The sequence below is a fragment of the Brevundimonas sp. P2_A6 genome (assembly GCF_056404975.1).
Genome location: NZ_JBFUCZ010000008.1, coordinates 1 through 57,671, shown reverse-complemented (window position 1 = coordinate 57,671; position 57,671 = coordinate 1). Strand labels below are relative to the sequence as shown.

At 63.0% G+C, this 57,671-nt stretch carries 50 protein-coding genes and 2 tRNA genes; 29 read left to right on the top strand and 23 right to left on the bottom strand.

Going from position 1 to position 57,671, the window contains the following annotated elements:
* Nucleotides 1-21 precede the first annotated feature (21 nt).
* The 3 genes from AC1DW4_RS14920 to AC1DW4_RS14910 are packed head-to-tail and all read left to right on the top strand — an operon-like array spanning nt 22 to nt 3,150.
* Nucleotides 22-1,131 carry a GSCFA domain-containing protein gene (locus AC1DW4_RS14920; RefSeq protein ID WP_477018047.1) on the top strand — a complete coding sequence of 370 codons (1,110 nt, stop codon included), beginning with the start codon at nt 22-24 and terminating at the stop codon, nt 1,129-1,131.
* A 2-nt stretch (nt 1,132-1,133) separates the two neighbouring features.
* Nucleotides 1,134-1,841 carry a hypothetical protein gene (locus AC1DW4_RS14915; protein ID WP_477018046.1) on the top strand — a complete coding sequence of 236 codons (708 nt, stop codon included), beginning with the start codon at nt 1,134-1,136 and terminating at the stop codon, nt 1,839-1,841.
* 40 nt (nt 1,842-1,881) lie between these two features.
* Nucleotides 1,882-3,150, top strand: coding sequence for a right-handed parallel beta-helix repeat-containing protein (locus AC1DW4_RS14910; RefSeq protein WP_477018045.1), 1,269 nt, complete (start codon nt 1,882-1,884; stop codon nt 3,148-3,150).
* A 7-nt stretch (nt 3,151-3,157) separates the two neighbouring features.
* Here the strand turns inward: AC1DW4_RS14910 and AC1DW4_RS14905 are convergent, their stop codons facing one another.
* From AC1DW4_RS14905 to AC1DW4_RS14895, 3 genes are all read right to left on the bottom strand, one after another.
* The gene (locus AC1DW4_RS14905; protein WP_477018044.1) at nt 3,158-5,026 is read right to left on the bottom strand and encodes an SGNH/GDSL hydrolase family protein; all 1,869 of its coding nucleotides are present in this window, start codon (nt 5,024-5,026) and stop codon (nt 3,158-3,160) included.
* A 426-nt stretch (nt 5,027-5,452) separates the two neighbouring features.
* Nucleotides 5,453-6,232: a glycosyltransferase family protein gene (locus AC1DW4_RS14900; protein WP_477018043.1), complete on the bottom strand. Its 780-nt coding sequence runs from the start codon at nt 6,230-6,232 to the stop codon at nt 5,453-5,455.
* Entirely contained in the window at nt 6,229-8,208 is a 1,980-nt protein-coding gene (locus AC1DW4_RS14895; protein ID WP_477018042.1) for a methyltransferase domain-containing protein, read from the bottom strand. The genes AC1DW4_RS14900 and AC1DW4_RS14895 overlap by 4 nt, the downstream gene beginning before the upstream one ends.
* Before the next feature lie 130 nt (nt 8,209-8,338).
* Between AC1DW4_RS14895 and AC1DW4_RS14890 the strand changes: the two genes are divergently transcribed.
* The 5 genes from AC1DW4_RS14890 (at nt 8,339) to AC1DW4_RS14870 (ending at nt 13,060) form a co-directional block, all read left to right on the top strand.
* Nucleotides 8,339-9,319, top strand: a complete 981-nt coding sequence (locus AC1DW4_RS14890) for a capsular polysaccharide export protein, LipB/KpsS family (RefSeq protein WP_477018041.1) — start codon at nt 8,339-8,341, stop codon at nt 9,317-9,319.
* A 159-nt stretch (nt 9,320-9,478) separates the two neighbouring features.
* Nucleotides 9,479-10,264, top strand: coding sequence for an ABC transporter permease (locus AC1DW4_RS14885; RefSeq protein ID WP_477018040.1), 786 nt, complete (start codon nt 9,479-9,481; stop codon nt 10,262-10,264).
* Between the two features lie 131 nt (nt 10,265-10,395).
* Entirely contained in the window at nt 10,396-11,466 is a 1,071-nt protein-coding gene (locus tag AC1DW4_RS14880; protein ID WP_477018039.1) for a KpsE/RkpR family capsule polysaccharide export protein, read from the top strand.
* On the top strand, nt 11,466-12,146 hold the full coding sequence (locus AC1DW4_RS14875; protein WP_477018038.1) for an ABC transporter ATP-binding protein: 681 nt from the start codon (nt 11,466-11,468) through the stop codon (nt 12,144-12,146). The genes AC1DW4_RS14880 and AC1DW4_RS14875 overlap by 1 nt, the downstream gene beginning before the upstream one ends.
* Complete coding sequence (locus tag AC1DW4_RS14870; protein WP_477018037.1) at nt 12,128-13,060, top strand: hypothetical protein; 933 nt, start codon at nt 12,128-12,130, stop codon at nt 13,058-13,060. Before AC1DW4_RS14875 ends, AC1DW4_RS14870 begins: the two co-directional genes overlap by 19 nt.
* Here AC1DW4_RS14870 and AC1DW4_RS14865 read toward each other — a convergent pair.
* The gene (locus AC1DW4_RS14865; RefSeq protein WP_477018036.1) at nt 13,040-14,008 is read right to left on the bottom strand and encodes an FkbM family methyltransferase; all 969 of its coding nucleotides are present in this window, start codon (nt 14,006-14,008) and stop codon (nt 13,040-13,042) included. The two genes, AC1DW4_RS14870 and AC1DW4_RS14865, sit on opposite strands and share 21 nt — an antisense overlap.
* A 49-nt stretch (nt 14,009-14,057) precedes the next feature.
* Complete coding sequence (gene rfbC / locus AC1DW4_RS14860) at nt 14,058-14,621, bottom strand: dTDP-4-dehydrorhamnose 3,5-epimerase (protein ID WP_477018035.1); 564 nt, start codon at nt 14,619-14,621, stop codon at nt 14,058-14,060.
* A 152-nt stretch (nt 14,622-14,773) separates the two neighbouring features.
* On the opposite strand from rfbC, the gene AC1DW4_RS14855 reads away from it, so the two are divergent.
* Nucleotides 14,774-17,215, top strand: coding sequence for a glycosyltransferase (locus AC1DW4_RS14855; protein ID WP_477018034.1), 2,442 nt, complete (start codon nt 14,774-14,776; stop codon nt 17,213-17,215).
* Nucleotides 17,208-19,364 (top strand): glycosyltransferase family 2 protein, encoded by a 2,157-nt coding sequence (locus AC1DW4_RS14850; RefSeq protein WP_477018033.1) that lies wholly within the window; start codon nt 17,208-17,210, stop codon nt 19,362-19,364. Before AC1DW4_RS14855 ends, AC1DW4_RS14850 begins: the two co-directional genes overlap by 8 nt.
* On the opposite strand, the gene AC1DW4_RS14845 is transcribed toward AC1DW4_RS14850, so the two are convergent.
* From AC1DW4_RS14845 to AC1DW4_RS14820, 6 genes are all read right to left on the bottom strand, one after another.
* Entirely contained in the window at nt 19,361-20,089 is a 729-nt protein-coding gene (locus tag AC1DW4_RS14845) for a hypothetical protein (RefSeq protein WP_477018032.1), read from the bottom strand. The two genes, AC1DW4_RS14850 and AC1DW4_RS14845, sit on opposite strands and share 4 nt — an antisense overlap.
* A 19-nt stretch (nt 20,090-20,108) precedes the next feature.
* Nucleotides 20,109-21,293 (bottom strand): polysaccharide biosynthesis/export family protein, encoded by a 1,185-nt coding sequence (locus tag AC1DW4_RS14840; RefSeq protein ID WP_477018031.1) that lies wholly within the window; start codon nt 21,291-21,293, stop codon nt 20,109-20,111.
* Between the two features lie 63 nt (nt 21,294-21,356).
* Nucleotides 21,357-22,073 carry a glycosyltransferase family protein gene (locus tag AC1DW4_RS14835; RefSeq protein WP_477018030.1) on the bottom strand — a complete coding sequence of 239 codons (717 nt, stop codon included), beginning with the start codon at nt 22,071-22,073 and terminating at the stop codon, nt 21,357-21,359.
* A 66-nt stretch (nt 22,074-22,139) separates the two neighbouring features.
* Complete coding sequence (locus AC1DW4_RS14830) at nt 22,140-23,069, bottom strand: hypothetical protein (protein ID WP_477018029.1); 930 nt, start codon at nt 23,067-23,069, stop codon at nt 22,140-22,142.
* A gap of 142 nt (nt 23,070-23,211) precedes the next feature.
* The gene (locus AC1DW4_RS14825; protein WP_477018028.1) at nt 23,212-24,264 is read right to left on the bottom strand and encodes a class I SAM-dependent methyltransferase; all 1,053 of its coding nucleotides are present in this window, start codon (nt 24,262-24,264) and stop codon (nt 23,212-23,214) included.
* A complete protein-coding gene (locus tag AC1DW4_RS14820; protein ID WP_477018027.1) occupies nt 24,264-25,292 on the bottom strand; it encodes an FkbM family methyltransferase in 1,029 nt (342 codons plus the stop codon). The genes AC1DW4_RS14825 and AC1DW4_RS14820 overlap by 1 nt, the downstream gene beginning before the upstream one ends.
* A gap of 61 nt (nt 25,293-25,353) precedes the next feature.
* On the opposite strand from AC1DW4_RS14820, the gene AC1DW4_RS14815 reads away from it, so the two are divergent.
* Entirely contained in the window at nt 25,354-26,427 is a 1,074-nt protein-coding gene (locus AC1DW4_RS14815) for a glycosyltransferase family 61 protein (protein ID WP_477018026.1), read from the top strand.
* 5 nt (nt 26,428-26,432) lie between these two features.
* Here AC1DW4_RS14815 and AC1DW4_RS14810 read toward each other — a convergent pair whose 3' ends face one another.
* From AC1DW4_RS14810 to AC1DW4_RS14775, 8 genes are all read right to left on the bottom strand, one after another.
* Complete coding sequence (locus AC1DW4_RS14810) at nt 26,433-27,512, bottom strand: GSCFA domain-containing protein (protein WP_477018025.1); 1,080 nt, start codon at nt 27,510-27,512, stop codon at nt 26,433-26,435.
* Entirely contained in the window at nt 27,512-28,276 is a 765-nt protein-coding gene (locus AC1DW4_RS14805) for a hypothetical protein (protein WP_477018024.1), read from the bottom strand. The genes AC1DW4_RS14810 and AC1DW4_RS14805 overlap by 1 nt, the downstream gene beginning before the upstream one ends.
* A gap of 48 nt (nt 28,277-28,324) precedes the next feature.
* The gene (locus AC1DW4_RS14800) at nt 28,325-29,446 is read right to left on the bottom strand and encodes an NAD-dependent epimerase/dehydratase family protein (RefSeq protein ID WP_477018023.1); all 1,122 of its coding nucleotides are present in this window, start codon (nt 29,444-29,446) and stop codon (nt 28,325-28,327) included.
* Complete coding sequence (locus tag AC1DW4_RS14795) at nt 29,443-30,552, bottom strand: glycosyltransferase family protein (protein WP_477018022.1); 1,110 nt, start codon at nt 30,550-30,552, stop codon at nt 29,443-29,445. The genes AC1DW4_RS14800 and AC1DW4_RS14795 overlap by 4 nt, the downstream gene beginning before the upstream one ends.
* Nucleotides 30,549-31,688, bottom strand: coding sequence for a hypothetical protein (locus AC1DW4_RS14790; protein WP_477018021.1), 1,140 nt, complete (start codon nt 31,686-31,688; stop codon nt 30,549-30,551). The genes AC1DW4_RS14795 and AC1DW4_RS14790 overlap by 4 nt, the downstream gene beginning before the upstream one ends.
* On the bottom strand, nt 31,685-33,235 hold the full coding sequence (locus AC1DW4_RS14785; protein ID WP_477018020.1) for a hypothetical protein: 1,551 nt from the start codon (nt 33,233-33,235) through the stop codon (nt 31,685-31,687). The genes AC1DW4_RS14790 and AC1DW4_RS14785 overlap by 4 nt, the downstream gene beginning before the upstream one ends.
* On the bottom strand, nt 33,235-35,994 hold the full coding sequence (locus AC1DW4_RS14780; protein WP_477018019.1) for a glycosyltransferase family 2 protein: 2,760 nt from the start codon (nt 35,992-35,994) through the stop codon (nt 33,235-33,237). The genes AC1DW4_RS14785 and AC1DW4_RS14780 overlap by 1 nt, the downstream gene beginning before the upstream one ends.
* 199 nt (nt 35,995-36,193) lie before the next feature.
* Nucleotides 36,194-37,498 (bottom strand): glycosyltransferase family 4 protein, encoded by a 1,305-nt coding sequence (locus AC1DW4_RS14775; RefSeq protein WP_477018018.1) that lies wholly within the window; start codon nt 37,496-37,498, stop codon nt 36,194-36,196.
* Between the two features lie 288 nt (nt 37,499-37,786).
* Here AC1DW4_RS14775 and argB point away from each other — a divergent pair, with 288 nt between their 5' ends.
* The 4 genes from argB to AC1DW4_RS14755 all read left to right on the top strand — a co-directional run bounded on the left by argB (nt 37,787) and on the right by AC1DW4_RS14755 (nt 42,664).
* Nucleotides 37,787-38,713: an acetylglutamate kinase gene (gene argB / locus AC1DW4_RS14770; RefSeq protein ID WP_477018017.1), complete on the top strand. Its 927-nt coding sequence runs from the start codon at nt 37,787-37,789 to the stop codon at nt 38,711-38,713.
* Nucleotides 38,710-39,372: a pyrimidine 5'-nucleotidase gene (locus AC1DW4_RS14765; RefSeq protein WP_477018016.1), complete on the top strand. Its 663-nt coding sequence runs from the start codon at nt 38,710-38,712 to the stop codon at nt 39,370-39,372. The genes argB and AC1DW4_RS14765 overlap by 4 nt, the downstream gene beginning before the upstream one ends.
* The gene (gene dapD / locus AC1DW4_RS14760; protein WP_477018015.1) at nt 39,369-40,226 is read left to right on the top strand and encodes a 2,3,4,5-tetrahydropyridine-2,6-dicarboxylate N-succinyltransferase; all 858 of its coding nucleotides are present in this window, start codon (nt 39,369-39,371) and stop codon (nt 40,224-40,226) included. The genes AC1DW4_RS14765 and dapD overlap by 4 nt, the downstream gene beginning before the upstream one ends.
* Before the next feature lie 149 nt (nt 40,227-40,375).
* Nucleotides 40,376-42,664 (top strand): S8 family peptidase, encoded by a 2,289-nt coding sequence (locus tag AC1DW4_RS14755; RefSeq protein WP_477018014.1) that lies wholly within the window; start codon nt 40,376-40,378, stop codon nt 42,662-42,664.
* Here AC1DW4_RS14755 and AC1DW4_RS14750 read toward each other — a convergent pair.
* A complete protein-coding gene (locus AC1DW4_RS14750) occupies nt 42,661-43,236 on the bottom strand; it encodes a YqaA family protein (protein ID WP_477018013.1) in 576 nt (191 codons plus the stop codon). The genes AC1DW4_RS14755 and AC1DW4_RS14750 overlap by 4 nt on opposite strands.
* 159 nt (nt 43,237-43,395) lie before the next feature.
* On the opposite strand from AC1DW4_RS14750, the gene hppD reads away from it, so the two are divergent.
* The 9 genes from hppD to AC1DW4_RS14705 all read left to right on the top strand — a co-directional run bounded on the left by hppD (nt 43,396) and on the right by AC1DW4_RS14705 (nt 49,676).
* Complete coding sequence (gene hppD, locus AC1DW4_RS14745; RefSeq protein ID WP_477018012.1) at nt 43,396-44,508, top strand: 4-hydroxyphenylpyruvate dioxygenase; 1,113 nt, start codon at nt 43,396-43,398, stop codon at nt 44,506-44,508.
* A 52-nt stretch (nt 44,509-44,560) separates the two neighbouring features.
* Complete coding sequence (locus tag AC1DW4_RS14740; protein ID WP_477018011.1) at nt 44,561-44,695, top strand: hypothetical protein; 135 nt, start codon at nt 44,561-44,563, stop codon at nt 44,693-44,695.
* A gap of 1 nt (nt 44,696) precedes the next feature.
* Nucleotides 44,697-45,761, top strand: a complete 1,065-nt coding sequence (locus tag AC1DW4_RS14735) for an isoaspartyl peptidase/L-asparaginase family protein (protein WP_477018010.1) — start codon at nt 44,697-44,699, stop codon at nt 45,759-45,761.
* Nucleotides 45,758-46,126, top strand: coding sequence for a cupin domain-containing protein (locus AC1DW4_RS14730; protein ID WP_477018009.1), 369 nt, complete (start codon nt 45,758-45,760; stop codon nt 46,124-46,126). Before AC1DW4_RS14735 ends, AC1DW4_RS14730 begins: the two co-directional genes overlap by 4 nt.
* Nucleotides 46,126-46,383 (top strand): hypothetical protein, encoded by a 258-nt coding sequence (locus tag AC1DW4_RS14725; RefSeq protein ID WP_477018008.1) that lies wholly within the window; start codon nt 46,126-46,128, stop codon nt 46,381-46,383. Before AC1DW4_RS14730 ends, AC1DW4_RS14725 begins: the two co-directional genes overlap by 1 nt.
* Before the next feature lie 104 nt (nt 46,384-46,487).
* Complete coding sequence (locus AC1DW4_RS14720) at nt 46,488-47,201, top strand: hypothetical protein (RefSeq protein WP_477018007.1); 714 nt, start codon at nt 46,488-46,490, stop codon at nt 47,199-47,201.
* A gap of 45 nt (nt 47,202-47,246) precedes the next feature.
* Entirely contained in the window at nt 47,247-48,254 is a 1,008-nt protein-coding gene (locus tag AC1DW4_RS14715; RefSeq protein WP_477018006.1) for a fumarylacetoacetate hydrolase family protein, read from the top strand.
* Between the two features lie 66 nt (nt 48,255-48,320).
* Nucleotides 48,321-48,863, top strand: a complete 543-nt coding sequence (locus tag AC1DW4_RS14710) for a CcdC protein domain-containing protein (protein ID WP_477018005.1) — start codon at nt 48,321-48,323, stop codon at nt 48,861-48,863.
* Nucleotides 48,864-48,890: 27 nt separating this feature from the next.
* On the top strand, nt 48,891-49,676 hold the full coding sequence (locus tag AC1DW4_RS14705; protein WP_477018004.1) for a hypothetical protein: 786 nt from the start codon (nt 48,891-48,893) through the stop codon (nt 49,674-49,676).
* A gap of 23 nt (nt 49,677-49,699) precedes the next feature.
* Here AC1DW4_RS14705 and AC1DW4_RS14700 read toward each other — a convergent pair whose 3' ends face one another.
* Nucleotides 49,700-50,737, bottom strand: a complete 1,038-nt coding sequence (locus AC1DW4_RS14700; RefSeq protein ID WP_477018003.1) for an LLM class flavin-dependent oxidoreductase — start codon at nt 50,735-50,737, stop codon at nt 49,700-49,702.
* Entirely contained in the window at nt 50,734-51,672 is a 939-nt protein-coding gene (locus tag AC1DW4_RS14695; protein ID WP_477018002.1) for an ATP-grasp domain-containing protein, read from the bottom strand. Before AC1DW4_RS14695 ends, AC1DW4_RS14700 begins: the two co-directional genes overlap by 4 nt.
* Before the next feature lie 154 nt (nt 51,673-51,826).
* Between AC1DW4_RS14695 and AC1DW4_RS14690 the strand changes: the two genes are divergently transcribed.
* A tRNA-Leu gene (locus AC1DW4_RS14690) sits at nt 51,827-51,911 on the top strand.
* A 1-nt stretch (nt 51,912) separates the two neighbouring features.
* Here the strand turns inward: AC1DW4_RS14690 and AC1DW4_RS14685 are convergent.
* Entirely contained in the window at nt 51,913-53,358 is a 1,446-nt protein-coding gene (locus tag AC1DW4_RS14685) for a DUF6880 family protein (RefSeq protein ID WP_477018001.1), read from the bottom strand.
* Nucleotides 53,359-53,385: 27 nt separating this feature from the next.
* Between AC1DW4_RS14685 and AC1DW4_RS14680 the strand changes: the two genes are divergently transcribed.
* The 4 genes from AC1DW4_RS14680 (at nt 53,386) to AC1DW4_RS14665 (ending at nt 57,234) form a co-directional block, all read left to right on the top strand.
* Nucleotides 53,386-53,697 carry a hypothetical protein gene (locus AC1DW4_RS14680; protein ID WP_477018000.1) on the top strand — a complete coding sequence of 104 codons (312 nt, stop codon included), beginning with the start codon at nt 53,386-53,388 and terminating at the stop codon, nt 53,695-53,697.
* An 83-nt stretch (nt 53,698-53,780) separates the two neighbouring features.
* Complete coding sequence (locus tag AC1DW4_RS14675) at nt 53,781-55,031, top strand: multidrug effflux MFS transporter (protein ID WP_477017999.1); 1,251 nt, start codon at nt 53,781-53,783, stop codon at nt 55,029-55,031.
* Between the two features lie 55 nt (nt 55,032-55,086).
* Complete coding sequence (locus AC1DW4_RS14670) at nt 55,087-57,057, top strand: M1 family metallopeptidase (RefSeq protein ID WP_477017998.1); 1,971 nt, start codon at nt 55,087-55,089, stop codon at nt 57,055-57,057.
* Nucleotides 57,058-57,160: 103 nt separating this feature from the next.
* Nucleotides 57,161-57,234 (top strand) — tRNA-Gly (locus tag AC1DW4_RS14665).
* Nucleotides 57,235-57,671: the final 437 nt, after the last annotated feature.

Below are 57,671 nucleotides of genomic sequence, written 5' to 3'. Positions count from 1 at the left end.
AATCCAGGATGGAGGTCCGACATGTCCAATCCTTATGTCGACCTCCCTGAACGCGCTTTCTGGAAGCCGGCTGTGGCGTCGCGGAGCCTGTTCGACCTGAGGTCGGTCTGGCATCCCAAATTCTTCATTGAGCCTTCCGACGTGTTCGTGACATTCGGGTCGTGCTTCGCACAGCATATCGGCAGGGCGCTCAGCGCACGCGGCTTTTCCTGGTTCAACGCGGAACCGGCACCCAATGGGCTGTCGGACGAAAATTCGCGTCGCTTCAACTATGGGATCTTTTCCGCACGTACCGCCAACATGTACACCACCTCCATCCTGGAGCAGTGGACCCGCTGGGCTACGGGCGCTGCCTCACCGTCCTCGGAGGCTTGGAAACGGGACGGCCGGGTCTACGATCCTTTCAGACCGGTGATTGAACCTGGCGGCTTTATTTCAGCGGGCGAAATGCAGGCCAGCCGGGCCGTGGCCATCGCGGCCTTCCGCCGCTGCATCGAGACGGCCGATTATTTCGTCTTCACCCTGGGTCTAACCGAGAGCTGGAAGAACGCCGCAGACGGACATGAGTATCCGATGTGTCCCGGCACGGCGGCCGGCACCTTCGATCCCAAGTTGCACATTTTCGAGAACCAGAGTGTCGTCGAAATCATGGCCTGTCTGGAACGGGCAATGGAGATGATGCGCGACCTGAATCCGAAACTGAAGTTTCTGCTTACGGTCTCGCCGGTCCCGCTCACAGCCACGAACTCGGGCAATCACGTCATGGTCGCCACGATGGAATCCAAGTCCATCCTTAGAGCGGCGGCAGGTCAGCTGGCGCGGTCGCGACCCGATACCGACTATTTCCCTTCCTATGAGCTGATCAACAGTCCCGTGATCAAGGGCACCTTCTTCGATCCGAACCAGCGCGACGTGAACGCCCGGGGGGTCAGTTTCGTCATGGATAATTTCTTCGAAGGCGTTCAGGCGAAGCAGGCTGAAAAGGCACCGCCCCCGGTTCTGACCAAGAAACAGATCGCGCTGGCCGCTGCGGCATCTGTCGCCGATGCGAAGGCATCGACGGATGCCAAGGCGGGGCCGGACGACGTGGTCTGCGAAGAGGAACTTCTGGCCGCGTTCGGAGGGCGTTGAGAATGACGAAGAAGATCTGCGTCCTCGGTTCGAGCTATATTGGCGCAGTTTTCAGCGCCTATAAGGCGGACCGTACCTTTCGCGATCGGTATGAAATCGACTTCTATGGTCACAGCAATGGCGGTTTTCCCAACGTCGATGTCATTGGAGGACATTTTCGTAATGTCCGCTTCAAGTCACCTGCGGTCAGCGTCGATGTGTCGACGTACGATGCATTCGTCATCTATGCGGACCTGCCGTCACCGCAGGATATCGCCAAGTTCACAGCAGGCTGTGCTGCCAGTGGATGCTCCAGCCAGGTCACCGAGGCGGTAATCTCGGACATCATAAAGGCGAAGACTTCCTACCGCCTGTTCCAAACACTGCGTGAACTGACCGGGAAGCCCGTTTTTCTAATCTCGGCCAACGTGGTGTTGGTGAGCACCATCAAGATGACGGACGCCAGGTACGACTACAACGTGAGTATGATCGAGAAGGTGCTCGGACCCGGAACCTATCTACCATTCCCACGTGATCTGTTCGACAGATCCTACATTCCACTCGGGGAGTTCTACCGAGGGTCCATCGCATTGACCGGCGAACCGCCGGAAAATGGGGATCCGGGCCATGACAATCATCATATGAACGAAACCGGTGGTGCCCGGGTTCTCGCTGCGATCATCGCGCGACTGGACGAATCGATCGAAACGCTGACATCGGCGGCTGCCTGAAAGCCACGATATAGCCCCCAACCGCCCGCACGCTGACGTCATGATTGTGCGTCGCGCTTTACTTTTGGGATTGGCGGTAACGGCCGCACTGCGCGAGCGTCCTGATGTCGGAGACATCGACATCCTCGCCCCGGAGGACTTCGGCGCTGTGTCCGGTCACGTGCCTCTGCGGATCGCCCTAGCCAATACCAAGGCTTTAGTGGCTGCGTTGAACGGCGCGCGGCTGATCGACGGTGGCGGGCTTTCCTATGACGTGATTGGGGAGCTCAGACCCACGACCGCCGCGCGCCTTCGATCGATCACCCTGCGGCAGCGGTCTCGAGACCCATCGCTGGAAAAGACCTATGTCATCGACGGCATTCCTCGCGGGGAAATCCTGATGCAGGACGTCGTGATCGATATGGCGGGGCTGCAGCAGAGCGCCGGTATGGGCCAATGCTCCGCGATCCAGATCAGCAACTGCGCGTCGGTCGTGTTCCGGAATGTCAGCGTCATAAACGGCGGTGCGATCACCGGAGCCAAGATCATCGGGGTGGGGACAGTGGTCGTGGAGGGCTTTCACGCCCATGATTTCGCGCCGCGCTATAGTCGACAACCCAACGACGACGTCTGTCAGGGCATTGAGTTCCAGCGCTGCAGGGACTTTCAGATCCGAGGATCAACAATGTCGAACCTGGCCGCCTGGTGGCCGGATCGGCCGGCGGTTTCGCGGCAGTATTCCAGAGGCATCGTATGCGGCCAGACCCGAGGAGGGAGCATCAGCGCCAACAGCATAGGGCCCGGCATCGAGCAGGGAATCGATATCAGTTCGAGCGCCAATCGCGGGCTTCGCGTCTTCGACAACAGGGTTCTCGATGCCGGCACCTGGGGCATCAAATGCGCCAACCATTTTCGGGACATCGTCATCAAGGACAATGTCATCGAGCGACCGGGGTGCGCGGGAATCGTGTGCTCAGCGCCTGGTGACGCGACTGGCGAAGCTCCAGGCGACGTTACCATTGTCGGCAATACAATCACGAACGCGGGCGCGTCAGGTCTGTGGTCGGCATCCGAGCCGGCCGGCATCATCTTGTATGCGCGTGTGGAGGCCGGCGGAAATGCGCCCTCAGGCATCACCGCGTCGGGCAATCGTATCGTGGATGACCAGCCGACCCATAGCATGGCGCGCGGCTTGGACGCATTAACGGCACCGCCGGGGGGCATTGGCCCTCCTCGTCCCTGGGCCGCGGCGTCTGGGGCCACGCCCAACAGGGAATATGACAACGTCGTCGTCGGCTATCGCCTTGAACGGGCACGAGGTTGGGGTTGATCCCATATCAGGAGAAGATCAAGCCCAGATAGCGACCGACGGCCTCGAGCTCACGCGCGCCTGGATGATTTCCCATGCTCGCCGCGGAGTGAGAACGATGCGAGAGCCCCACCACGCCCTCGTTCCCCTGACCTAAAAGAGGTATGGTTGGGCACCACGCTGCCCCCGCCTCTATCGCGCCCTGAATGACAGCGTCGTGCGTCAGCCGCCACAATGCGGGATCGCGGCTTTTGAAGCCCGCATTCTGACGGCACGGGGCGACAACCAAAGCTTCAGACCCGTTGGCCCGAATGAAGTCGCAGATCACGCGTATGTTGGCGCAGGTATCGATCACACCACCGATATCGTTCATGCCGAACGCAACAATCACCAGATCCGGTCTTGAAGCGCCCAGGGCGGCGAGGCGTAAGGGGTGGGCTCCGTTCAGATACTCAAGCCCATCCATCACCCGGGCATTGGCATCGCTGGTGGTTCCCGCAATGCCCCAATTCTCGTATCGGACCGACACGCCCCAAGCAGTCTCGATCAAGCGTTTGAGCGTCCAGTTCCATCCCAGGTGGTGATGAACAGAGCCTTCACCGTCGCCGTGATCGAAGGTTTCAACGCCCGCCTTCCAGTCTTTGCCGTAGCACTCGAAATATCCCATCCGGTCGCGAAGGGCACCGTCCGGGCTGGTGTTCTGAACCCCTTCCCGGCCACCCAGCGCCGTAATGCTGTCGCCGTATCCCGCGAGGCGAAGCGATGCTCCTCTTCGCAGCTTTTGGAATGTGAGCGGAAGACGTTTCCGGCAATCCTCAAGCCAAACAAGATGTTCGACCTCGGACCCGACCGCTGTGAGCGAGCCACCAGGGACCAGCGGAATCAGCTCCACATCCTGATGGGTGGTGTAGAGCGAATATAGAGGGATCGTTCCTGGTGCCGGCACGGCCGCATATTCTTCCGGATCACGGCTCCTGTCGGCTCCCACCGTCAGCTCCAGTTCGCCGGTACGCGTATTCAGCGCCAGGACGTCGTAGCGGCTGTCGTGCCCGGTATAGTTGACGGTGACTTCCAAGCCCGCAGTGAGACTTTCGATCCGTAGAAATCCCCTTTCGCCGTCTGCCGTCAGAAGGAGCGAGGGTTCATCGTGAGTCAGGCCGGTGAAATGACGAAACAGCGTCTTGAATTCGGTGCCTGGGGTGGTGCCGATCCTTTGCCTTACCGATTGCGATCCTGGCCGGGGAACGACGATCTGCTGCGCGGTCGTTACGACCTCGGTTCCGAAACCCTGGAATACAAGGGGCGGGATGGTCAGGCTGTGCGGCTGCCTCAGGAGGGGCGAAACATCCCGGGCACCCAGTGTGAAGGGTCGAATGCCCGGCATCGGCTGCGGGCTTCCTCGCTCGTACAAAGACCAGGCCAGTTCAAATTCGCCGTCAAGCGCGATCCGTCGACCAGACGCGTCGCCATAGAAGCTTTTCGCACTGACCCTAGAGCGATCGAGCACGCCGGCTGACAGCGCCGCCGGCCGGCCAGCGACCAAGGCCGAGATTTCGAATATCAGGATTTCGCCCGCTTTGGTCGTTCGAAGTCCATCGAGCGAAAACCGAGTACGGACAGGAACCCGCGCCGGCTCCTCACCAAACAGGGCGCGGACCGGGAAGGACCGGCTGAGCAACGCTTGGGCTGCCTCAACCCGGGGACCCGTAGTGAGACCTGAACGCGAGCTCAGCTCCCAGCTGCGAGGAGCCTTTTTGGCTGTCTTTACCGAGACCTTGAGGCGCAACTCGTCGATGGCACCGAGATCGTGCAGATAAACGTCGATCGCTGCCAAATCCACGCGGCGATCGGCCGGAACTTCGACCCCCCAGCTGCACGGCAGAAAGGCGTCAGACAATGTTGCCAGTCGCCCTGACCAAGGACGACCAGCAAATATTCGGGCTGCCTTATCCTGCATCGGGGCCCGATGCTCGAGTACACACACGGCCTGACAAGGCCTTCATGCTGCGTCGATGAGATAACCAGAAGCTATATTCGACTCTTTGATTCTTCGAGATCACGAAGCGCCTTGAGCTGCTTTTTTGACACAACAAGCATTTCGGCAAGATGCCGCTCAATCTGCTGCAGGACGGCCAATTCAGGCGCGGGCTTCGGTGGGGTCGCCATGTGTAAGTAATACCTCTCGCGATTTTTGAAAGCGTCTTATAGGCGGTACTTTGACAGGTATGCTTAAGACAAGGATCACAGCGGTCCAAATAAGGCAAGGTTCCATCGACCGCAGCTTTGCGTCCTGCGGACGAAATCAGACTACTTTTTGGGGAGGTCATTCGCGGCGCTTGTGCAGGTTGCGCACCTCATCTCGAAACACGAGCGTCGCCTGCCTGCATTCCTGCAACGCTTCCGGATGAGACTTTGCCACGGCGCATGCACGCTTCCAGTGTTCGACCCGTGTAAGGACAGGGGAGTGTTTAAGGCGGTAAAGCTTGGACATATTTGGAATTCCAACGACCTTGCGACCCAGCAATGTCGCCCAATAAGCGCCGTGATACGAGTTTGTGAGAACGACTTCGCCAGAGGCCAGAAACGACAGGGCGACGTCCAGACTATCGACACCGTTCGACATTCGAGGGGGGCCATCGATGGGGATCGGGATTCGCTTGTGCTCGTAGATAACCACCTCGTGAGTAGGCGGGGGCGGATCGTCGAACTGAGGTGACATGCAGCTGACGCAGGGTACCCAGCGATAATCGGTCCCGAAGTCGCGAACCCCGACGAGGTCAAAGGCATCGAGGTAGTCTGGCAGACGACCGTTATAGGGCAGAACGAACCCCCCCGCCCTGTCGATGTTCAGACTTTCGCCTATTCCCCACGCGACGAGGGAGTCCATCTCCGCACGGCCATCAGCAACTGTTTGCATGGAAGCAGAGAATGTCGCCGCGATCAGACCACCGCCGCCGACGACGACATTGCCTTGCAGGGAGCCTTTCGTCACCTGCAAGACGTCGACTTCGGGTCCGGCCAGCTCCGGGAAATACCGAACCGGGGCGCAGTGCCAGTCTCCGACGTTGGTGGGATCGGTCCGGAACACGGATGTGGTGGTCACGCTGCACCCGCCTCCAGGGTCAGGTCGATGACCCGCTCGCGTCGGCCGTGAGGAACCGACATCTGGAGACGATATCCAAGCCCTTCCGCCGTGGCGATCAACTCGGCCATGGTGAGGCTGTTGAACCAGCCATGGCTATACCTGTCTCTGCCCTCATCCAGATCGACGGGGTTGTAGGTCAGTATGACCCGAGACCACCGGTCCGACATCGCGGCGAGCAGGGTCGCAGGGTCATGAATGTATTCGATCACGCCCAACAACGTGACGACGTCCGCATCGACGTCTGGCAACTGGCCCTGGTTCAGATCGATCACGCGCGTCCGTGGGTCGTGCGCGACGATGTCAGCCGGAATGTAGTCGCAGCCGTCGGGCAGCGCTCGTTCCAAATCCATGGCGCCGCAGCCAATATCCAATACGCTTGAGCCCGGAGCGATGAGGGCGGCTACAAGCTGCGCCCGCGAACTCCAGTCGGCTTTGAAGTTTTGCGGTCGGGCCCATCGCTCGAGATCGCTCTGCCTGGCGGCCAGCATATGCACCGTGGACGCACGGCGTTCCATCGGACTTTGATCGGAATAGGCAAGGGACGCCTTCGGCTGTGCCGGGCCGGTCGGAGCGGAAGGTCCCGGGCCCAACGTCGCCGACGCTTCCAGTTCCTGAACTCGTCGCCGTCTTGAATCCAGATTTCGTACGTGCCCTTCGTCGGAGGCGTCGGCGAACTGCTCTCGACTGGCCTGCAAATGTTCGATTACGGCGACGATCGGCGGACTGAACTTTCGATTGAACACACAACACATTTCCGGCGGCAGATACTGCACGCTGACACCACGGTCGCCCAGGCGGTGTCGCTTGGCCACCGTTTCAAGGCACACCTGGTCCCAGTGGCCGGGCGAGCCACTCTGTTCTTCGGCCCACTCATCCAAAAATGTCTGGGCGCCTGACGTGTCGTTGATCAGAATTGTTCCGCTGAGAATGGCCTGACCATGATGACCTGCCACCGCCACGTCACCGTCATAGGCGCGCAAATACGGCCATGGATCAGCGTGGATCACCGCATCCACGTCCACATAAAGCAGCGGACCCCGCAAACGCCTTCGAGCCTTGGCCAGAAATGCCGGCTTGATCTGAACGCCGGCAAGCCAGCTGTCGGTCGGATCGATGGGCGTGAGTTCCAGCGGCAGGGCGAGCCGGCTGATCGACTCACGCATTCGCAGCGCTTCGCGCGAATATAGGGCGTCGGTCGTGTGAAAACCGACGATTAGCCCTGGGGTATCTTCGAGGCCACCCGGAGATCGCATCCCAAGTTCGTCGTACCAACGACGGTCGCCGGTCACTTCGTAATCCCAACGATCAAGGATGCCAAACAGCTCAGGCGCTAGCCGAAACTGTCGAACCAAGCGGTCCCTCTCAAGGTCCGTGAGCAATCCCAAAGCATTACGATGCCTGAACGAACGGTCCGCAAATGGCCACCCCACAGAGGCCGAGGCTCGCACCCCGCGACGGAACCCCAGACCGGTCAAGCCTTCCAGTGCTGCGACGACCAGATCCGGCCGCGCTTCGATATCCTCGTGACGTATGATCATGATGGCAGGGTCGCGGGCGGCCATTCGTTCCAGCGTTTCATGAACAAATAAGAGGCCTGGCCCGGTCAGAGTTACGATATCGTCGGACGACCGGTGAAGGGCATGATCGTAGCCCTGTCCGAAACCGTCGCCAGCCCAGTCGCGACGTTCCAGAAGAACATCCCGCGGATCCCGGACTATCACCACGACCTGGCAGGCAGCGCGGTCTTCGGATGTCCAGGACCGCATTTTTTTTAAGCGCAGGACGTCTTCAGGGTCCGTCGTAATCAGCGTGCCCTCGGGCTGATCCTTCGCGCCAAAAGCCGACCCGGAAGAAATCGTGATCGGCGACGAGCATTGAGATTGCAACATCCGAGCGAAGGGCGCGAGCGAGGCCGAACTGGCGCCTGTGAGCATAAGGAGACGACAAGGCGAGCAAGGCATCGTTCTGGGATACCGTGGCCACGGCACTGCTTCAAGCGACAGGGATTGTCCTCGGCCAGTGCATTTGTGATGGGAGCGGTTCGACGCCTGATCGGAAGATTTAATGAAACGGACCATTTTCATCGCCCGGCCTCGCCTGGATTGTTCGTTCAAGCGCGGTGTCGTGCCAGACACCATCGGACCGGCCCTGAACCCGATCCTCGCGAAATTTGGCCGTTTCATCGATCAACTGGAGGCCTATCACGAGGCCCGGGGGGACAGAGTGATTTCCGATCTGCGACCGCTCTGGCAGTTCGAGCTGGCTGAAATGCAGGCCAAGGCACCCGACTTCGATCGAGTCTATTTTCCCCATCGTCTCAGGAGTCAGTTCCCGATCGGGGAGAACGCCTGGTATTATAAGAATGCGCCGTTGGGCGATTACGTGACCGTTGATCCTGCGGGCTGGGGCGCCTCGCTATCCTTCCTGCCCGTTCCTCTAAATGTCGGCCGCGAGGCGGATCAATCATTCGAACGTCTGCGCCAGAAGGCGTTTCGCAATGAATCGATCTTCGATCAGCCGCCCCGTGGCGTCCGCCCGACGCCGGAGAGGTATCATCTTTTCATATGCCAGTTGCCACATGACGAGACGATCCAGTTCCATTCGCAGGTGGCGGTTGCGGACGGTCTCGCGGCGACAATCGCCTTTTGCGAGGAGAGACAGTTGAGGTTGGTGGTCAAGGGCCACCCCGCCAATCCTCGATCCATGTCTGGCCTGCGGGCGAGCACAATGGCGAGCTCTTGCGGGCTGTGGGTTGACGAGGTGTCGATCCACACCTGCCTCGCCGACGCCGACACCGTCTTCATGATCAACTCTGGATCCGGAATGGAGGCGCTGCTCCATGACAAGCCGCTGATCCGGTTCGGACGCGGCGAGTACGATCAGATCGTGACACAGGCAACGCCCACCGCGCCCGGGATCGCGGAGGTCATCGACCGGCAGGCGGGCACAAGACTGCGCGCGGCGTTCATTCACGGATATGTATCCCGCTGCGTCGAACTGGGATCAGCGGCCAGTTTTAAACAGGTGCTCGAGGCGAACCCATAACTCATGCGTCCGGCCACCCGAGGCGGGCGGCCTTGCCCTTGTCGAGGCGACATCGTATGCGACCGCCTCAGAAATGCATGGCCAGCGGCCGCGGTGAGTTTGAAGAGTCGACATCCTTTGTCATCCACCGAACGCCCATTCCGTCGCGCGCTCTCTTCGATGCTGTCGACGTTCTTCGCCAATGCATCCTTGCACGTCACGATAATCAACTCATTGATCCTTCGCGAGATTATAACCCGCTATGGCCGCCGAGGCCTGGGATTTCTGTGGCTCGTGCTGGAACCGCTGATGTTCACCGCCGCAGTGATCATCATCTGGACGTTCATCAAGGCACCTTACCAACACGGGATCAGGATCGCCCCTTTCGTGATGACAGGTTACATGTGCCTGATTATGTCACGGCACTTGATTTCGTACAGCATGGCGGCCGTATCCGGCAACGTCGGACTGCTTTATCATCAGAGAATTCGAGTTCTTCACATATTCATGTCTCGATATGTGCTTGAGTTCGCCGGATCCACTCTAGCCTTCTTCATTATATACGTAATCCTGATCATGATTGGCCAGGTCAGCGCTCCGCAAAACGTATTGCTTGTTTATTGGGGCTGGTTCTCTCTCTTCATTTTCTACGTCGGATTCGCGCTCGTCCTGAGCGCGCTGGCGGCGGAATTCGAGGTCCTGGAGCGCATCGTCCCGGTCATGATGTATGCCATGCTGCCCTTTTCGGGCATCTTCACCATGGCCGCGTGGTTGCCCCGAGGCTACCGCGAGGTCTATCTCGCCCTGCCAATGCCGCACCCGGTGGAAATGATCCGAGCAGGAGTGTTTGGCGAGTTTGTCGAGACACACTATTATCCGCTTTATCCAGCATTTTGCGGTGCTGTCCTGATACTGTTCGGGCTGCTGCTGCTTTCTCGGGCGAAGGACCATCTCGATGTCGAATAGGCCCAGTTGTATTCGGAGCGCCGAGGGCGACAGATTGAATGGCTGATGCTCGCGTAACATACCTGGGGCCGACGGACACGGCACCTCAGGCCGATCATGGATGGCGCAGGGGTGGCCTTTCGCGCATCCCCTTGGCCTTCCTCCTGATCGTGGTCCTGCCAACGATCGTGACCGCGATCTACTACCTGTTCATCGCTACGCCGCGTTATGTGTCCGAAGCGCGTTTCGTGGTGCGTGGCGCGCAGGAACAGCCGTCGACATTGGGCGTGGCCCTTCAGGGCGTAGGCTTGTCCAGTTCGTCGTCAGACTCCTTCGTCGTCCACGAGTACATTCGCTCGCGGGACGCCCTGAAGGATTTGTCACCCCGCTTCGATCTGGAAGCGATGCTCAGTCCGCCGGGAGTCGACATGTTCTCGCGCTATCCAGGGTTCGGCAAATCTCGAAACAACGAAAGTCTGTACAAGGCCTTCGAGAAGTTCGTGACCGTGGGGTACGAAGGATCTACCGGCATCAGCACGCTGCGCGTCCAGGCGTTCACCGCGCGTGACGCGAACGCCATCGCCGCCGCTCTCCTCACCTCGAGCGAGAGTTTGGTGAACCGTCTGAATGACCGTTCTAGCCAGCGTGCTGTCGCCGAGGCAGAGCAAAACATGCTGGAGGCTCAACAGCGTCTGGTCGATGTGCAGAACCGTTTGAACGGTTTCCGCAATCGCGAATCCTTCATCGATCCCGCCTCGGCGGCGTCGGAGAATGCCAGCATCATCGGCGAGTTGCTCAAGACCATCGCGACCTTGCAGGCAGAGCGCAGCCAGATCGCGTCGCAGGCACCTCAAAGCCCCCAACTGCCGCTGATCGACGCCCGCCTGGCAGCATTCCGGGGCCAGCTTCGGGAGGAGCGCGCCAAGGTCGCAGGCAACGCGGATTCATTGGCCAACAAGGTGAGCAGCTACGAAGAACTGGTCGCGGAACGGACTATGGCCGATCGCGCGTTCGCCGCCGCCAGCGCAGGCCTCGACACCTCCAGGGTGGAGGCACGTCGGCAAAAGCTCTATCTGGAGCGCGTGGTTTCGCCGAGCCTTCCTGATACGCCCTCTCAGCCACGGAGGTGGATGGCTATTCTCATCGTCTTCATCTCCTCGATGTTGGTATACGGTATTGGCTGGCTGGTCTGGGCCGGGCTGAAAGAACACCGGCAGGTTTGATGGACATCGTCCCCAATGGAGTGGGGCTGGAAGTGACGAATCTGGGTAAGACCTATGCCCAGTCGCCCGGCAAGAAACCGCTTTTTAAAAACCTCAACTTCACCGTGGCCAGAAGCGACCGGCTGGCGATCCTCGGAAGAAACGGCCAGGGAAAATCGACCCTGATCAAAATCCTGGGCGGAGCGCTCGGGGCGACGGAGGGCCGCATCGACTGGCGGATGTCCAATTCCTGGCCAATCGGGTTCAGCGGAGGCTTTCAAGGAAGCTTGTCAGGGCTCGACAACGTCCGCTTCCTGGCGCGCCTTTACAAGCGCGACTTCAAGGAGATGCTCGAGTTGGTGGACGGCTTCGCCGAACTGGGGTCCAAGCTTGCCCAACCCGTCAAATATTATTCTTCCGGCATGCGCGCTCGATTGGCCTTCGGTCTGTCGCTGGCAATCGAGTTCGATTGTTATCTGATCGATGAACTCGTATCCGTCGGCGACGCCCGCTTCCAACGCAAGTGCGCTGAGGCGCTGTTCGAGACACGGGCCAATCGCTCCTTCATCATGGCGTCCCATGATATGCGAATGATCGAGAAGCGTTGCGAACGCGTCCTGATCATCGAAAGCGGACGTGTGAAGATGTTCGACGATGTGCGCGAGGCGATCGACATCTACACATGGCTGAGGTCCGCGTGAGTCACCCGGTCAGACTGGGGGTCCTGCTCTTGCCTTCGCCGGCCGTCGCGGCGTGGCGAACTGCCCTGGCGTTGAAGATCACAGAACGCGGTGGCCTCCTAGCCAAGGAGGTCAGGGCCCTTGCGGCCGCTGCATCGGACCAGGATGTCATCGTGCTGGTTACAGACGCCCGCGACGCGAGGTCGATTTCAGTGACCCATTGGGCTGTCTTGGGGACCGACGTCGAAACAGCCCTGGCCGTCGCATCACACAAGAACAGAGGCTATCCGAGAAAGGCCTACAAGCTCGTGGCGGAGCGCTTTGCTCCAATTCCATGGTTGCGAAGCCAGGGTGCGGTTGTGCTCGATGCCGCTTGTGACACGCTGGATTTCCCGGGCATCGGCCTGGTCACGCGCGGCCCCTCGGATCCTAAACCGCCGCTGGATATCCCGCTTGGTCCATCGGCGCTCTACAAGGAAAACCCGCCCAGGATTGGATTAAAAGTCGCTTTGCCGCTTGAGGTCTTCGTCTTCAAGCCATCAAGCAGTCCACTCAACGCGCCTCCAAAAATCGATCTCACCGGTCGAGGCAGGGTGGTTGTTTTTGGGCCGAGGCACGACCTGCCGGCGGGACGGTGGCGCGTCACGTGTCGTTTCTCGATTGAGACCGAAGGCAGCGACATCTATCTGAAATTTCAGTGGGGTGTTGGGGAGGATCTCGTCACCGTGGACGCGATGCTGCAGCACTCGGGCACCTACGAGGTCGCTTTGGAGCATGGGTGGGTGTTACCCGACACCGCCGAGCTGAGAGTGTGGGCGTCAAACGCGCATTTTCTAGGATTGATGGAATTTCTGGGGGCCGACATCGAGCGGATCGATGACGTGCCGTCGATGTCGGCAAAGCCGCCGGAACCGTCAGGCGTGGACGCGACCTGAAGAGCCATCATTGTCGGCCGCACCGGCAAAGTACAACATCCAGTCTTCGCGCCGCTCAGCGTCAAGAAGGGTGGCGCGTTCGGGTCTAGACAACCGACCATCCAGCTCTATCACGCTGGGTGGGCCGTAGATGACTTCTAAAGCTTCCAGCAGGTTCGACGGGCTCGAGCAGCGACCGGCGTTGAACTCGAGCACGAGTTGAGGACGGTCACGCCGTAGGACCTCCATCATGCCGGCAATGGCGACCTCCTCGGCACCCTCGACATCGACCTTGATGAAATCCACGCGAGGCCATTCGGCCAACAGGGTGTCGACCCGGGCCAATCGGACTTTGAAGCGCCCCTCTCCGGGCTCCGACCCGCGCGGCAGCAGAGAGGCGTTTTTGGGTTCGCTGGCGGTCGATCCCAAAAGCACCTTGCGTCCATCGACCTCCGCTGCGGCCTGTTGGACGACCCGTACGCGATCAGCAAACCCGTTTACGGCTACGGATCGCCGCAAGAGGGCGGCCACCTGGGGATGGGGCTCTATTGCGGCTACCCGACCAGCCTCGCCAACAAGGCAAGCGAACAGAAGCGTATAATATCCATGGTTGGCGCCGACATCGACGACCGCCATGCCAGGACGGACGCGACGGGCCATGAAGGTGGTCAGCCAGCCTTCCCAGATACCATCCAGCATCAGGTGCGCACCAAAGCCCGCGTCGTCGGCCTTGACGAACATCTTGAACCGTCCAAGCACCCGGCACAGGACACTGCCATCGCCCAGCCAAACGGTATGGCAGAGCGCCAATGCACGCCTTTCCAAGCTGGCTCGATCAAGTGTGGCCAACTCTGCCCGGGTTACGATTTCGCCGGAGCGGGCGAGCGGGCGCGATTTCGACGACACCGCACCCTTCAACCAGCCGAACAACCGAGCGAGAGGCGAGCGCTCGGGCACAGACCTGGTCATGCTTCTCTATCCCGGCGACCCTGAATCTGGCTTGTGACGACGGGAGCGTTCAAAGCGGCAACAGGGGCCGCCCGTCGTAGTCGAAGGGACTGTCAAACGCTGCGAGCGTCGGCAACGCCTTGTCCTTAGCGGAAAGGGTCGGGCCTTGGGGTGGGATGGGCCAATCGATCGCCAAATCCCGGTCGCTCCAGAGGATGCCGCCGTCGCAGTCAGGCGCGTAACCGTCGGAACACTTATAGGCGATCTGTGCATCGGGGGTCAGTGTCACGAAGGCGTGGCCGAACCCGACGGGTATGAAAAGTTGATCACCATTTTCCTCGGTCAGCTCCGCGAAGACATGGTGACCGTAGGTCGGGGATCCCCGTCGAAGATCAACCGCATAGTCGAGAACCGCGCCTCGCAAACAACGGACCAGCTTGTCCTGGGCATGAGGGGGCCGCTGAAAATGAATTCCGCGAATGGTGCCGACAAAGGTCGAATGGGATTGGTTGTCCTGAACGAATGGGCAGATGATGCCCAAACTTGCGTAGCGCGCCTTTGACCATGTTTCAGAGAACCATCCACGGTCGTCGCCGAAACGCTTGGTGGCAATCCGTTTGACCGGCGAATCCATGAGAGCTCCTTGTCGCAGCCGTTCTTAGAACACAGGCGTGGCCCAAGTCACCTGCCGTGGGTATAGGGCCATAGCCGAAACCGGATCGAACTCTCGAACCAAGATGAACGCGAGCTTGGTCGGACAAGGACTGAAACGAGACCCTATAGTTGATGGCGCGAAGTATCTGGAAAGCCCTGAAGCGTCGGCTTACGACGGGCACAACCCATCCTGACCGGGCCGCAGGCGACGCGGCGCGCGATCGGCGCGACTGGAACAGCGCGGCAGACCTCTATCAGCGATATCTGCGTCAACACCCCGGCCATGCTGCCGTGTGGTTGCGCCTCGGCAATATGCTCAAGGAACTGGATCGTCGTGATGAGGCCGATGCGGCCTACGCACGCGGTGCGGCGCTGGACCCAAGCAACGGCACCGGACCACGACTGCGCGGGCACCTGGCTGCTTCCGATGGACGTCTCAAGGATGCGGCTCGCCATTTCGTCGAGGCCTGGACGCGCGACCGAGACTCTGCCGCAGGGATGGCGCTCACTCGGCCGGACCAACGCATCAATCTGGCCCGGCTCCAGGACGGGCAGGCGTGGCGCATCGTCGGTGCCGTTGACGGATTACGCAACCTGACTCTGGAGGGTTGGGTATGGTCGCCAGAAGATCCCGAGACGCCAGTGTGGGTCGATGTGCGCATGGGGGGGCAAACCATAGGAAAGGCCCGCGCCGACCGTTACCGATTCGACATTTCCGACGCGGGGCTGGCCCCCGCGCAATGCGGGTTCGCCTTTGAGCTGGGGCCATTTCTGGCCAACGGGTCGAGCGACGCCTTAGAAGTGGTTGTCGCCGGCACCGGCATGCCGCTGGCGGGCTCCCCCTTCCCGCTGTCGGAAACCCGCGGTCTGCAAAAGTGGTTGCAGCGTGAAAGACCTGCCCCCGGAAGAGCCGAGCCGCCGGTGGTTACGATCATCACCCCCGTCCATGATGTCCGCGCCGACTGGTTCGGAGAGGCCGTCGCAGGCGTTCTGGCGCAGGGCGACGGACGATGGGAATGGGTTATCGTCGATGACGGATCAAAATCCCCAGACCTGATCGCCCAGCTCGCACGGTTGCCCTCATGTGACGGGCGTATTCGGGTCATAACGCTGCCGGTCGCGCGTGGGACAGCCGGTGCCACCAACGTCGGCCTCGCCGATGCAAAGACGGAACACGTTCTGTTTCTCGATCACGACGATCAGCTGGAGCCCGAAGCAATCGGGCGCGTCGCGGATGCCGCCGCGGCCGGCGCCGACCTGATCTATGGCGACGAGGTACTGACGGGGACAGATATTCGGGAACTTCGAATGCTGGTCGCACGACCGGCCTTTTCCTGGCGCTACTACCTCAGCCATCCCTATTTCGTGCACCCCGTCGCGGTCAGACGCTCGTGGGCGCTCGATATCGGCGGCATGGACGAAGCGTTGCCCGCCTCCGCAGACGTCGATTTCATGCTCCGCGTCTTCGAGCGCGCACCCGTGGTGGCGCACCTTCCGGGTGTACTCTACCGTTGGCGGACCCATTCGACGAGCGCAGGGCATGCGAGAAGTCAGGCCGTGCACGCAGCGACCAGCGCGGCCATCAGCCGTCACCTCGGTCGATTGGGATTGAATGCCAAAATCGGGCGGGGTCCGATATTCAATACATTCCGGATTGATTTCCCCGACCCTGGCGGCCGCGTTCTGGTGATCATTCCCACGCGGGATCGGGTCGATCTCCTTCGAACCTGTCTAGAATCGGTGCGCTGTACCACCTCGCCACGCGACATCGACATCCTCGTGATCGACCACGAGTCCAAAGACCCTGAAACATTGGCCTATATGGCGTCGTTGGAGGGGCAGATCCGGATCATGCCCTATTCAGGGCCTTTCAACTATTCGCAGATGAACAATCGCGCGATGGCTGAGTTCGGGGAAGCCCACCCGTTCGTTCTTTTTTTGAACAACGATATCGAGGCCATGGCGGACGGCTGGCTCAGCCGCATGCGCTCATTGGCGGCGATGGCTGACGTTGGCGCAGTCGGTGCCACGCTTCTTTATCCAGACAATCGCGTCCAGCACGCTGGAGTGGTCATTGGCGGCGGCGGTTATGCCGAACATGCCATGAAGTTCGAACCCCCGGAACGTGACGGACATAGGAATGCAGGCTACAACTGCGGGCTGACGTCCATCAGAGATTGGTCGGCGGTCACGGGTGCCTGTCTCATGATGCGCAGTCAGGTGTTCCGAGAGGTCGGAGGCTTTGACGAGTCTCTGCCCGTCGGGTTCAACGACACCGACCTGTGTCTGCGTATTCGAGAGCGTGGCCTGAACGTTCTCAACGACGGTCGGACCGTTTTGCGTCACAACGAATCCGCCACACGGTCGTCCGGCGGTGACCTTTCTCACCCGGAGGATTCCGACCGGTTCGCTGAACGATGGGCCGCTTTACTGGAAGCGGGGGATCCCTTCTACAACCCGATGCTGTCACTGCAGCACGACCATCGTCCTGATCATCCCGACACGCCAAGGACGAGCGCCAGGATCGGGCGCGCCAGGCTGCCCACCTCGGTTTTGGCGGGACCGGATGCGTAGTCTGTTTGCCCTGTTTCGGAACGTCAGCGATGGGTCGACGGGGTCCGCGACCGATGCGGCCGGCATCCTCAGGGAGGCTGACGCCGCGAGGCGGAACGGAGACTGGACGACGGCTGCGGCGCTCTATCGACACCATTCCAGGATGAGACCTCGCCGGCTAGGCTCGCTGATCCAACTTGGCAACATGCTCAAACAGCTCGGCAAACTGGCCGACGCAGAAACCGCCTATCGCGCCGCGATCGCCATTCGACCGACCGTGGAAGCTTGGACGCAGCTCGGCCACCTCCACATGCTGGGGGGGAGAGCCGATCAGGCCGTGTGGGCGTTCGAATCGGCGCTAGCGGTCACCCCGGACAGTGCTTCGGCTCGCCAAGGCCTTATCTCAGCCGGTGCCCGCGATCGCCTCCCGCCCTCATTGGCGGTCGATGCTGAAAGTCTGAATCGCCTGAGCTCGCTGATTCCACGATTGGGTGCTGCGCTTGCAAGATTGAGCGACGCAGCCATCACACCCATCGCCCTTTACGACGCCTTTCGCCGTGCCAACGCTTGTCCACCAGCCCCTGGGGCTTCATCGCAGGCCGTGGCTGTCGTCATTGACGCCCGAGGAGCCGCCCCCGACCGGCTGCATGGATCGTTGCTCGGGCTGATCGGGCAGACCCACGAAGCCTGGACGGCGCTGGTCCTTGCAGATGAGACCATCCGCGCGCACCCGGTGTGCTCGCTCGCCTCGGCCGAGCCACGCGTTCGAATCCTGGAGCACCACGAAACGGTCGATTCGCTCACGATCTCGCATGTCTTGCCCTTGCCGGTCGGCGTGATCCTGGAGGCATCTGCGCTGGGTTGGTTGGTATACGGATTGGAGACCCTGGACATCGATGTAGTCTATTCCGACCACGATCATCGGCGCGATGTCTGGCCAGAAGGGATGCGCTACGAGGATCCTGCATTCCAGCCGGCTCCGGACCCCGATGACCTGGCATCCACGCCGGAGCTACCTGTCATCGTGCTGTGGCGGCGACAGGCGGGTGCGTTCGCTGGCTCGTGGCCACCCATGGCGCTGGACCGCGTGCGTTTGACGGCCGCATCGTTGAGCGAGAAAGCCGCCCACATCCCCCTCGTTCTCGGCAGCGTCAAGCGGCTGGCTCCCGCGGCTTCCGCTGGGTTGCCCTCGCCGGCAGAGATGGGAGAAACCTATCATGAAATCGTGATGCCGGCAGTCGTCTCGCTTGCCGGGAAGCCAGCGTCAGATGAGTTACTGCATGTGGTCATTCCGACGCGCAATGAAGCCAAGCTTCTCGCGACGTGTATCGACAGTTTGATCGGTCTGGCAGCTCGCCCCGACCTTTTGAAAATTACCGTGGTCGACAATCGAAGCGACGATGAGGAAACCATCGCCCTGTTGCGGGGCAACGCTGCGCAGCGCCGCTTCGAGGTCTTGCGCGTCGATGAGCCATTCAACTGGTCGCGCATCAACAATCTGGCCGCCGAGCGCGGGCGCGACGGCAGCCTGCTGTTTTTGAACAACGACACCCAGATGCTTACCCCCGGCTGGGACGTGCTTCTGTCAGCTCAGTTGGCGAGGCCCGAAGTCGGCATAGTGGGGGCGCGACTGCTCTATCCCGATCAAACGGTTCAGCACGCTGGCGTGGTGATGGGAATGGGAGGGGGCACCCCGAGACACGAGGGGGTCGGAGCCCCCAAAGAAGAAGGCGGCCCCTTAGAGCGGTGGCGGAGGCCGCGCTCCGTTGCCGCCGTGACGGGTGCATTTCTTGGTACCCGTCGCGAGACTTTCAAGCGCCTGAACGGCTTTGACGAAATCCGCTGGCCTATCGGCTACAGCGATATCGACCTTTGTCTGAAGTGTCGGCGTCAGGGCCTTTCGGTCCGCTACGACGCCGGTATTGAACTGATCCATCACGAATCACGTTCGCGCGGCCTGAACGATACGCGGGGTCGGCTGGCATGGGATTGCGGGGAGCTGGCGTCGATGGTCGCCGCTTGGCGCGACGCGCTCAGCTACGACCCAGCCGTTAATCCGCATTGGGTCACAGTCTCGTCTCGGCCTTTCGATGGGATCCGCACCGTGTCGCGCGAGGAGGCCGAAAACTGGATGAAAAAAAGCGTGAGGCGCGACGGAGCGTTTCGCTAGGTCCCCGCCGGCTCGACCGGCCGATGACCACTCAGTCGTCGTCTGACCGAGTGGTAGGATTCCTGGAGATCGAGCCGTTGCACGATCAGTTTCGCAACGGCCCTTGTCGACAAGCCGGGTTCCGCCTGCCAGATGCGCTGGGCCTCGGCGCGCCACAGGGTCCATTCCACGATCCGCCGACCCGTAGAGCGACTGTCACTCCGCCCCGGACGCGCGCTGAAGAGCACAACCATCAACTCGACCGTCGACCAGAACATGAGAAGCTCTGGTGAGGCCTCTTCACCATCCGCCGCCGAAAGGAGCCGGCCGAGATCCGCCGAGCGGTCGAGCGTCGTTGCAGCGACCTGAACCTCGGGCACATCTGGACGCTCGGCGCGCCCGACATCGGCAAGACTGTGATACCGGTAGCCCGCCTCAGGAGGCCGTTCGAGGATCTCGCGCCAACGTGCTTCCGGTGAAGAAGGGCTTTCCATCAGCAGCCAATCTGTACCGGTGGCTTCACGCCGATAAAGCCCCTGGCGGGCGGGCAGGCCGTGTCGCGCAAACACGTCCAGCGCGCCCTGCTCAATCTCGGCGAGCAAGGCCAGAGCATCGTCCAAGGTCCGAAGCGTGGGCGAGGGCGCGTCAGGTGACACCACACCCGGAAAGATCGCCGAAGGCACGACTTCGGATGAATGACGACGATCGCCTGCTTCTGCAGGAGACGCTTCGGCGGCGGCACCCATCGGTTCAGAGTTCATGTTGTCAGTTGATGCCGCCCAGCGTGCCAGTCACCGTGATGTCATAGATCACCCGCGTCATAGCCTGGACGAACTCGAAGAATTTGCGAACCTCGGCAGACCGCGCGCGGGGATTATAGATCACATCGCCAGGCTTTATGACAAACGCATTAGCGATGAAGAAACCAGATGGATCCGCCAAGTTCAGGCGGTAGATCACGGGCACGCCTTGGCGTGCTGCCGGTACGGTGACACCCAGACCCCGAGCCACCTCGGGGGTCTCAAACCTGAAGACAAAAACCGACCGGGCATCGCTGGACTGATTGTCCAGGCCGCCTGCGGCACCCAGCGCGCCGGTGAGTGTGATCGCTCCTGTCGGCATGCTGACCTGGGACACGGTACCCAACGCGCCAAACGTGCTGTAGCGACGGGGTCGGGCGATCAGGTTTACCTGGTCACCCGGGGCGAGCCTTATATTCTCTGAAGGGGCCGACAACAGCGTGACCAAAGGCGTTTCGAACGTCTGTCCATCCCGCGTAACGGCGACCACGACATCTTCGGGTGGACTCGAGGGCCCGCCTGCGGCCGCGATGAGATCAAGGGCTGTGTCCGCGCCCGCCGCGAGCGGCAGACGACCGGGAGAGGCCGCCGCGCCCAGCACCGTCACGCCGTTCGTGGCACTTTCATCGACATGGACAACCACTTGCGGGTTTATGGCGCGCCCGCGCAGGGCACGACGGATCGCGTCGCCGGCCTGTTGAGGCGTCAAGCCGACCACGCGCACTGGCCCGGCAAAGGGCACTCCGATAGAGCCAGTGCGATCAACGGCTAATTTCGGCAGACTTTGGTTGGACACCGCCGGTGCGCCACCTGGGCCGGTAGCGGCCGTGCCGAAGAGGGCTCCGCCCGGCTCCAGCACGGAAATTTCCAGTGTGTCGCCATAGTTTATCACATCGTACGGAAGCCCCGCCGGTGCCGCACGCAAACCTCCGGGGGGGAGAGGCTCGGGCTGACTCACCATATCCGCGACGGCATAGGTGAGATCGACGACGGCATAGGTCGCCGCCCCGCCCTGGTTCGACCCCGAAACGACAGCGCCCGTCGCGGGCCCATCTTGAGGCAAGGTACCGCAGGACGCCAAAAAGGCCGATAGGAACAGAAGAGGGATTTTGCGCATCAGTTTTCCGGCGGCGGCGTGATCGCTCGACATAAGGCCAAACCGCTCTTGTCGCCATAGAGGAACGCAGTGCGCCTCATGGACGACAGGGACGGCTCAGGCTGTCTGTTTCGTTCGAGCAGCCAGAACGCGATCGCGTTCGGCCAGCCACAGATCGCCGTAATCCACGTTCACCCACTCCTGGAACCAGGGACCGCCGTTGGTGAAGTGGATGGCCGCTGGCGTGGCTTCCGTCGTGGCGTATTCGCCGACCAAAAAATTCCACTTGCGATCGAGCGACCCGATTAGACTGTCATCCTCGATCCAGCCGAGGCGATGAAGGAACGCGGGCGTTGCATTGTTGACGACGGCAGGCGTGAGAGCCTTCACAGCCGGATGCCGACCATTGAAAACCATGAAAGACGACCAATTTTTGCGCGGGTACACAGACTGGTCCTTGCCGTCCATTTTCACCGCGTTCGCCGGCACGTAGTCATGCTGCACCACATAAACCGCCTTTGACGGATCAAGGCTGTCGAACAGGGCGTTCAGGTCTGCGGTGAAAAGAACGTCGCAATCGACAAAGAGCGACCAGTCGTCCGCATGAGCCAGATACGGCGTCAAAAATCGAGTCAATGAGAACTCGGTGGACGCCGGTCCGTCTTGAGGGCGCGTGTAAAGACCAAGCTCCCGCAGCGTCGGCTGGCGCAGGGGAAAGATCGCGATTTCCGACGCGGCGTGGCGCAGGATTGAATGGCGACAAACCTCCCATGCGATATCCTCACGGGCATCGTATCCAACGAAAACCTTGCGCGACGCGGGGGCATTGATCATCGATTTCTCCAGTGACCCGACTGATCGTCGCACCGTTTCAAGGTTCCAACCGCCCGCGCGTTCCACCTAAGCGGCGACGCGTGCCATTCTCGCGTGCAGATCTTCGACCTGCTCGTTGAAACGACGACTGGGCGACAGCATCCCACCCGGTTCCACGAAGAACATATAGACCATTGCCCGTTCGCCGTAGAAAATCTGGTGAGAGATCATCCGGGATTCGCCAAACCAGACCTCGCCGGGCTCGAACGCGATCGTATGTCTTGGCAAACTGTCTTTGCAGGCGTTGGCCGTTCCGCCGAGCACGGGACCACAAATATAGTTGTTCAGCTCGTTTGGATCTTTGCCGGCGAACCGCTCTAGTCCGTGCTCACGATACAGCGTTTCAGCGTAGGTCACAAAATTATGGCTGGTATGCCAAAGCCGCGGTCGCTGATCCAGATTGCAGAAAATTCGGACTTGCTGAAAGTCCTCCGCAATCTGATGATTGTCCCAGTGAATGTTCTCGAACAACGTCGTCGTCAGTCGGACACTCGGGACGACCCGGAAATAGGAATAGGTTGGAAAACAGGTCGCGAACAGTTCAAGCGCGACATCGTGAGCGGTCTTCATCGCTTCGCTGGCGCGAGCAAACAGTGCGGGGTCGCCGTTGCACAGCACATCGTACACCGCCTGCCTGACAGGGTCCTGGGTCTCGAAGCTGCTGAAGGCCCCTGCTCCATGCTCGTCCTCGACGAACTCCGGTGCCGCGCCTTCGAAGAACTTCGTCGATGTGAGCTTTTTCAGCTTCTTGCGCAGGCCAGGATTATCGACTTTGTTGATATTGCCGGACATTTCCTGAAAAATGTCGAGCTCGATCGGCATCCTGTAATCTTTCAACAAAACCAGTTTGTTGGCTTCGTAGAGATCGGTGATCCCTTCTGGCCGCCCGCGAATTTCGTCGAGCGTCATCTCGACGAAATAGTCCTCGACGTCCGGATGTTTGACGATCGTCGCCATGATACGAGCCTCCTGTCGCTCTGATGATAACGGAAAACCCGATCCGGGTGCTAGCGGTTTTGATCAGATCTGCGGGGTGGTCCAGGCCACTTCAGTCCGGTTAGGTTCATGAACCACGGTCGTTTTTGAGCATTCGAAAGGGCTAGGCGTAGAGTCCGAAGCGGATGTGTCGCCCATTCCGAACATGTTCGATATGGAAACCCTCGTAACCGAGCTTCTCGACAGCGAAAGCCATCATCTCGGCCACGTTAGCCGGCGTGAAAAAGGAAAAGGAACTGGGATAGCTTCGGCGAAACAGGGATTTCGGGTTCAGATCGCGCGCATAGGCGAATGCGTTATGGTGCGCTTGGGTTTCGACAAAACCGCCCGTCTCATACTGAGCGAGCCAACCGCACAGGGTGCTCGGCGCATTCAGATACTCCGCCCCGCCGGCCAGACTCGGCAGTATTCCGAGAACACGTCCGCCTGCTCTCAGCTTCGAGCGCCAAAGCGCCAGGTGCCCCAGCGGATTGACTGCGCGATGCAGGATGTTGCTGGCCAGGATGAAATCCAGCCCTCCATCGACGACCGGGATGTCGTGAGATGCTCCTACCAGTGGTTGCGACCAGGTGTCCGCGTTAGGGGCAAGCAGCTCTGCCGCCGCTTCGATGTGCTTAGGCGATCCGACGTAGAACAGACTCCGCTCGGGCGAGGGACGCAGGTCCGCCGCCCTCCCGCTCAACAGTTCGACCCCAATCCCGACGGCTTGAGCGAGCAGGGCCTTCGCAGAATCAACCTCGCCGACCAGCAGCGTCACCGCCGAACCGTCCCGGGCCAGGTTTCGGACGATGAGATCCATACCTTTGTCGCGTTCAGTCGTCGAAGGCCCGACCAGGCGCGGCAGACTGACCATGGAGGGTGCGCGTCCAACGGCGCTGATGGAGCGCGCACATATCTTTCCGGCATCGTCGATGAGCGAAACTTCCAGATCGACAACTGCCGGACCGCCCGTAATGGCCAACCAGTCGGTGGTCAGGGGACGAGTGGAGAACGGGTACCACCGCAAAACCGATTTGAGACGGATTTCGTCCCCTGGCGTTGCCGGTAGGACAAAGCAATCATAGTCCCGACCCGACACCGCAACACGCGCCGTGGTGATATCCCCACCCACCTGGATCACGGGGTCGCCCTTTTGATGCAGGTAGATAATATTCATCAGCTGGCCGAATAGGTACTCAAATCACCAGGAACAAATTTTTCCGCAAAGTCTGCGAAGTAGCGATCCCATTTTTCATCTTTGAAAAATATATAGTTCAGACCTCCGCGTTTTTCCCGTTTGTAGCGTTCGATCTGCTTGGCGGAGAATATAATAGCACGGTTGCAGCTGATCTGCGCGAATGAATAACGCCAGCCCAACCTCTGCATGAGATCGATTATTGCCAAATTCCGATCATCCTCGAAATTAACCTCGATCAAAACAGTTTTCAGTTTCGGGTGCTTCAACAAATCGACCATACCACTGACGACACGGTGCTCCAGGCCGTCAACGTCGATCTTGACATGATCTGGTATCGGCAATCCATCGGCGATCAGGCTGTCGATACGACGACCAATCGCGCCCTGCTGACGACGCCCCTCCTTTTTAACGACCCAATCTGCTGAAAATGCCATGTCGCCCTTCCAGCTATCCTCCTCGAAGTCATGATATGAAATGCCGACCCCGAAATCGCTGAGCAACAGTTTGTCGGTCTTGTCGATATCAGAAAGGGCGACGCAGTAACCTATGCAGGTTTCATGGAGATCATTCAGGAAAAGGTTCTTGTTGAGTTCCGCGAAGTTGAGTGCTTCGGGTTCGAAGGCATAGACTTTCGCCCCCTTCGTGACCGCGGCATAAATCGTGTACATGCCGACGTTGGCCCCGATGTCGAATACGGTCTCTCCTTCTTCAAAGAAGTCGATCCACGCCAGCGTTGTGGGTTCTTTTGTGAAGATCGTCCGTACACGTTTCAGGCTGGACGATCCGGTGGCCGCATATCGCAGCGTCCTCTCGTGGGCCTGCACTTCGACATAAGGCATGTCGAGCCATTTCGTCACGATCCGGGCTTGAGCTTCGTCGGCCGGCACCCGCTCCGGGGAGGGCGCATAGATGATCGTCGCGGCCGGCTTCTCTAGCCTCGCGCCCGCGATCGCGCCCGCGAGACGAAGGTTCAGCTTGCGAAGACGGCGAAGTAGCGTGGAAATCAAAATTTCACTCAAAGGACGGATGGCGCGGAGCCAGGCAATGGATATAAATCAATAGGGCAGGTTGGAAGCCAAAGCTATGCGGGCTCAGTCCACGCTCATTGATTTTCCGGCGGGAACGCTGGATCATTCTCGCCGTCGTTTCGATGTGCGGATGCACGAAACGCCCGGCTTCGCTCCTTTGTGCGACGTCGTCATGCTGCCCGATTACGATCCGCTCTACGGGCAGGACGGCAGGCGGATAGACGTGACACGACGCGTGAACATCCCAGCGGATCTTGGATCGAGACACGTGCTGGAGCGCGACGTTCACCGGGCCGTCGTAAACGAGCCCCCGCAGGTCGAAATACCGGACGACCTCGATGTGGTCGAAGAACCTGTGGTTTTCATCGGTGCTGTCTGGCCGCACTATGGGCACTTCATCACCGACGGCATGTCCAAACTGTGGGGCATGGATCGGGCGACCGACCTTCCTCTGCTGATGCAGGCCCGCCCGCCGGTGCGGGACCACGGTCAGCCATACATTCATGAAATTCTTGCGCGATTGGGATTGAAGGAGCGCGGCTTGATCATGCCGACGCGACCGACTCTGTTTCGCAAGGTATTGGCGGCGAAAGCCGCGTTTCAACACACGTTTCGCCTATACGACTGCCATCAGACGCCACATTTGAAAGTGGCGGACTCGATCCTGGCCGAAAATACGGATCTGACCGGAAGCCCCGACAAGGTGTACCTGACACGGTCAAGATTGAAGGCACACGAGCGCAATGCGGCTGAGGAGGGCGTGCTTGAAGACCGTTTGCGCGCTGAAGGCTTCGCCGTTATTGCCCCCGAACAGCTGGCGTTCGCCGATCAGGTGAGGCTGTTCAATCGATCAAAATGGATCGTCGGCACGATTGGTTCAGCCTTCCACACCTGCCTCTTCGCGAGGCCCGACGCGGAGCGTGCGCTGTTCATGATGTCTTGGGAAAAGATTAACGCACGCTATCTCATGATCGACGAGATGACCGCTCAGAGATCGTTCTATCTAAACTGCATGACTGTGAAATCGGTCGACGGGCGCGACCGCGTGTCGGACACTGCCATCGATGTAGAGCGTGCCATGGGAGCGCTCGACGAGGTTGGCGCATTTCGCTGAGCGCGTCAGCGGTCGAGCGCTTCCTCGTCGCACATCACCTCGACCCATTCAGCCACCTGTGCCTGGCTGGGCATTACCGAGGCGGTCGGAGCCTTCGCTGTGGGGGCAGGCGCGGCGGTCATCGGCCCCAGTGACGTGGCGTGCTGCAAAACCAGCCTCATGACATGGTTGACGCCATCTTCGGTCACGTTGCGCAAGTCCTCGGCGTAATAGCGCCCGCGAGATGCACTGCTCGTGATGATCTCATAACTTGGAAAATAGTGAACCTGGGCATTGGCATCGGCCATCATCCCTGCAGCAACGCGCAACACGGATTTGGAATAGGTCGTCGCCGCCAGAACATGGGCTCCCGGTTGCGCGGTCGCCGCCAAGGGGACCGGAGATACGGTCAGCAAGATTTGGGCAGAAGGGTTAATCCGCGCGAGCGTCTTGATCACGTATTTTAGATCATCGACGACTTCTGAGATCGTCAGGTTGTGGAACACATGTTTTCCGGGATCGAACGTACCTCCTTCGACGCCCGGACAGATAGGAAAGGCTGCCCCGTCCTCTCGCGACATCCAGCATTCAGTCAGGCCCAAGGTGAACACGAAGACGTCCAGGGTCTCGAACATCTCGCGCACACGAGCCAGGTGCCAGGCGCGATCCGCTCGCATTTCGAACTCGGAGGCGAACCCTCCGGGCTGCACGCTAGGCCGGAAGGGATCGCGCACCGACCCGTCCGATTGATACCAGATATCCTCGACGGGCGAAAATCGGCTGTACGCCCGATCTATCAGCTGCCGCAGCTGACGAGTTGTATAGATGTTGCCGTATCTGGCCGAGTACAGGCCATAACCATGGCTTTCCGCAGTATCGCGCGGCACGAGCGCATGAGCCGATTCAGCGATGAAGTAGTTATAACCACTCTGCTTGAGATGGCGCGCGATATGCTGGGCAAAGCAACTTCCAGCCGTTGCGACCTTCATTTCCGGAGTGATCTTTAGGTCCATCACGCCGACCGGATCAATGTCCGCTGGAGCAGGTTGGCTGACGGAACGGCGCCAGAAAGCCTTGTCCGGGAGAGCCTTGTACGGGTTCGACATCAGGCTGCCGCCTTCTCTGGAGCCAGCAACCGTTCGAGCGACCTCAGGATCATCTCTCCGTAAAGCGCGTTCGCGTGAGTGGCGTCTGCCCCATAAGCCGGCCTGACGAGAAATCCCGCGCCGTCCAGGGCTTCTGTTGGGGTACCGACAAACGTGATTCCAATCTCGTTGCACAGGCGCTCAAGAGCCAGGGTTTGCGCAAGCCAAAGCCGCCGCCGCATCCCTGGCGGACTGACGTTCAGTACGACCTTGCCCTCGCTGCGAAAATATCCTTCAGCGTTCTTTTTAATATAGCCGTTGTCGCCCTTTGGGGGCGGCGGATTGATGTGCAGGACTCTTCCTGGAAAGTCGGCCTTGAAGCCTGTGAGTTTTGTACGGATCCCATTCACGTAGGCATCAAACGCGGCCGACATCTGCGCCAACGGAATAATACGGGCTGCTGTCGGCTCGGGATCTTCGAAGGTGACCGGATCGACCAGATCAAACGGTTCCGGGTTATCCAGTAAGCCCAACGTATTGTATTGATTGCCGCCAACCATGGAGACGAGGACGTCAGCCTTTTTGGCCGTGCGCATGATCTCCTCTGCTTGCTCGGTCGTGATGCCGGGCATCGTGGCACCGTTCGACTTCAGTTTGGCAAACCGGGACGCGAATATGTCAAGCGGGGCTTCGGCGTCGCGGCCTGTCTCCTGCCTGATACGCACCGCCTCCGCGATCGCGGTGGCGTGGCTGTCACCAAGAATGAAGACCTTAGGTCGTCTCACGATACAAAGTCCTATTCCCGCTGACCGGTTTTCGCCGATCGCTCTAACCTAGACACCGGTACCCATGTCGTCATCCCCGATCGCACTCGCGTCTCGACGACCGGCTTCCGTAAGCGCCCATTCGACCAGCTTCGCGACGCCCTGACGAAAGGGCATCTGCGCCTTCCAGTCCAGGAGCCGGGCGGCCTTGGTGGAGTCGGCTACGGCATAGCGTATGTCGCCCGCCCGATACGCTCCGCTAATCACTGCGGGTTCCTCGACCTTCAAATGTTCGAGGATCATGCTCGCGGCCGCAGCGATCGATGTCGCCTCGCCCGACCCGACGTTGAACGTCTCGCCCCCTGCGGTCTGGTTTCGGCATGCTGCAACGAAAGCCGCCACCACATCGTCGACGAAGATGAAGTCCCTGTATATCTCGCCATCCTCGTACACAGCGAGGGTTTGCCCCGCCATGACCTGCTGACAGAAAATTGAAAGCACGCCTGTGTAGGGATTTCGCAGGGACTGGCCCGGCCCATACACGTTCTGAAGGCGAAGGATTACGACGTCCCATGGCGCTGGTGTTTGCTGCAGCAGATATTCCTGCATGAGTTTGGTGGAGCCGTAGACAGATCCAGGACGAGGCGGGAGAACCTCCGGAGTCGGCTGCGGTTCCAGACGCCTTCCGTCGCCATCGAAAAGATCGAACACACCCCTTGCCATGTCTTCGACCGTACGCGGCGGCGGGGCGATGAGAGCGCCACGGGTATCGGCATAGGCACCCTCACCATAAACGGCGCGCGTCGCGGCCAGGATCACGCGACGTGGAGGGCTCGGCTGGGTTTTCAGTATCTCGATCAAATTGGCGCAGCCCACGACGTTCACCTCCGCGTAGCGCGAAGGTTCGTCCGCGGACTGTCCCGTTCCTGTTTCGGCGGCCAGATGGATGACGAGTTCCGGCGACGCGGCCTCCACGGCGCGCGCGAGGGCCTGAGCGTCACGCACGTCACCTCTGATCAGAACGCCCGGAAGGTCCAGAACGGGGCTGGGTCCGTGAACCTGCTCCAGGAGATTGTCGAAGATCGTGATCTGAGCGCCCTCGCTGGCTAGAGCGCGCGAGAGGCGGGACCCTATGAACCCGGCCCCGCCAGTGATGAATACGCGGGTGCCTGCGAGGTCAGTATCGGTCATGTGTCCAGCTTCTGCTTGGGAGCGCGTGCGGGTGGATACAGCGAGCGAGCGTGATCGATGACGGCGATCAGTTGCTCGGCCAAGGCTCTACGCGAATATCGATCGGCAATGCGCGCGCGCCCGCGCTCGACAGTATCACGGCGGTGGGCCTGATCGAGGATTAGGCGGCGCAGCGCCAGGTACCATTCGGCTTCGGTCCAAGCCAATGCCCCGGCTCCGCCCTCGCAGGCCCGATGGTAGACCGGAAGATCAGAGGCCACAGTAGCCACTCCGGCGAACGTGTACTCCACCCATTTGGTATCGGCCTTGCATCGATTGAATGCGGTATCCTCGAGCGGCGCTATGCCGACCCACCAGCCCAATTCTCCCAGAGCCTCCAGAAACCGACTGTAATCCGAGACGCCCCTGTGATGGCTCACGCGAGCGCCGAGATGCGCCAGACCTTCGGCAGCACCGATGCTGCCGAAAGTTTCGAACCGCAACTCGGGAATTTCCTTCATCAGGCGCTCGACTGCGGGAAGAACGAGCTGCAGGTCCGCCCCATGCCCGCCCGTCGCCATATAACCAATGACGGGACCCGTCGCCGGTAGTGGTTTCGTCATCGCTTCGGCGACCATCGAGCAATAGATATCGCCGGGGATCTTGGGCTTCAAAATGCCGCTTCTGGTCAGAGCCTCCGCCAAGGCCGGGGTCGAGGCATAGATGAAATCGCTGGCGTTCATCGCGTCTCGCAATGCAGCCAGCCGCGAGGGTTGATTATAGTATTGGAACTTGGACGCTCCCAGGCTTTCAGGAACGTTGAGCAGATCATCGTCAATGTGAAACACGACAGGGCAGCGAGATCTTCGCGCCACCGCAATGATGCCGTCAGCCAGCCCGGAGGTATACCGAGACAAAAACAGAATATCGGGCTCATGCTCGGCCCAAAGCCTCTCGCAAGCCTGGCTATTGACCCATTCGGGGTCATGACCGACCATTGCAAGAACGAATTCCCCCGCTTCCAGCCGGTCGGCCAGGGGTTGCGCAAAGCTGATTTGCTGCGTCGCACCGACCGTGTCGCAGACCACCAGAATGCGGGTCGCGTCCTTGTTCCGTAAGACCTTCATCGGATCGCCAGTCGTTCGACCGTTCTATCCGGTCCGCGTGGTGCAGGCACGCCCGAACGCCGTGAGGCTGTTTCCATGAGGGCCAGGAACCTCTGCCGCACATCTTCGACCCCTGTGGGCATGCCGATGCGCTGCAAGAATTCGCGCTGCCTGCGCAAAATCATCTCTGGTCGCTTCAGCGCGTCGCGGCGAAAAGCCAGCCAGTCATCGAGCGTGCTGATCATTGTGAGGCCTTCGTAGTTCTGCACGTCCATGACGCCGTCGGGGTCATGCCAAACCCCGGTCGGCAGGTCGGACAGCAACATGTCGATGACCACCGAGGACGGGGCTGAGATGCCGTAGCGATACGCCTTCAAGTCGGTCTCATAAATTGGTCGATTGGCGAGCGTCACGTTGTCGGCGAGTTCGATCTTGTTCTTGACGACGTACTGCCCCCCGGGATGGGGACGCAGGGCGAGCTTGGCACCTTCATCTGAAAGCACGTCACAGAAGTCGAAGAACACGTCCATGAAGCTGGTCTTGAAGTCCCCGCTCGCGTTAAGTCTGACAGAGTGAAGATTTTCGCAGATCAGGCCTTCGGCTTCGGCCCGCCTGCCCGCCGGTGGGACCTGCAAAACCAATCCTGGGCCGGTAACCATCAGCTTGCACCGCTCGGACGCCGACATGGAACGCAAAGCCGGGCCGTCGAGCCAACCGCCGACAATGTCGGCGGCAAAGCGTACGTTTTCTCCATGAGCTTTCACATGCTCCCGGTTCTGCAAGAATCCGACGCATTCGTACCCGTGCTGGAGGGTGACCCGCACAAAGCTGGCCGGAGCGATCCGGAAAACATTGTGGACCTCATAATGGGCCGACAGACTGGATTCGCTGGCCGCGATTAGAGCCCCATGACGGTTCTGCAGCCACGAGAACGCGGTGAACTCGTTGTCATAGACAAAGAGTTCGGCATCGAGCCGCTCGGCCAGGCGGTCTATCTCCGGCCCCCACAGCTTCTGCTTGTCACGGATGTAAAACCTGTCCGACACCATAAACGCGACGCGGACTTCCATATCCTGGGCGGCCACCATCGCCAGCGGACGCACGATGTTCACGTCTTGAAGCAGGTTCAGGATGAAGACGACATGGCGGCGATTCACTGGACGGCCCCCAGTTGCAATGGTGCCCCAGCCCGCTGAGGTCGGGAGAAGCGCCGCGGCCCCTCCATCAGAGGCGAGTCCAGTTCAGACAGATAGATTTCAATATCCGGAATCAGCTTGCCGAGCGCATCCCTCAAAAAATGCATGCTTTGCGCATAACTCGCTGTCTGGGCGATGCCCTCGGACGACGGCGCGCGCAATCTGTCGACCGGATGCCCAGCGAGTGCATCCGCGATGGACAGGACCTTTACAGGCTTGCCCAGCGGCGAAATTCCATCGCTGAGCAATCGCCGGAAATGCGGCTTCAGGCCAGGCGTGGCCAAGTCACTGAATTGGACGACAGTACGGTCAGGCCCGAATACAAACCGGACGTCGTAATGAAGATTTTGCCCACAGAAGAGGCTGTTGATCGACAGGTAGCCGAGCCGCTGCGCCGCCTTGTGACAGTCTGCGGGACTCCGCTTGCCATGAATAATGCCGACGGGCGAAGCGTTGACGGCATTGGTAGGCGACGCCGATTCAACCAGTTCGTCCAGGAAAGCGGCCAGTTTGTCGGTTTCTCGCGCTGGATTGCCCCAAGCCGACAGGGTTCGCGTCAGGTCTCGCATTGTGCCGGATCTGATCTTGAGCCGGTTCGCGAGAACGTCATCCGCGACGGCGTCGGCAGAAGGGTAAATGAAATCCGAAAGAGGCTCGTACAAGGGGTACCCGGGCGACAAGACCTGACAGCCCCCAGTGATCGCCGTCACCGCCCGGTTCAAGGATTTCGCGATGCTGAAGGGTTGGGCATTCACGGGAATGAATGCGACGAGGCTTTCGGCCAATAGCTCAGCCTCGCGGGCTTCCGTCCATTCCTCGACGGTATGAAGTACACTTAGACGGTTGATGCTGCTCAGGCCCTCAAGGGTCAGGGCCCTCCGATTGGTGAGGATTCTCAGATTGACCTCAAACCCGCGCTGACGAAACCGTGCCAGAGAGCCGCCGTAGGCCGCAAGATCTTTGAGGCCGACGGGAAAGTTTGGGTTATCTCCGACGCCGAACCATACGACGTCGATTCGACGTTCAGCGCGGGCTTGCGCGAGCTTGCGCTTGCCCTGCGCAGCGACGCTGGCGGCGTCAAATGTATCGAATGGATCATTCAATACATGACCCGGCTTCGCGTTCAGATATGTCGCGACGACATCGCGCATTCTGGGGGTTGAGCACAGAAAGAAGTCGCAGAGGCTCGATATGGTCCTGAGCCATTCACGGTGGCGCACGAAACGACTGTCGGCCACTTGGCCGAAGTAGTCGTCGAAGACATCTATGCCGACCAGTTTCCCGTGATCGCGAAGCCAGCGGGCGACCATGTAGCTGCGCGCGTCGTAGCATTTGCTGAAAACGTAGGCGTCATACTGAGGGGATGGCCCTTGCCGGAAGTCCGCCAGTTGAACAAAATCCAGTGAGTGACCGACGGTTCGCAGGCGCGCGGCGATCCGCCTGTAGCGGATCCTGACTCCCGCCAGCGCCATGTACTGCTCGGACGGCGCTATGATGGCCAGGCGCATCAGTCGAGCGCCCGCAGGATCGCCATCCTGTCGAGGGCAGATGCCCACTCGTCGATCTCAAGGACGTCCGCGCCGGGAATTTCCGTCAATGGAGAAGCCGAAGTCGTCCCAAGATCGGTAGCCGTGACAGCCGACGTACAGAGATGTCCGTACCCGGCCTGGAGTGCTCTCAGGGCAAAATCCAGGGCGTGACCGGCGAACGACACGTGGGTGCCGCCCAACCCGGAAAGTTCGACCCACACGGCACTCGGCACCAGCATCAAAGAAAAGTCATTCCCCGCGACGGGATAGGTCGCCAAGGGAAAAGCACCCAGGGTCCGAGGCGCGGTGAACGCGAGAGACGGTGCCGTCTGCAATGAGATGTGGGTCGGAAATATACCTCCTGCCTGAAAGGCGAGATGGGCACCCTGTCTGAAACCACCGTCGCGGATCAGGACGCACGCTGCGCTTGCGGTACGAGGACGCGAAGCCAGGGTGTAGAGCACCTCCAGCGTGCGCACGTCGTGAAGCACCATGTGTTCATCGGCGAAGAGCATCATCTCGCCGTGCTGCAGACCGCGCCGTGCCGCCGCATTGATCGCAGAGGCTGGAGGATCCTCGGACCCGGTATCGAAAAGGGTGTGACGGCCCGGAAACAGTTGGCGCATCAGGGCGTCAATCGCATCCCGGCTTTCGCCGCTGACGCTCGTTCCAAGCACAATGTGCAGCCTTTCGGCCAAGGTCTGGCGGGCCAGGGACTCCAGTAAATTCCCAATGCCCATCGGATCGGAGGCGACGACGACGACAGCGATTCGAACCTGCGCGAGGCGTGCCGGAGACAAAGATTTCACCAACAGGGCTCCGGGTGCGTCCGGGGCGACCGGATAGGTCAGCATTGGCTCGTTGGCTTGGGACGGATCACGGAATCGGATCGCAAGTGCGCCAGCACGACGGACTTTGTCCACGCTGGTGCCGCCGGTCCTGGAGAGAATGGGGTAGGGCAAGGGCGCCGAGGCGGGCTGCAAAACCAGAAGGCCGTCGTCCACGCCCGGCATGGACACCAGCCATCGAGGGATCGGTGTGGTCGAGTCCGACATGATGTACGAGCCGACCTCCACCTTACTTCCCAAGGGACGTCGCGACAGCAGTGCCGACAGGGTTGGGATGGCATCACACGGCAACGTCAGAACCGTCTTTGAAGACCTCGCGTCTTGCGGCGCGAGACGCGACAAGGCGCTTACCAGGTGTCTTGCCACCGGGTCGGATTTGTCCTGAGTTGGAGCGTTGCTCTGAACAGGCTCGATGTGAACGCCCTGCTCGGCCAGCCACTGCTGGACGGCGGGTCGGAACATGCGTTCGGCTCCGGTCGCGCCCTTGAGATCGACATGGACCATGCCGAGACTGAAGGCAGGCGCACCCTCCCACCCAAGCGCATCGCGCAAAAGGACGTTTGAAACCTGCGACAGCGGCGAGGCTGAGGCCCCACGGAATGCAGCCACCTCCCCGGCATGCGCACCGCCACGGAAAAGCGATGGGAAGGCGATTAGATCGCCGCCGGTCAACGCCCCGGACGGTTCGGCATAGACGATCAAGATGGGCTGGAAGTTATTGACGAGGCTGGCATCGACCAGATGTTGTTTCTGCTTCGGCAACAGGGCTTCACCGACCAGGATCGCCGCTCCATCGACGGTCGTCTGGATCAACCGGACGACCGAATCTGCTTCCTTCGCTTCGATGCGCAGGCGCACGCTGTTGTCGTTGATGAACCAACCGTCGATCACGGCGGGAGTCGCGACGCGGTCAGGGTGGTCGGAAACCGGAATGACCCGCTCCGATCTGCCGCGACGGGCAGTCACGAAATCCGCTCCGGTGTCTCGGCGTAGACGACAGAATACGTCGGCTGCGTGTCGGAGACTGTCAGGCAAAGGCACCGTCCGGTCGCCGAAGACGTCCGCCAAAAGACCGATGGATACGCCCCGGATAGTCGCCAGCGCATCGACCTTCGAGGATTTCAGGAGGTTGCTTTGGGTCCATGGTTCCGCATGCTCGCCGATCTTCGGCTGAGCGATCGGACGCGACGCGCGGGACGGCACGGCCTGCCCTCGCCCGAGATGTGCATCCGCGACGGAGAATGCCTTACGGCCTTCCGCCGCACCGTGCCGAATATAGTGAAGCAAAGGGTTTTCCCCAGCCTCACGAACGTCGGCATAAGCTCTCAGGTAGGCTGAACCATCAAAATTCGGGCCAGCAGGCAGCCCCGCCGGGGCCCCGACTTTGAGATAATGCAGCGCGGCTCCGTTCTGATTGATCTCGAAACCACTGTCCTGAATATACCATGCGGCGTCGAAAAGTGGGCTCGCCGATATTTCATCAGCGTCCTGAAAGTCCTCAGGAGCCGCCTTTAGGCCGGGAATGCCGACCCGCTTAATCGTCTGGCGACCTTGGCCGTGCAGCAGAAAGTGCACCATCGGATGCAGGCCCGATGTCGCCACGTCCGGATAGTGATCCATATACCAGCGGCTGTCGAAGTTCGGCCCCGCCTTTCGGCCTTCGCGGCCGCCGTGGGATATGAAATGATCCAGAGGATCAAGCCCGGCCTCGCGCACGTCCGGGTAGCGGTCAAGGTACCACTCAGGATTGAACAGGCCGCTGTCACGTATAAGCTTGACTTTATTGGGTGCCGCGATCACGTCCCGTTGAGAATGCAGGGACTTGCGCCAACGTGCGAGCGCCCTCCGCCACGAGACGGGCTTTGAACGTTCCACGTCTTGATTGGTCATTGGCCGGTTTGGTCCATTGCAGGCGATTGACGTTGCGGGATCGGATGCGTGGCACACGTCACCAATCCCCTGCCGGGCAAACGGATACCGAGTTTCTTGTGCCGCGCAACAAGGAACTATGATCGTTGGTCGCTCGCCTCACCACCCGCGCGACCCACCAAACGACGATGCGGATGCTAGATGGCCATGGCCGGGATGTTCATGTCAGGCCCAGCCGGTCGTACATTTGAACCAATCGCGCCTGATAGTGGTCAGGACTGAACTTGGCCGCCTGAACGCGTCCCTTCCGAACTAGGTCACGGCGAAGCCCATCGTCTGCATCAAGCGCCCGTATGGCGTCGCGAATGGCTGCGATATCATAGGGATCGACGCACAAGGCAGCATCACCCGCGATTTCCGGCAGCGATCCCATCGTCGAGGTAAGCACTGGTGTCCCGAGCAACATCGCCTCTAGGACAGGCAGACCAAAGCCTTCGTACAGGGACGGAAAGACCACGCCTCGCGCGCCGCGGATGAGGCTGATCAGAAGCGGAAACGGCATGTACGGAAACCGTCGGATCCGCTGTGCCCGGTCCGTTGCTTCGCCCTGCAGTTGATCGAGCAGCGACACTTCGTCGGCATCGAGCCAGCCGCGCCCCCCCACGATGACCAGGGGCGCGTGGGTCTTGGCCGTCAAATGCGCTTCGACGATGCGAGCCAGATTCTTCTTGGGCTCGACGGCACCAAAATAGAGAAAGTAACCATGCCATGGCAGGCCGAGCGTCTCTTCCACATCCAGCACCGCGTCATCTTCAGAGATCAAGCCTTCGCGCGGGAGCTGAACCGCCTGGTAGGTGTTGGTGACGCGTTTTTCATCCACGTTCAGCAACTCGATGACGTCGCGTCGGGTCTGCTCTGAAACCACCACGATATGATCGGCATGGTTCGCCACCGAGCGACAAAGGTCTAGGTAGGCCGTGGTGTCATCCACCGTAGTGTGCGGCAGTCGAAGCGGGATCAAATCGTGAAACGTCACGAGATTGACCGTCCGTCTGGCGTGTATTGGCAGCGGACATGTCCAATGGACGACGCCCGGAGCGGGAACTCCATCACGTTCCCGAAATGTCAGGGGTGTTATCGTTCGGTATTTGTGGAAAGCTCTGTTGGCGGTGGTGAACAGGTTCTGCGAGGACCAGAACAACCTGGCGTCTCGAGGGGGGGCCGTGCTCGGCGACCATATCACCTGATCGGTAGGAATGACGGGTATGGCATTCCTGCCGAAACGAGCCATGAGGGTCCGGCGCCATCGTTCATTCTTGTTTATCCGGCTGCGCGGTGGAGGTCCGTCGGCGACGGCAGCCAAGTTCGCCAGATTGTCGGTTCGCAGATCCGCCGCAGGCCCGTAGAGAATCGACAGATGATGGCCGTTCGTCACTAGGGCCGAACCGAGGTTCCGGCCGTAGGTGGCAATGCCGGAGCCTTTCGGCATCGCCATGTTGAAGCCGTCGATACAGACCGAGGTCATTTTTTCAACCGCCGAACTCGGCCTGCGGCGGCCAGCGAACTTTCCTGGAACCGCTCGGTCGCTTCACAGGCACCCTGGATGCCCGGCCGTCTTCGCGTATCGGCCTTGTCCGTCAACATCGAGCCCGCTGTCACCTTTATTGTAGCCTTGTCTCATTGCTGCCCAAGGGAGACGAGGTCAACGCTTGTCCCTCCCCTGCAACGACCAGCGATCTGACGTCAGGATTAGGAACTGCGACCGTCGAGCTTTCCCCGTGACACCGCCTCCACCCCCCGCTATCTCGCGCCCATGGACGAACTGGAACGCCAATCAGAGGAGCGGGGCTGGGCCACGGCGAAGACGCTGGCCGAGGCGCTGCCCTATATCCAGATCTATGACCGCGAGACCGTGGTGATCAAATACGGCGGCCATGCCATGGGCGAGACCGCCGTGGCAAAGCAGTTCGCCGCCGATGTCGTGCTGCTGAAGTTGATGGGGGTCAACCCGGTCGTGGTGCACGGCGGCGGGCCGCAGATCAGCGCCATGCTGGACAAGGCTGGGGTCAAGTCGAACTTTGTCGACGGCCTGCGCGTCACGGACAAGGACACGATGGCGGTGGCCGAAATGGTCCTGTCGGGCGCGGTCAACAAGGAGATCGCCCACTGGATTTCGGTCGCCGGCAAGGAGGCCGATGTGCGCGGCATCGGCCTGTCGGGCAAGGACGCCGGCCTGCTGACCGTCGAAAAGACCACGCGCACGAAGCGCGACCCCGACAGCCTGATCGAGCACGAGGTCGACCTGGGCTACGTCGGCGAACCGACCAAGGTCGATCCCAAGCTGATCGCCGGCCTGATCGCATCGGAGACCGACGACTGGGTGCCGGTGATCGCCCCGATCGGCGTGGCCGAGGATGGCCAGACCTACAACGTCAACGCCGACACGGTGGCCGGTGCCGTGGCGGGTTCGCTGAACGCCAAACGGATGCTGCTGCTGACCGACGTCAAGGGCGTGCTGGACAAGAACGGCGACATCATCCGCCAGATGACCCTGTTGGAGGCCCAGGCCCTGATCGACGACGGCACGGCGTCCGGCGGCATGATCCCCAAGCTGCAGACCGCCATGGCCGCGGTGCGGGCTGGGGTCGAGGCGGTGGTCATCCTGGACGGTCGCCGCCCCCACGCCATGCTGGTCGAGCTGTTCACCGAATACGGCGCAGGCACCCTGGTGAAGGCGTGAGTGTCGATCTGAGCCACATCGACGCCTGGGTCTTCGATCTGGACGACACCCTGTATCCGCGCGAACAGGGGGTGATGGGTCTGGTCCAGGGCCGGATCAACGCCTTCATGGTCGATGCCGTAGGCCTGCCCGCCGCCGAGGCTTTGGTGCTGCAGAAGCAATTCCTGAACGAGCACGGCACCACATTGGCCGGGCTGATGGCCAACTATGCGATCGACCCGGAAAAGTTCCTGCGGGAGGTCCACGATGTGCCGCTGGACACGCTGGAGCCCAACCCCCGGCTTGATACGGTGCTGCGGAGTCTGCCGGGCCGGAAATACGTCCTGACCAATGGCGCGCGGTTTCATGCGGCGCGGGTGCTGGAGCGGATCGGCATCACCGACCGGTTCGACGGCGTCTTCGCCATCGAGGACATGGACCTGACGCCCAAGCCCGCGCCCGCGACCTATCGCCGGTTCATCGAGCGCTTCGGTATCGACGCGGGTCGCGCCGTCTTCTTCGAGGACACGCCGCGCAATCTGGCACCGGCCAAGGCGCTGGGCATGGCCACGGTCCTGATCGGCGACGGCCATGGCCACGAGATCGGCGATTGGGTCGATGCCACGGCGCCGGACCTGCTCGAGTTTCTGAACCCCTTGTCGATGAAGGACGCCGCATGACCGACCACGCCGCCCTCGAAGCCGTGATCGAATCCGCCTGGGAGCAGCGCGCCGAACTGACGCCCGCCACCGGCGGCGAGACCCGCAAGGCGGTCGAGACGGCCATCGCCCTGCTGGACTCCGGACAGGCCCGCGTGGCGTCGCGCGGCGCGGACGGCACCTGGACGACCCATCAATGGCTGAAGAAGGCGGTGCTGCTGTCGTTCCGGCTGAACGACAACGAGATCATGCGCGGCGGCGACCGGGGCCTGTCCTCCCCCGCGCCCGGCGTCGGGCCCTGGTACGACAAGGTGCCCAACAAGTTCGGCGACTGGACCGGCAACGACTTCAAGGAAGCCGGCTTTCGCGCCGTGCCCGGATCGGTGGTGCGCAAGGGTGCCTTCATCGGTCGCAACGTCGTCCTGATGCCCAGCTTCGTGAACATCGGGGCCTATGTGGACGACGGGTCCATGGTCGATGGCTGGGCCACGGTCGGGTCCTGCGCCCAGATCGGCAAGAACGTGCACCTGTCGGGCGGCGTCGGCATCGGCGGGGTGCTGGAACCGCTGCAGGCCAATCCGACCATCATCGAGGACGACTGCTTCATCGGCGCGCGGTCGGAGGTCGTGGAGGGCGTGATCGTGCGTCAGGGCGCGGTCCTGGCCATGGGCGTCTACATCTCGTCCTCGACCAAGATCGTGGACCGGGCGACCGGCGAGGTCCTGCGCGGCGAAGTGCCCGCCTATTCGGTCGTGGTGCCAGGTGCCCTGCCCGACCCGAACGGCGGGCCGTCGCTGTACTGCGCCGTGATCGTCAAGCGGGTGGACGCCCAGACCCGCGCCAAGACGGCGGTCAACGAGCTGCTCCGCGACTGACCCATCGCGACCCGGCTTCGTCGCGAAAGCGTGATCGGCTTGACCATTCCCCTGCGCCATCGTCGCGCTGGTCAACCCGTGCCCTTTAGTGAAGTGTGAGTGAAGGGGCGGCGAAGTTCTCCGACCACGTCGGGGGAGAGGGACTTCAGATGGTAACGCACAAGGCGCGCAGCCGGTGGACGTCCCTGGGAGCGCTCGCCCTGTTGCTCTGGCCGCTGGCCGCCTGTGGCGGGGGCGGCGGGGGCGGAATGACCACCCAGACGCCGATCACCCCAGCGCCACCCCCGCCTCCCCCGCCGCCGCCGCCACCGCCCCCTCCTCCACCGCCGCCGCCTGCGGTGCCGTCCGCGACCTCGACGGAGTATCTGCGGAACTACGGAGTCGCCAATGTGGGGGCGATGACGGCCTGGAACGCCGGCGCGACCGGGACGGGGATCACCGTCGGGGTCATCGACAGCGGTGTCCAGCAGGACCAGCCGGACCTCGCCGGTCGCATTTCTCCGCTCTCGACCGATATTGTTTCGGGCCGCAACGCGCCGAACGGAACCGACAATCACGGCACCTTCGTCGCCGGGGTCGTAGCGGCCGGGTTCAATGGTTTCGGCACCGTGGGGGTGGCCTACAACTCGACCGTGCTGTCGGTCCGGTCCGACATCAGCGACTGCAACGACCCGACCGACACCGTCTGTTTCGCCAGCTCTGACCTGGCACGCAGCATCGACTACGCCGTGGCGAATGGGGCGCGCGTGATCAACCTGTCCATCGGCGGCGATGGCCGGCTGGGGACCAGTTTCGAAAACGCACTGCTGCGGGCCGTCAACGCCGGCGTGGTCTTCGCCATTTCGTCCGGCAATTCGACCGGGGTCGACCCCGAATATCCGGGACGCTATGCCAGCGATGCTCGCTTCGCCGGCGCGATCATCGTCGTCGGGGCCCATAACAACGCCAACCAGATCGCCGACTTTTCGAACCGGGCCGGTGTATCGGCCGCCAACTTCCTCAGCGCGCCTGGCGTCGACATCATCAGCCGGTGCAGCACGACGTCCTGTTTTCGGGGCAGCGGCACCTCGTTTTCGTCCCCGGCGGTCGCCGGTGCGCTCGCCCTGTTGCTGGAGGCCTTTCCCAACCTGACCGGACGTCAGGCGGTCAATCTGCTGCTGACCACCGGACGGGATGCGGGCGATCCGGGTATAGACGCGGTCTACGGTCAAGGCCTGCTGGATCTGGCGCGGGCGTTCGCGCCTGTCGGAACCACCAGTTCGCCCTCGGCGGCGGGCGGACAGGTTCAGATCGCGACCCAGCCCGGAAGCTTCATCGGCAAGGCGTTCGGCGACGCCATGGTCGGCCAGAGCGCGCTGGCCACCATAAGCTACGATTCCTACAGTCGCCTGTTCCGGACGGATCTGGGCGGCCTGTATCCTTCCGCGCCTCGCGCCAGCCGCCAACCCAGCGCCCCGGTGACGATGCAGAGTTCGGCCGTCCAGATCGCCACGCCGTCGGGCGCGACCCTGTCGTTGACTACCTCTGCGCCGCTACGGGAACCGGACCCTGTCTTCGACCACGCCACACCCTTCACGGCGCCGTGGCTGGGCGCAGAGCCACCGCGCGAAGCCAGCCTGAACATTATCGCCGGCCGCTACGGCTTTTCCGCCTGGCAGGGGCAGGGCGGCACGCGATCGCCCTTCCGCAGCGGGTCGGGCGACGGCTTCACGGCCCTGGCCAATGCGGATCACGCGATGCGCGGCGCTGTCGATCTGGGGGCCTTCACCCTGACGGGCGAGACGGGCGGGGGCGACCGGACAGCCCTGCTGCGTCCGGTCGAGCGCGACGCATCCTCCTATGCCAGGGTCGGCCTGAACTGGAGCGGATCACGGGGATCCATCAATCTGAGCCTCGGGTCGCTGGACGAGCGGCTGGGGCCGCTCGGGGCCTATCTGCCGTCCCAATCCGATCTCGCCCTGCCGTCCCGAACCGAGTTCGCGGGTGTGGGCGGCGAGCTGCCGCTGTGGAAAGGGGCCTTCCTGTCCGGTGAAGTCGGCATCGGTCGCACCGCGATGGACGGCCGACTGCTGTCGCTGGAGGGCCGCGCGCTCAGCTCGACCTGGCGGACGGCGCTGCGCACCGGCTGCCCCGGATGGCTGCCGGGATGCCTGGCCCTGACCTGGGAGGTGTCCCAGCCCATCCGGATCGAGAGCGGGACCTTCGCGGCCGAGCTGGCCGACGTGCCGCTGGCCTATTTCGATCCGGTGACCTTTTCGACGCGCCGGTTCTCGGCCTCGCCCAGCGGTCGCGAAGTGAATTATGTGCTGCGCAGTCTGCATGGCCTGCCCGACGGATCGGTGCTGTCGCTGGAGGCGACCGCCATTACGCAGGAACAGCACCGTGGCGATGCCCCCCTGGGTTATGCCCTGCTGGGCAACTGGCGGCGGGCCTTCTAGAGCAGCTTCAGCGCCGCGAATCCGCCGATGAAGACGACCAGACCGATCACGCTCCACAGGGCCAGGCGCCGCTCGACGACCTCGAGCATGGCCGGGCCCCAGGTCTTCAACACCCAGGCCTCCATGAAGAAGCGCGCGCTGCGGGTTACGGCCGAGGCCAGGAGGAAGACGCCGAAGTTGAAATGCGCCAGGCCCGAGGCGATGGTCACCAGCTTGTAGGGGATCGGGGTCAGCCCCTTGATCAGGATGACCCAGACGCCGAAACGGTCGTACCAGTGCTGGAACTCGACCAGGCCGTCGGCATGGCCCAGAAGCCGCATCAGACCCTGGCCCAGGTCGGTCAGATAGAAACCGATCAGATAGCCCAGCACGCCGCCGATGACCGATCCGATCGAGGCGATGGCCGCGAACCGATAGGCCCGCTCCGGCCGCGACAGCACCATGGGAGCCAGCATGACCTCGATCGGCAGCGGGAAGAACGACGCCTCGGCCACCGACACCGCGGCCAGCGCCTTTTCCGCGTGCGGACCACGAGCCAGGGCGAAGACGCCGTCGTACAACTTTCTAAGCATGAGGCCCGCTCTAGCAGGTGGGTCATGCGGCGGCGACCTGAAGATGAGGCGCACGAACCTGTGCGAACGGCCCGGCTTGGCTTGTGACGTCCGCGACACTAGGTTCCGCGCCAACCGACCGGCCAGACCGGTCAGAGAACGATCTCAGGAGACGCACCCATGGACGACCTGACCGCCCGCACTGTCACCCCGGACGCCACCCTCCCTGCCCTCGAGAATCCGCTGGGCGTCGACGGCTTCGAGTTCGTGGAGTTCACCGGCCCCGACCCGCAGGCGATGATCCGGCAGATCGAGGTCATGGGCTTCGTCCAGACCCACGTGAATCCGAAGAACGGCGTGGTCCGCATGAAGCAGGGCGACATCACCTTCCTGGTTCACACCCGGCCCGAAGGACACGCCGGCGAGTTCGCCAGGGATCACGGCCCGTCGGCCAACGGCATGGCGTTCCGGGTCAATGATGCCAAGGCCGCCTATGATGCCGCCGTCGCGCGCGGTGCCCATCCCGCCGACATGCATGACGGCGGCGCGCTCGGCGACGGCGCCTATGTACTGCGCGGCATCGGCGGCTCCCTGCTCTACATCATCGACGCCTATGGCGAGACCGGCTCCCTCTACGACAGCTGGGACGAGATCGAGGGCTGGGAAGAAGCCGAGCGCAAGAACAACGTCGGCCTGCACCTGCTGGATCACCTGACCCACAATGTGAAGCGCGGCCAGATGCGGACCTGGTCCGGCTTCTATGGCGACGTCTTCGCCTTCGAGGAGCAGAAGTATTTCGACATCAAGGGCAAGGCCACGGGCTTGTTCAGCCAGGCCATGATCGCGCCCGACCGCGCCATCCGCATCCCCCTGAACGAGAGCCAGGACGACAACTCCCAGATCGAGGAGTTCCTGCGGCGTTACAATGGCGAGGGCATCCAGCACATCGCCCTGGCCACCGACGACATCTTCGCCACGGTCGAGGCCATGCGCGAACGCGGCGTCGCCTTCCAGGACACGATCGAGACCTATTTCGAGCTGATCGACAAGCGCCTGCCCAACCACGGGCATGACGTGGAGCGCATGCGCAAGAACCGCATCCTGATCGACGGATCGGACGAGGAGGGCCTGCTGCTGCAGATCTTCACCCAGGATACGTTCGGCCCGATCTTCTTCGAGATCATCCAGAGGAAGGGCAACGAGGGCTTCGGCAACGGAAACTTCCAGGCCCTGTTCGATTCCATCGAGCTGGACCAGATCCGGCGCGGCGTGATCAAGGTCGACGCGAATTAAGGTCGCGCCTCCGCATTGGCTGCCCTTCCTCGGCCCCGTCGCGGCGGCGGTCGTGGGCGGGCTGGTGGGCGAGTTCGGCCTGGGCGGCGGCTTCTGGATCGTGCTGGCGTGTGCTTTGCTGGGCGGGTTCGCGCCGATCGTCGGATATCGCGTCTGGAAATGGTCACATCACAAACGGGGGCATTAGGATGAGGCGTTTCGTAACTGCAGTCCTGGCCGCATTGGCCGTTGCTACCCCGGCGGCGGCGCAGGAGGCCCCGACCTGGTCCTTCGCCATCCACGGCGGCGCGGGCGTGATCGAGCGCGCCAACCTGTCGCCGGAACAGGACGCCGCCTATCGCGCCGCCCTGACGCGCGCGCTGGAGGCCGGGGCCGAGGTGCTGCGGAACGGCGGCGTCGCGCTGGATGCGGTTCAGGCCGCGATCCAGCTGATGGAGGACGACCCGTTGTTCAACTCGGGTCGCGGGGCCGTGTTCACGGCGGCGGGTCGCAACGAACTGGACGCGGCGGTCATGAACGGCGCGGACCTCACGGCAGGCGCGGTCGCGGGCCTGACCACCACCCGCCATCCGATCGCAGCGGCGCGCGCGGTGATGGAACAGTCGCCCCACGTCATGCTGATCGGCGAAGGGGCCGACACCTTCGCCGCCTCGGTCGGGCTGGAGCAGGTCGAGCCGGCCTTCTTCTTCACCGAGCGCCGCTGGCAGGGGCTGGAGACCTATCTGCGGCAGAACAACCTGCCGATCCCCGCCCGTCCCGCCGGGGCCCCGGCCGCACCGGTCGGCGGGCTGGCCGCGAACGATCCGGGCATGCCTCCGCTGAACGAGCGCAAGTTCGGCACGGTGGGGGCCGTGGCGCTGGACAGCGCCGGCCATCTGGCGGCCGGAACCTCGACAGGCGGGACGACGGGCAAACGCTGGGGCCGGGTCGGCGACGTGCCGGTCATCGGCGCGGGCACCTATGCCTCGAATCGAGACGGCTGCGCGGTGTCGGCGACGGGGGACGGCGAATTCTACATCCGCGCCTCGGTGGGCCGGGACATCTGCGCGCGCATCGCGGGCGGCGCCTCCGGTCAGACGGCGGCCCAGGCCGAGGTCGATGACGCCCTATCTCTGGGCGGCTACGGCGGCGTCATCGTCATGGACGCGCACGGTGCTCCCGCCTTCGCCATGACGACATCGGGCATGTATCGCGGACGGATCGGGCCGGACCAGCCCGCATCCGTCGCTATCTATGCGGATGAGGACCGATGACGCCCGACGCGATCGATCTGTCTGAAAAGTTCGCGGCCTTCTCCGAACACTGGCGGCCTCGCGTGGCGGCCCGACTGAACGGTCAGGACGTCCGTCTGGTCAAGGTGCAGGGCCTGTTCCCCTGGCATAGCCACACCGAGGCCGAGGAGATGTTCCTGGTCTGGAAGGGCCGGTTCCGCGTCGAGTTCCGCGACCGTATGGTGACCCTGGAGCCCGGCCAGTTCATCGTCGTGCCGCGCGGCGTCGAACACCGCACCGGGGCCGACGAGGAGGCCGAGGTCATGATCTTCGAACCGTCCGAAGTGGTGAACACCGGGGATGCGGCGGTCTCGGACTACACGGCCCCCGGCGGGGTCATGGTCTGATGTCCGACGAACTGACCGCCATGGCGACCGAGGAGCTGAATGCCGCCTGCTCCCTGACCTGGCCCGAGTTGAAGCGGATCACGCCGTGGGGCGACAGCTTTGAAGGCTTCGCCCCGTCCGGACGCACCGTCGAGGTCGAGCGCCGGTATCTGTGGGCCGTCGATCCGGTCGGAGCCATCGTCGTCGAGGTCGAGGTGCGCGATGCCTCGGCCAGGACCGGTGCCGAGGCCCGTGCCCTGCTGCACGCGCCGGGCTGACGGGGCGGCGTTCGCCCACAGCCGCGCTCGCCGTCATTAACCTTTCGCTGGTGAGACGCCGGTCGCTGATCCATGATCGGTGACGACACCGACTGGAGGGCCCGATGAGCTATTCGCAGGATTTCCCGCCCGCCGACGCCGTCTATGCCCCCGCATCCGACGGCCTGATGCTGGACCTGCCGCCGCTCGTCCTGGTGATCGGCCTGCTGCTGCTCCTCCTGGCCGGATACGCGGGCTGGATGCTGGCCCAGCGCCGTCAGCCAACCTCGGCCAGCGCGGCGGCCGCCATCTGGAAGGACATCGACGAGGCCATCCGCGCGGCCATGACCGCACACTCGGACGTCCTGCGCGACAAGGCGCGCACTCTGATCCGGGTGATCGAGAACCGATTGGGACGCACCTTGGCGCTGGCGAATGGGCTGGAACCCTTGACCCGGCTGGAGGGGGCCCTGCGGGAGACGCAGCACGACGCCGGCGAGGGTCACGACCACGATCAGGGTCACGGCGAGGGTCACGAGCATGGCGATGGTGCCGATCCCCATGCCGAGACGCACGACGCCCCTGCGACGCCCGAAGGCGCGGGATCGACCTCGACCGTCCTGATCGAGCGCGTCGGCACGGTGATCGTGCAGTCGCCGCCATCGACCCGCACGGGGACGTCGCGGCCACCCACGGTGCCACCCGCCCCCACCGAGGGGGAGCGGCGGGCCAGAGTCCGTCAGGCCGTGTCCGACCTGAACGACCACTGGCGCCACAAGGACGCGCGCATCGCCGAGATCGAAGCCGCCCACCGCGAACTGTCCGCGCCGCGACGGTAAGGACGGCGGTTTCCCCGCCACGGAAAACCCCCTAAGCCTGCGTCCATGAAACTCGCATCCCTGAAGCACGGCCGCGACGGTCGCCTCGTGATCGTCTCCAACGATCTGGCCTGGTTCACCGACGCCTTCCTGATCGCTCCGACGCTGCAGGCCGCGCTCGACGACTGGGCCCGATGCGAGCCCTTGTTGCGCGCCCTGGCCGAGAGCCTGGAGCACGAAGCCGTACCGCGCGGGCGCTTCCATGAACGCGACGCCGCCGCCCCCTTGCCCCGCGCCTATCAGTGGGCGGACGGTTCGGCCTATGTGAACCACGTCGAGCTGGTGCGTAAGGCGCGCGGCGCGGAGATGCCCGCCAGCTTCTGGACCGATCCCCTGATGTACCAGGGCGGATCGGACGGGTTCCTGGGCGCGCGCGATGCGATCCCTCTGGCCGACGAAAGCTGGGGCTGCGACCTGGAGGCCGAGATCGTCGTCGTCACCGGCGACGTGCCGCAAGGGACGACACCGGAACAGGCGCGCGATCACATCCGGCTGGTCGGCCTGGTCAACGATGTGTCCCTGCGCAACCTGATCCCCGGCGAACTGGCCAAGGGCTTCGGCTTCGTCCAGTCCAAGCCCGCATCCGCCCTGTCGCCCGTCTTCGTCACGCCCGATGCGCTCGGTGATGCCTGGAAGGACGGCAAGCTGCACGGGGCCCTGTCGGTTCAGCTGAACGGTCAGGATTTCGGCCGCGCCGATGCGGGCGTGGACATGACCTTCGACTTCGGCGTTTTGATCGCCCATCTGGCCAAGACACGGGCGCTGGTCGCCGGATCGATCATCGGATCGGGCACGGTGTCCAACAAGGGTGCCGACGGCGGCCCCGGTCAGCCGGTGGCGCGGGGCGGTCTGGGCTATTCCTGCATCGCCGAGGTCCGCACGGTCGAGACCATAGCGACCGGAGCCCCTGTCACGCCCTTCCTGAAACATGGTGACACCGTTCGCATCGAAATGCTGGACGCGCGCCACCATTCGATCTTCGGTGCGATCGAACAGGTCGTTGCACCGGTCTGAAGACCGCGGCTCCGCTTGCCGCACGCTGTGGTCGTGCTAGCGTTCTGGCGAACCGGGGAACAGACCATGACGCCACAGCAGTACGGACCCCTGATCGGGATCGGCATCGCCCTGGTCATCATTCTCCTGCGCAACCAGAAGCCTCGTCCGCTTCGGGTCCAGTATATGTGGGTCGCACCCGTACTCGTCGCACTGGCCATCGGGTTCGGCCTGTGGGGCATGTCGATGGCGCCGGGCGCCAGCCATGCCGCCTTCGGCATCGATGCCTGGGGCATTCTGAAGGGCGGCCTGATCCTGGGGGCGGCCGCGGGCTATCAGCGCGGCCGGATGACCACGATCGAGCGCGCGCCCGACGGGACGCTGCAGGCCCAGGCCTCGCGGCTGGGCATCATCCTGATCGTCGCCCTGATCGCCAGCCGGTCGCTGCTTCGCCCCTGGCTGGAAACCCATGCCGGGGCCTGGCACCTGAATGCCCTGGCCATTCAGGACGCCTTCCTGCTGTTCGCCGCCGCCATGGTCATCGTCCAGCGGATCGAGATGTTCATCCGTGCCCGTCGCATCCAGGCCGGCAAGCCCGACGACCACGTCGAGGCCACGGCTGCGGTCTGATCGGCTTCCCAGTAAAGCGTTTCCAACATGCGTAACCGTTCCCTCGCCACGCTTCTGATCCTCGCGGTCGCTTCGCCGGCGTTCGGCCAGGCGAGCGGTGAGGACTGGGACATCGTTCGCCAACCGGACCAGAAGTCGGTTTTCGCCTACGTCACGACCACGACGGGGCTGGCCATCGGCTTCCGATGCGTGGATGGCGCGTTCGGCGCTCTGATCGCAGGGCTCTCTCCGGTCAGTCGCAACGCCCGTACGCGGGTTCTACGGATGAAGGTTGGTGACGGCGAACTGCAGGACACGATCTGGAACGTGACCACCGATCGGACCGTGGCCCTGGCCGACTATCCGGCATCCCTGGCGCGTGAGATGCGTGACGGCGGAGCGGTGACGATCGTCGTCCCGCGCGGGGCCGAGGACGGTCGCAACCTGCGCCACGAACTGGAACTGCCCGGGTCCAGCGCGGCGATCGACGAAACCCTGACCGCCTGCGGACGACCGCTGGTCGATCCGCGCGACGCCCTGCTACCCGATATCGAGGAGAGCGGCTTGTCCGGCGGAATCACCTGGGCCCAGCAGCCCCGCATCCGCTATCCCCGGACCAGCTATATCGAAGGCGTCGCCGTCATCACCTGTCTGATGCAGGCCGACGGCTCGCTGGACCAATGCGCGGTCGAGGCTGAATTTCCCACGGACGGCCACTTCGGCGAGGCCGCCCTGCGTGGCATGGATCGCGCGCGCCTGATCAGCTCGACGGAGGTGGAGGGCGCCTACCGACCCCGCATCATCGGCTTCCGCTCGATCTTTCGGATACAGTAGCCGGCGGTCTGCCGAAGTGGCTGTCAGCTCATGACCTGGGCCGAGAACCGCTCCATCTCCTCTTCCTGAGGCGACATCTGCAGCAGAACGAGGTCAAGACCGGCGGCTTCAAAGGCTTCGATCCGTTCACGGACGGTCTCGGGCGTGCCGACGAAGCCGGGGCGCAGGCCGCGGTTGGAAACGCTGTATTCGCGGATCTTCAGCTCACGCTCTAGTTCGGTGCCGCTCAGCCACTGGTCGAAATTGGCGAACCCGGCCGGGGGTGAACCCTCGGCCAGACCGGGGATGGTGGTGATCCGTTCCAGCTCTCGCTCGGCCTCGGCCTGTGTGTCCCTGACGATCGCATAGCCGGCCATGCCGTACTGCATCGGCGGCAGGCCGAACGCCTCGCGTCGCGCCTTCATGTCCGCGACCTTCTCGGCGATGAACCCGGGTTCGTCCCCGTGCATGACGTAGGCGTCGCAATGGCGCGCGATCAGGGTCTTGGCCGCCTCGGATTCGCCTCCAGCATAGATCACGGGACGCGGGCGTTCGGGCGTGGACGTCGGCTTGGGCTCCACGATCGCGTCGTTCAGCGTGTAGTATCTGCCCTCGAAATCGACCCGCTTCTCGGTCCACAGGCGCGACAGGACCGTCAGCCATTCGGCCGTGCGGCCATAGCGGTCGTCGTGCTGGTCGAACTGCAGGCCATAGCTCTCGGCCTCCTTGGCCCACCAGGACGAGACGACGTTCAGCGCCAGCCGCCCGCCGGAAATCCGGTCGATGTTGGCGGCCTTTTTGGCGAACAGGGCCGGCTGATGAAAGTTCGGACGCACAGCCACCATCAGCTCGATCGTTTCGGTCACGGCGGCCAGCGCCGCCGCCGTGGACCAGGCGTCCAGAGCCGGGGCCTCGATGCCCTTGATGTCGTTCAGGTTCAGTTCCGCGATCAGCGTCAGGTCGTAGCCCAACGCCTCCGACCGTTTGACCAGGCGCGACATGTTCTCCCAGCTGGCCTCGCGCTCGTCGGCCACGTTTCGCAGCCAGCCGCCGAATACCGGGGCCCAATATCCGTACCTCATGCGCGCTTGCCCTTTTCCTCGGCCACGATGCCCTTGAGCCATTCGACGAGATCGTCGTGCGGGTCGAACCCCAGCACCTCGACGGGCCTGGCCACGAAGTTCGACAGACCGTTGATGTCGTAGAACAGGACGTCGCCGTTACGCTCGTCGACCAGATATTCGACCCCACCGACCTCCAGCCCGCCCTCGACCGCGATGCGTTCGACCGCCGCGATGATCTCGGGCGGCGGCTCGGCCCGGGTCATGGTCAGGGTCGGCGCGCCGGGCCGCACCAGACAGGCGTCGGCCGGGCACAGGTCGAAGGCGTCGCCCGGGCTCTCGATATCGATGGCGTACAGGTATTTGCCGTTCAGCGTTTCGACGCGCGTGATCTTGCCGTCGCGGCGCGGCGCGTATTCCTGGATCAGGGAGATGCCGTTGACGCCGACGGGGCACCACGCCTCGCCCGCCGCCTCGGCCAGCTTTTCGGGCGTCTCATAGCGGGTGATGCCCGCCCCGGCCCCACCGATGTCGGCCTTGACCAGGACGGGGAACCGCAAGTCCTCGGCGGCGGCCGGAATGTCCGCCTGACGGTGCGCCACCCGCGTCGCCGGACCCTTCAGACCCAGACGGGCGATCAGCGACATCTGCCGCGCCTTGGACGTGTCGATGTTCAGGGCCGAGGCATTGACGACCCGCGTGCCCAGCCCCTGCCAGTGCTCGAACAGGCTTTGGGCATAGAAGATCGGATGTTCCGGATCGCGCAGGAAGGACGACATGGCCACCCGGCTGAACACCACGGTCGCCGGCGCGGGGCTGGCGGCCGGATCGAAGGTGTGGCCCGCCAGCGGCACCTTCACATAGGTGACGCCATGCCGGTCCAGCGCCGCGAACAGCGGCTCGAACCATTCGGGATGCTCATAGACGACGGCCAGATCGGGCAGGGGTTCGCTCATGCAGGCGCAGATGCGTTACAGCGCGCTGGAACGCAAGGGCGGCCCGGAATTTCGCGGCCCGAGACGCCGATGCTGCGCTGCGCCTGGCAGGCTAAAAAAAGCCGGGCCCAAGTAGCGCGAAGCGCGGTAGCCCACTAAAGACGTGCCTGCGCAGGCCCCTGTGGTGGAATTGGTAGACGCGCCGGACTCAAAATCCGGTTCCGAGAGGAGTGTCGGTTCGAGTCCGACCGGGGGCACCACCTATCGCCAGCCGCGCCGGACCGGGCGCGCCGCCTCCTCCAGCGCCGTCAGGAAGCCGTCGTGGCCCTCGTCGCCGATCTGGGTGGCCAGGCCCTCGGCGTGATGCACCAGCTGACCGACCTCCTCGCCGCCGGCGCTGAGCGCCAACCGGGTCAGGGCGACCGCCCGGGCACGGATCAGGACCAGCGCCGCCGCCGGATACCGGCCCTCCAGTCGCCCGATCCACAGGGGAACCTCGTCCGCGGACCCGCGCAGGTCTCCCGGCCGCGCCAGGATCATGTCCGCCGTCTCGCGGTGCGCCGGCCAGTTCATCAGGAACCTCAGACCCGCCGTCGCATCGGGAAAGGCCGCTGCATGGGCCAGGGCGCGGTCGGTGGCCACCACGTCCTCGAAATCCGGCAGTTTGGCGATCTCGGCCTTGAGGGGCGCCTCCGCCAGGGTCCGCTCGAACAGCATCCAGCGCGCGTCCGATGCGCCCCGGGCATCGCCCTCGGCCTCCATTACGGCGATCTCGGCGGTCGACCAGACCTCGGGCGGCGGGGGCGGCGGCTCGGGCTCGCGCCGTCCCCATCTCTGGCGGTCCGGCGACACGGGCCGGGCCGCGTCCAGCGCGGCGCGGGCCTCGGGCGCCCGACCAGCCTCGGCCAGGCGACGCGCGATCTCGGCCCCGATCTCGGGCTTGGTCCGGTCGTCTTCGGCCAGGGCCGCGATCCAGGCGTCCAGATCCCCGGCCCGATCGGCCAGTTTTCGCACCACCAGGGCCAGACGCCCCGTGGGACGCGGCCGCCCCTGCGTTAGTCCCGTCAGCACCGCCTGCGCCAGCGGCCGGTCCAGTCCCTGCGCGCCGCGCCCGACCCAGGCTCCCCATTCCGACAGCCGGGTGTTGAGGGCCTCCAGAAGGACGGGTGCGGCGACCTCGACCCCTGCCGCCGATGCGGCCTTCGCCAGGTCGCCCGACGCGGCGTCGAACATCGTCGCCAGCTCGCCCTTGGGGTCCTTCACCCGCGCCGCGAGGCCGGGATAGAGGTCGAACCAGACGACCAGACGATCGAACCCCAGCCGCGCATCCATGGCTGCCAGCCGCTCGACGATGATCCGGCGCAGGGCCTGCAGATCGGCGATCAGCTCGGGTCGCTTGCGCCAGGACACCCGCGCGCGGCTGCCCTCCAGCGTGGTCAGACGCTTGTCGATCTCCAGCGCCAGGTCGGCCGCCCCGACCTCGGCGGCCAGCTCCATCCGCAATCGCCGCTTCCAGCCCGCGTCCTCGCTGGCCAGCTCCATCAGCAGCGTCGCCAGCCGCGCTTCGCCCAGCGTCTGAAGGTTGGCGACCGACAGGGTCTTCTTCGCGGTCGCCGGACGTTTGGCCATGGTGGTCAGATAGACACGGTTCGCCGATCCCGCCACGCCGGATGGATCACTGAGGGAACGCAGTCCTTTCAGAAACATTGATCAGGCAGTGAAAAGGTTCGTCCCATGATCGCCCTAGTCATCGCCCTCGCCCTGTCCGCCAACCCCGGCGTCGCCAAGACCAGCGACACGCTTGTCGAGCCGCGCGTTCAGCCGGTGTCCATGACAGCCGAACCCGCGCCCGTGCTGGCCGGGGTCGCTGTGACGCTGGAGTGCACGGCCCACACGGATGGCAAGGTCGATGGGTGCACGGTGCTGGGCGAGACCCATCCGGGCCTGGGCTTCGGTGCCGCCGCCGTCGCCCTGATGAACGGCAGCGAAGTGGCCCCCGGTCCGCGCGACGTCCAGTTCGCCCGCACCATCCAGTTCACGCCCTGATCGTGCGCCGATCATCTCGCAGTTGCGAAAAGTGAGCATGCCGAGGGTTGCGGCAATCGAGTCCTGACCGCATCTGGTTGCCCATGACCCAGCCCGACGCCGTATCGCCCGCCAAGGGGCCGGGGTTTCCCGAGTTTGTCTGCATGATCGCCCTGATGATGGCGCTCAATGCCCTGGCGATCGACGCCATGCTGCCCGCCCTGCCCCAGATCGGCGACGCGCTGGGCGTTGCCAATGCCAACAGCCGCCAGTGGGTCATCACCTCGTATCTGCTCGGGTTCGGCGCGCTTCAGGTCGTCTATGGACCCATGGCGGATCGGTATGGGCGAAAGCCCGTCATCATGATCGGCGTCGGGATCTATGTCGCCTTCAGCGTCGTCGCCATGCTGGCCCCCACCTTCGAGACGCTGATCCTCGCGCGCATCGGTCAGGGCATGGGTTCGGCCGCGACCCGAGTCCTGGCGGTGTCGATCGTGCGCGACCGCTATTCCGGCCGGACCATGGCGCGGGTCATGTCGCTGAGCTTCCTCGTCTTCCTGGGCGTGCCGATCATCGCGCCGTCGCTGGGCCAGGCCATCCTGCTGGTCGCGCCGTGGGAGGCGATCTTCGGCGTCCTGGCCTTCGCCGGGATTGCCCTGATGATCTGGACGGGCCTGCGCCTGCCTGAAACCCTGGCCCCCGCCGACCGCCAGCCGATCGAGGCCCACCGCATCGCCGGGGCCTTCAAGGAGGCCGTCACCAACCGAATCTCCATCGGCTACACCTTGGCCATGACGGCGATCACCGGGGCCCTGTTCGGCTTCATCAACTCGTCCCAGCAGATCTTCTTCGACGTCTTCCACGCGCCCGGCCTGTTCACGACCGTGTTCGCCTGCATCGCGGGCGGCATCGCCGTGGCCTCCATCGTCAATGCGAAACTGGTGGAGCGACTGGGCTCGCGCATGATCGGCCATACGGCGCTGCTGGGGTTCATCACCTTCGGCGCACTGCACATGCTGGTGACCCTGAGCGGGCACGAGACGATCTGGACCTTCGGCATCCTGCAGGCCTGCACCATGTTCTGTTTCGGCCTGCTGGCGGGCAATTTCGGCTCGATGGCGATGGAGCCGATGGGCCATATCGCGGGCACCGCGTCTTCGGCCCAAGGTTTCATCTCGACCATCATCGGCTCCCTGACCGGCTTCCTGATCGGGCAGCAGTTCGACGGCAGCGTCGTGCCCATGACCGTGGGCATCACGTCCTGCGGCGTCGCCGCCCTGCTGTGCGTGCTCTATGCCGAGCGCGGGCGGCTGTTCGTGTCGCGCAATCCGGTGCCGGTCGCCGCCGCCTCTTGATCTTTGCGGGCTTTGGGGGCTCGGTGCGGGCCGCACTGTTCCCGGAGTTCGCCTGATGCCTCGCGCCCGCCTGATCGGCATGGTCTCCATGCTCGCCGTCGCCACCGCCCTGGCCGCCTGCGCCGCCAACGATCCGAAGTCCGACATGCCGCCCCTGCCCGCGACCGCCACCGCGCCCGTGACCTATGAGCGGGACATCCATTCCTATGCCCAGCCCCAGATCGCGCGGGTCAGGAACGTGGCCCTGGACCTGACCGCCGACTTCGAGACGAAGACCCTCAGCGGCACCGCGACCCTGGACGTCACCGGCCAGACCGGCGCGACCCAGGTGATCCTGGACACCCGCAACCTGGAAATCCGCTCGGTCGCCGACGACAAGGGCAACCCGCTGCAGTTCACCCTGGGGGCCGAGGACCCCATCCTGGGCCAGGCCCTGACCGTCACCGTGCCCGCCTTCGATGAGGGCAAGGTGCAGAAGATCGTCATCGGCTATGCCACCCGCCCCGATGCCGCGGCCCTGCAATGGCTGACCCCGGCCCAGACCGCGGGCGGCCGCCAGCCCTTCCTGTTCTCGCAGGGCCAGGCCATCCTGACCCGCACCTGGGTCCCGACCCAGGACAGCCCCGGCATCCGCCAGACCTATACCGCCCGGATCACCGTGCCCGAGGCGCTTAAGGCCGTCATGTCGGCCGAGATGCTGACCCCCGACGGGGAAAAGGCCACCGACGGGGCCCCCGAAGGGTCGCACACCTACCGCTTCCGCATGACCAATCCGGTCCCGCCCTATCTGATCGCGCTGGCGGTCGGTGACCTGGCCTTCGCCTCGGAGGGCGACCGCGTCGGCGTCTGGACCGAGCCCAGCCGCCTGGACGCCGCCAAGGCCGAGTTCGCCGAGATGGGTCAGTTCGTCGATGCGGCAGAGGCCCTGTACGGCCCCTATCGCTGGGGTCGCTACGACCTGCTGATCCTGCCGCCGTCCTTCCCCTTCGGCGGGATGGAGAACCCGCGCCTGACCTTTGCCACGCCGACCGTGGTGGCAGGCGACAAGTCGCTGGTCAGCCTGGTGGCGCACGAACTGGCGCACAGCTGGTCGGGCAATCTGGTGACCAACGCCACCTGGTCCGACATCTGGCTGAACGAGGGGACGACCACCTATTTCGAGAACCGGATCATGGAGGCGATCTACGGTCGGGACCGCGCCCTGATGCTTCAGGTCCTGGGCTGGGCCGACCTTCAGGCCGCCCTGGCCGAGATGCCCGCCGCCGACACCCGCCTGCACGTCGACCTGACCGGCCGCGATCCGGACGCGGGCCTGAACGACATCCCCTATGAGAAGGGTGCCGCCTTCCTGCGCACCATCGAGCGGATCGTGGGCCGTCCGACCTTCGACGCCTGGCTGAAGGGCTATTTCGAACGCCACGCCTTCCAGCCGATGACGGCCGCGGGCTTCCTGGCCGACATCCGCGCCAATCTGGTGAAGGGCGACGCAGCGCTGGAGCAGCGGCTGATGCTGGACGAATGGGTCTATCAGCCCGGCCTGCCGTCCAACGCCCAGGCACCTGTCTCGACCGCCCTGACGGCCGTCGACGGCGCGGCTGTGGCCTTCTTCGCCGACAAGGGTCCGGCTTCGGCCATCCCCTGGAACAGCTGGTCCACGCAGGAGCGTCAGCATTTCCTGAACTGGCGACCCGAAGGACTGGCCGCCGGCCGCGACTGGCTGACCCCCGCCCAGCTCGCCGACCTGGAATCGACCCTGAACCTGCGGGCGGAAGGCAATGCCGAGGTCCTGTTCAGCTGGCTTCAGATCGCGGTCGCCCACCGCTATCAACCCGCCGTGCCGACGCTGGAGCGGTTCCTGACCTCGCAGGGCCGCCGCAAGTTCGTCCTGCCGCTGTTCACCCAGCTGTGGGCCGAAGGTGACTGGGGCCGCCCCATCGCCACCCGGATCTATGCCGAGGCCCGCCCTGGCTACCACCCGGTGACGACGGGATCGGTGGACGCCGTGGTCGGGGCACCGACGCGCTGATCCCACACCCGGCGGGCAAATCTGGCGACGTCACCCGTCGCAGGCCAGGGCGCGCGTTTCGGCTTGAGCGCGCGCCGCATTCCGCTAGTTTGCTCCCGCTTCCGCGGGCGTGATGTAGTGGTAGCCTGAAAGCTTCCCAAGCTTTTCGTGCGGGTTCGATTCCCGCCGCCCGCTCCATTTTTTCCATTGTTTACAATTGGTTGAAGGTGCGAGCGTTGACTTTGCGCCTCCCAACTACTCCCAACTGCCAGCAGGGCGCGCCGGTACGACTGCTTCCCCAATAGCTTTTTGGTAGCGCCCTCCCTGCCCAGGCCGCTCGCCCACCAACCTATCTGTCCGAAAGCGGACGTGCCAGAGGTCTGCTTTGGGTGGAAAGCGGACATCCAAATAGTGGGTCAAAGCGAAGGTGCACTGCTAAACGGGTGATCGACACGGACCCTCCGCGCGTGGCAGCTTTGCTTCAGGGGAATTACGCCAATGGATGTTGAGGCAGCGAGCAAGCCTACCCGCTTCTATATTGGAATGGCGCTGATCGCTTTGACGGTGGTGCTGGCCGGCTTTTCCAAAACGTTCTTCGCGCCACTGGCCGCCGGGACCTTTCAGGCCCCGGTCGT

Excerpts from the sequence above, each read along its gene's own strand:
- AC1DW4_RS14730 (WP_477018009.1), top strand. The coding sequence starts at position 45,758 with ATGACGCCCGACGCGATCGATCTGTCTGAAAAGTTCGCGGCCTTCTCC.
- AC1DW4_RS14825 (WP_477018028.1), bottom strand. The coding sequence starts at position 24,264 with ATGAATATTATCTACCTGCATCAAAAGGGCGACCCCGTGATCCAGGTG.
- AC1DW4_RS14850 (WP_477018033.1), top strand. The coding sequence starts at position 17,208 with ATGCGTAGTCTGTTTGCCCTGTTTCGGAACGTCAGCGATGGGTCGACG.
- AC1DW4_RS14890 (WP_477018041.1), top strand. The coding sequence starts at position 8,339 with ATGAAACGGACCATTTTCATCGCCCGGCCTCGCCTGGATTGTTCGTTC.
- AC1DW4_RS14800 (WP_477018023.1), bottom strand. The coding sequence starts at position 29,446 with ATGACCGATACTGACCTCGCAGGCACCCGCGTATTCATCACTGGCGGG.
- AC1DW4_RS14755 (WP_477018014.1), top strand. The coding sequence starts at position 40,376 with ATGGTAACGCACAAGGCGCGCAGCCGGTGGACGTCCCTGGGAGCGCTC.
- dapD (WP_477018015.1), top strand. The coding sequence starts at position 39,369 with ATGACCGACCACGCCGCCCTCGAAGCCGTGATCGAATCCGCCTGGGAG.
- AC1DW4_RS14795 (WP_477018022.1), bottom strand. The coding sequence starts at position 30,552 with ATGAAGGTCTTACGGAACAAGGACGCGACCCGCATTCTGGTGGTCTGC.
- hppD (WP_477018012.1), top strand. The coding sequence starts at position 43,396 with ATGGACGACCTGACCGCCCGCACTGTCACCCCGGACGCCACCCTCCCT.
- AC1DW4_RS14830 (WP_477018029.1), bottom strand. The coding sequence starts at position 23,069 with ATGGCGACGATCGTCAAACATCCGGACGTCGAGGACTATTTCGTCGAG.
- AC1DW4_RS14840 (WP_477018031.1), bottom strand. The coding sequence starts at position 21,293 with ATGTCGAGCGATCACGCCGCCGCCGGAAAACTGATGCGCAAAATCCCT.
- AC1DW4_RS14895 (WP_477018042.1), bottom strand. The coding sequence starts at position 8,208 with ATGCTCACAGGCGCCAGTTCGGCCTCGCTCGCGCCCTTCGCTCGGATG.
- AC1DW4_RS14785 (WP_477018020.1), bottom strand. The coding sequence starts at position 33,235 with ATGCGCCTGGCCATCATAGCGCCGTCCGAGCAGTACATGGCGCTGGCG.
- AC1DW4_RS14715 (WP_477018006.1), top strand. The coding sequence starts at position 47,247 with ATGAAACTCGCATCCCTGAAGCACGGCCGCGACGGTCGCCTCGTGATC.
- AC1DW4_RS14920 (WP_477018047.1), top strand. The coding sequence starts at position 22 with ATGTCCAATCCTTATGTCGACCTCCCTGAACGCGCTTTCTGGAAGCCG.
- AC1DW4_RS14885 (WP_477018040.1), top strand. The coding sequence starts at position 9,479 with ATGCTGTCGACGTTCTTCGCCAATGCATCCTTGCACGTCACGATAATC.
- AC1DW4_RS14780 (WP_477018019.1), bottom strand. The coding sequence starts at position 35,994 with ATGACCAATCAAGACGTGGAACGTTCAAAGCCCGTCTCGTGGCGGAGG.
- AC1DW4_RS14705 (WP_477018004.1), top strand. The coding sequence starts at position 48,891 with ATGCGTAACCGTTCCCTCGCCACGCTTCTGATCCTCGCGGTCGCTTCG.
- AC1DW4_RS14695 (WP_477018002.1), bottom strand. The coding sequence starts at position 51,672 with ATGAGCGAACCCCTGCCCGATCTGGCCGTCGTCTATGAGCATCCCGAA.
- AC1DW4_RS14870 (WP_477018037.1), top strand. The coding sequence starts at position 12,128 with ATGGCTGAGGTCCGCGTGAGTCACCCGGTCAGACTGGGGGTCCTGCTC.
- AC1DW4_RS14845 (WP_477018032.1), bottom strand. The coding sequence starts at position 20,089 with ATGGGTGCCGCCGCCGAAGCGTCTCCTGCAGAAGCAGGCGATCGTCGT.
- AC1DW4_RS14685 (WP_477018001.1), bottom strand. The coding sequence starts at position 53,358 with ATGTTTCTGAAAGGACTGCGTTCCCTCAGTGATCCATCCGGCGTGGCG.
- AC1DW4_RS14810 (WP_477018025.1), bottom strand. The coding sequence starts at position 27,512 with ATGTCGAACCCGTACAAGGCTCTCCCGGACAAGGCTTTCTGGCGCCGT.
- AC1DW4_RS14865 (WP_477018036.1), bottom strand. The coding sequence starts at position 14,008 with ATGACCAGGTCTGTGCCCGAGCGCTCGCCTCTCGCTCGGTTGTTCGGC.
- AC1DW4_RS14725 (WP_477018008.1), top strand. The coding sequence starts at position 46,126 with ATGTCCGACGAACTGACCGCCATGGCGACCGAGGAGCTGAATGCCGCC.
- AC1DW4_RS14750 (WP_477018013.1), bottom strand. The coding sequence starts at position 43,236 with ATGCTTAGAAAGTTGTACGACGGCGTCTTCGCCCTGGCTCGTGGTCCG.
- AC1DW4_RS14710 (WP_477018005.1), top strand. The coding sequence starts at position 48,321 with ATGACGCCACAGCAGTACGGACCCCTGATCGGGATCGGCATCGCCCTG.
- AC1DW4_RS14670 (WP_477017998.1), top strand. The coding sequence starts at position 55,087 with ATGCCTCGCGCCCGCCTGATCGGCATGGTCTCCATGCTCGCCGTCGCC.
- AC1DW4_RS14735 (WP_477018010.1), top strand. The coding sequence starts at position 44,697 with ATGAGGCGTTTCGTAACTGCAGTCCTGGCCGCATTGGCCGTTGCTACC.
- AC1DW4_RS14835 (WP_477018030.1), bottom strand. The coding sequence starts at position 22,073 with ATGATCAATGCCCCCGCGTCGCGCAAGGTTTTCGTTGGATACGATGCC.
- AC1DW4_RS14700 (WP_477018003.1), bottom strand. The coding sequence starts at position 50,737 with ATGAGGTACGGATATTGGGCCCCGGTATTCGGCGGCTGGCTGCGAAAC.
- AC1DW4_RS14675 (WP_477017999.1), top strand. The coding sequence starts at position 53,781 with ATGACCCAGCCCGACGCCGTATCGCCCGCCAAGGGGCCGGGGTTTCCC.
- AC1DW4_RS14720 (WP_477018007.1), top strand. The coding sequence starts at position 46,488 with ATGAGCTATTCGCAGGATTTCCCGCCCGCCGACGCCGTCTATGCCCCC.
- argB (WP_477018017.1), top strand. The coding sequence starts at position 37,787 with ATGGACGAACTGGAACGCCAATCAGAGGAGCGGGGCTGGGCCACGGCG.
- AC1DW4_RS14910 (WP_477018045.1), top strand. The coding sequence starts at position 1,882 with ATGATTGTGCGTCGCGCTTTACTTTTGGGATTGGCGGTAACGGCCGCA.
- rfbC (WP_477018035.1), bottom strand. The coding sequence starts at position 14,621 with ATGGATTCGCCGGTCAAACGGATTGCCACCAAGCGTTTCGGCGACGAC.
- AC1DW4_RS14915 (WP_477018046.1), top strand. The coding sequence starts at position 1,134 with ATGACGAAGAAGATCTGCGTCCTCGGTTCGAGCTATATTGGCGCAGTT.
- AC1DW4_RS14875 (WP_477018038.1), top strand. The coding sequence starts at position 11,466 with ATGGACATCGTCCCCAATGGAGTGGGGCTGGAAGTGACGAATCTGGGT.
- AC1DW4_RS14855 (WP_477018034.1), top strand. The coding sequence starts at position 14,774 with ATGGCGCGAAGTATCTGGAAAGCCCTGAAGCGTCGGCTTACGACGGGC.
- AC1DW4_RS14680 (WP_477018000.1), top strand. The coding sequence starts at position 53,386 with ATGATCGCCCTAGTCATCGCCCTCGCCCTGTCCGCCAACCCCGGCGTC.
- AC1DW4_RS14775 (WP_477018018.1), bottom strand. The coding sequence starts at position 37,498 with ATGACCTCGGTCTGTATCGACGGCTTCAACATGGCGATGCCGAAAGGC.